The organism is Dermabacter sp. HSID17554, assembly GCF_003989295.1.
Classification (GTDB): Bacteria; Actinomycetota; Actinomycetes; order Actinomycetales; family Dermabacteraceae; genus Dermabacter; species Dermabacter vaginalis.
The window spans coordinates 518,777-574,734 of record NZ_RBLW01000001.1 but is presented as its reverse complement, the minus strand read 5'-3'; the positions used below and the strand labels follow the sequence as shown (position 1 = coordinate 574,734).

The following is a 55,958-nucleotide window of genomic DNA, read 5'->3' as shown; positions in this document are numbered from 1 at the left end:
AAGGCGCGCCACGACTACCACATCGATGCGACGTGGGAAGCTGGCGTGGTCCTCCAGGGCACCGAGGTGAAGTCGCTGCGCGAGCGCGGCGCGTCTCTCGTTGATGGCTACTGCTATATCGACAACGGCGAAGTGTGGATGGATGCCGTGCACATCGCCCCGTACGTGCGGGGTACGTGGACGAATCACGCTGCACGTCGCAAGCGCAAGCTCTTGCTGCATAAGCGCGAGATTCTGAAGCTCATGAATAAAACTCGCGAAAAGGGCTACACGATCATTCCGCTCTCGATCTACTTCCTCGGCTCGCATGCGAAGGTGGAGATCGCCCTCGCACGCGGTAAGAAGGAGTGGGATAAGCGCCAGACCTTGCGCGAGAAGCAGGATGCTCGCGAGGCACAGCGTGCGATGAGGCGGCGCGAGATGCTCAGCTAGCGTCGCACGCTCCCGCCCGTCCTGGACGGGCGGCAGGAAAGCGGGTCCGACGGTTGCTCGCCGGGAATAAGGCCTTGGTGTTGCGCGTTGAGGGCTGTATACTGAACTACTGCACTCATTGGTGCACGAGTTTTTGATAATCGAATAGGGTGTGCGAATCAGGCACGCATCCCACCCGCAAGAGCGGGTGCAGATTATCTGGCACGTCCCGCTTTTGGGGCGTTGCCACCCGATACGGGGTCGATCGGTTTCGACGGTAGTTGTCCAGCGAGGGGAAGCGGGCCGAGGATCCAGGGTTATCTCGCTAACGCTCCCTGGAAAACAATAAGTGCCGAACCTAAGCGCACTGACTTCGCTCTCGCTGCCTGATCAGCGATAGCAGTCTGGACCGTCAGGGATTGCCTTCGACCTGACCTGTCCATCATCTAGAGGGCCACTGCTACCAACCCTGGTCACCGGGGTTGGGTGAACACTTTAGAGTGACTGAGTCTGTCAGCGACGTGTCCGTGTGAGCGCTGGGGCTGAGAAAACGATTTCGCGGACTGCGCCCGGAGAAGCCCTGGCTTCGCACTATCGGACGCGGGTTCGATTCCCGCCGGCTCCACCATTGCCACTCAACTTTGGATACAAGGTTGTGAGTGCACACAGAACCCCTCGTGTTCCGCGTTTTACCAGGTAAGGCGCGGGATGCGGGGGTTTCTTGTGTGTTGATGCATGTCTTTTGTGGGGTAGGTATGGGTGGTCGAGGCCGATGAACGGCCATGTGCTTACAAGGAGCCGAGTTCGAGGTGTTGCTGTTTGGCTACTCCATCGACCACCAGCCACCAACCGTCATTGACCTCGCACAGGGTGAAGCAGTGCCGGACGAGATTGCCGAAGCGCTGGTGGATCCGGGCGTGGTGAAAGAGGCCCACAACGCGGCCTTTGAACGCGTCTGCCTCACCACTCACCTCCACCGCTACTACCCGCATCTTCTCGAGGAGGGTGTGTTCTTGGATCCGGGGCAGTGGCGGTGCACGATGGTGTGGGCCGCCTACCTCGGCCTGCCCCTCGCTCTCGACGACATCGCCAAGGTGCTGAGCCTGCCAGTGGTGAAAGATACTCGAGGCCGTGCCCTCATCCGCCACTTCTGCACCCCCAACACCCACGGCCAGCGGAATCTGCCTGAGTCGGATCCGGCCGGGTGGAATGCTTTCACCGCCTACAACGCCCGAGATGTCGAGGTGGAAACCGCGATCCACGCCCGCCTTGCCAAGCACCCGGTGCCGGAGGGGGAGTGGGTGAACTATGCCGTGGATCAGCGGATCAACGACCGCGGCATCCTCCTCGACCACACCCTCGTGAGCAGCGCCGTCACCATCGACACCCAGCACCGCGAGAGCCTTCTAGCCCGCGCCACCACCCTCACCGGGCTGGAGAACCCCAACTCGCCCGCTCAACTCAAAACCTGGCTCACCACCAATGGCTGCGACATTGCCTCCCTGGCTAAAGCCGACGTCAGCACCGCGCTCGAGACCGCGACCGGGAAAGTGCGTGAGGTGCTTGAGTTGCGTGGGGAGCTCTCTAAATCGAGCGTGAAGAAGTACCAGGCGATGCAGTGCGCCGCTGGGGCTGATGGGCGGGCGCGCGGGCTCATTCAGTTCTACGGGGCGGGCCGCACCGGCAGGTTCGCCGGACGCTTGATCCAGGTGCAGAACCTCCCAAGGAACTATCTCCCCGACCTCGACACCGCGCGCGACCTCGTCCGCGTCGGTGATGGGGACGCGCTCGAGTTGCTCTACCCGTCGGTTGCTGACACGCTCTCCCAGCTCGTGCGCACCGCGTTCATTCCGAGCCCTGGGCGTCGGTTTGTGGTGGCGGACTTTAACGCGATCGAAGCACGTGTCATCGCCTGGCTCGCACGCGAACACGCCACCCTTGAAGCTTTCAGAGCCGGGAAGGATCTCTACTGTGAGACTGCCTCGCGCATGTTCGGCGTCCCGGTCGGCAAACACGGCCCCAACGCTGACCTCCGCCAGAAAGGCAAAAACGCGGTCCTGGCGTGTGGCTATGGCGGCTCGGTCGGAGCATTGACGGCGATGGGCGCCCTCACCATGGGCCTCCAAGAATCCGAGTTGAAGCCGATTGTGGATGCGTGGCGGGCAGCAAACCCCAGGATCGTCATGCTCTGGGCCGACATTGAACACGCAGCAATCACGGCAATCACCACCGGTCGCCCCGTGCGACTACGAAACCTGCGCTTCACATGTGAGGGGGTATGTTGTTCATTCAGCTTCCCTCGGGCAGGTGCCTGGCCTACGTGAAACCCGGGCTGGGGGAGAACAGGTTCGGCGGCACCTCCATCACCTACTGGGGCCTCGGCACAAACCGCAAATGGATGCAGCTCGAGACCTATGGTGGGAAGCTCACCGAGAACATCGTCCAAGCCATCGCCCGCGACATCCTCACCCACGCGATCCGCACCCTCGAACATGCTGGGCACGAGATCGTCATGCACGTCCACGACGAAGTCATCATCGACCACCCACACGACAACCCCACCACGGTAGAGGAGATCTGCGCTGTCATGGCCACGGTCCCCGACTGGGCCGAGGGGCTACCGCTGGAGGCGGACGGGTTCGAATGCGACTACTACCGCAAAGACTAGGCGGTAGTGTCGGCGCGACGAATAGGGTCCGGAATTAGCTCGGGGAGCTGAGCCCTTGAGTGGAGCATACTTGCTAGGTTGGCGAGTGAGCTGTCCTCTAGAAGTCCGGGGTTCTTCACCATCTCCACAATCAGCGCCTGAAGCTGCGCTGCTGGGATCTGAGCGACCGCCTGTTCAATTTGCGCGAAATCACCGACATCGACGATACGCGACGACTTGACTATTCGCAGCTGGTCATCGCTGAATGCACGCGCTGCCAGGGCAGCGATAAGACGCGACATTGCCTCTTCTCGAGACATGACCTGCTGGTGGGCAATCTCAACTTCAGGCTGCAGTTCGGTGGGTTCGACTGCCCCAGTTTCTGGCTTCTTCTTGCGTCCGATGGAGCGAATCTTTTTGGCTTGGCGACTGACAGCCGGACGTGCCTGCTCGTCCCACCACTTTTTGACATGAGGTGCAGCCTTCGCCATACCTACGAGCGCCAGCGCGGCAAGAGCTTGTCCGATGGCCTCGGCCAACTCATCCGATTCCTCAGAATCGCGGCGGGAGTCGGAGGTGACAAATGTGTTCTCGAATCCAGCGTCGATGTGAACGTCTGACGGCTCATCGACGGGAACGAAACGAGCGTGCCCAGCCAGCTCCCGGTCTTCGTTGTAGAGGTTCTGGTGAAGCGAACCGTCGCTCCGTCGACCGGGCTCGCCAACGCTATCGTCCCATTCGAAATAGCCGTACTGCTTACCCATAGGTCAATTGTAAATCCATGTCGCGTCAGAAGTGGGGACTTTCGTGGACTGGCGTTGCCGCCGATCACTGTCCCATCCCAGCAGGTGAACCGGGGTGCGGGGTTATAAATCGTGCCTGCTTGGAGCCCTCACAGTAGAGGGCTCCTGCTTGCGTGCCTGATGCGCGTGGGTATGTGTCACCGATTTGAGCCCTCAGATAAGGAGCGCCTCGTGGCATTACCAGCGTGGGCGGACGTGGGGATCCCGGTCCGCAACAAGGAAGGCTACGCGGACCTGACCGCGTACCAGGCGTTGAAGAGGGTTCAGCGAGCCGAGTTCGGCTACCGGCCCTTGGTCTACATCTGCTCACCCTACTCCGGAGACACCGAAGCCAACACGGCCCTTGCGCGGGAAATCTGTGCGCGAGCGGTGGGGGAGAAGAAGATCCCTCTCGCCCCGCACCTGTTCTTCCCGCAGTTCACGGACGACACAGACCCTGACGAGCGAGAGCTCGCGATGTTCTTCAACCGCGTCCTGCTCTCCCACTGCGAGGGCATGTGGGTCTACACCCCACGCGTCTCCGCCGGGATGCGCCTAGAGATCCAATGGGCACACGCCATCGATCTTCCGATCCGCTACATCGACGAGAACCTCGAGGAGGTGGCCCTATGAAACCCATGACCCTCTACGCCGCCACTGTGACGGGCGTTCAATCGAACACGATCTATCCGCACCGCCACACGATCACCACCGAGACGGACCTGAAGGCTGTGGCTGGGTTCGATCATGTCGCCGCCACCTACACCGCGAACAAGCGCAGCACGACCGGGTTCATCACATCGGATTGCGTGGTGATGGACATCGATAACGGCCACAGCGATTCTCCCGCCGAGTGGATCACCCCCGAGCGGTTGGCGGAGGTGATGGACGGGGTGGGGTTCATGACCGCCACCTCCCGCAACCACCACACACCCAAAGGTTCCTTGTCGGCACGCCCCAGGTTCCACGTCTACTTCCCCATCAACCCCGTGAGCGACGCTGCCGTATACGCAGGGTTGAAGCAGACTCTCGCTGCTCGGTTCCCGTTCTTCGATAGCAATGCGGTGGATGCGGGACGGTTCATCTACGGCAACCCCACCACCACTATCGAAATCTTCGACCGTGACGGCCTGCTCGATGAGTGGCTGGATGCCGCCGATGACCTCGATGTGTTCGCGGCCTGGGACGAGGTAACACAACTGATCGGGGAAGGCTCAAGGAACGCGACCCTCTCGAAATTCGCCGGACGCATCCTCGTCCGCCTCGGCAAAACGGAGGCGGCAAGGCAGGCCTTTGATTACAAAGCCGCCCAATGCGACCCGCCGCTCTCTGCTTGGGAGGTGGAGCGGATCTGGGCCTCCGCCTGCCGTTTCGCCACGAAAGTCACCTCCCAACCCGGCTACCTCCCCGGTGTCGAGGTGTATTTCGAGAAAGAAAACATCTACACCTTCGACTCCAAAGGCGAACTGCTCATCACCATCATGAGCTCCCTCGCCCAAGAGGAATCCCGCTCGATCAGCGAGAACGTCACCTGGGGACACCGCCGCCGCTTCGCCGAAGGTAAAGCCCTCATCTCCTACAAGAACCTCCTCGGCTACACGAAAAACAGCGACGGAGACCTCGTGATCGACGAGACCGAGGCTCCGATCGTGCGCCGAATCTACGCCAACTACCTCGCCGGGCACACCCCCTCCCAAAGCGCCGCCGACCTCACCCGCGATGAGGTCCCCACCCCGCAAGGCAAACAGGTCTGGTCGGTCTCGACCATCAACTCGATCCTGCGCAACGAGAAATACAAGGGTGACGTGCTGATCCAAAAGACCTTCACGATCGACTTCCTCACCAAGAAAACGAAGAAGAACGAGGGTGAGGTGCCCCAGTACTACGTGTCCGGTCATCACGAGCCGATCGTCGACCCCGCGGTGTGGGAGCGAGTCCAGTAAGAAATCCGCCACCGCTCCGGCCACTACGTCTCACGCACCCACCTGTTCACCAAAATGATCTACTGCGCCCAGTGCGGGGGAGTGTTCGGCCGGAAAACCTGGCACGCGGGCACCAAATACTCACGGCGTATCTGGCGGTGTAACAACAAGTACTCCACCGGACACGCCCCGTGCGCCACTCCCCACGTCACCGACACCGACATCCGAGAAGCGTTCGTGGCTGCCCTCGCCGCCCGTATCGATGCTCACGCTGGGGCACGTGCGGCATTCGAGCTACTCGAGCAGACCGCGTTCAACACCAGCGACCTGGAAGTGCAGCGCGATCACGCAACCCAGCAACTTCACGAGGTGACGGTCCTCATCGACCAGCTGCTCTTGACCGCTGCTCACACCCCGATCGACCCGGACGAGTACGACCGGCGATACGCCGAACTCGAAGCACGCTACACCACGGCCGCCACCCGCCACGCCGACCTCGATACCCAGATCAGTGACAAGAAGGCGAAACTCGAGCACGCACGCGCGATCTGCGACTTCATCGACACCAACCCGCCACTCGCGTACAGCGACGACGCCTGGGCACTCCTCGTTGAGCACGCCACCGTCGCAGAAGACGGCACCATCACTCTCTGCTTCAAAGACGAAGTGGACGACTACCAGCCGTAACCATAGCTGCGGGGCGGCTCCCGATATTCCCCATGCCTTGCTCGCTCGTCATGGCTCAGGTCCGGAACCTCTGTGGTGGGGAGCTGGAAATTACGTAGTGGATCCAACGCCTCCATGTGGCCACGTGCCCACCGCACAAACTCACCCGCCTCCACTGAACTAGTTCCTGCCTCGAGTGCATTGATGTACCGCCGTAGACGCTCGAACCTGTCCCACTCCTCAAATCCTGTCGAGAGCGCCTTCTCCCACACGTCATAGGCTTTGCGTCGGGCCGCAAGGATCCGGGCACGTTCTTCCTGCTCCGCTCGCTCTCTCGCCCAGCGTTCGGCCGCTTCACGACGCTCACGAGCCTCGACCTCTTGACGCTGCACGAACGCGATCAACCCCGGCACATGGTCGATGAGCGGCTTGCGCTCAGTTTCGAGAAACTTCTTCACGGGGTAGCCGTCCTTGATGCGGAAGAACGTCATGCCCGTTCGGATGTAGTCGTATCGCCGAGTCCACGAGTATCCGCGGCGCTCCTTGTCAGCCTTCTCCTGATCGGTGAGCTCGTGAGGAACCCGCTTGAGCTGCTCACCGATCGTGACCGTCAGCTTCACCTCCTCACCAATGATCGTCACTAGAGCGCACCCCGTAAAAGGACTGCCGCCATTGATAGGGCTCTTCGAGGGTTGCTCGTGACCGTCAAGCGTGAACCCCGCCTCGAGTGCAGCATCCACCAGCGCATCGGCCGCGTCGATCGCACGCTGTTGAGCCTCACGATCACGCGGAAGGGCACCGCGGTGCTTTGAGAGCGAACGCACCGCCGGATGACGCTTCCGAGAACGCCGGTTCACTGGCGGTGACGGTGACGGTGGCGGTGGCGGTGGCGACGATGGCAGTGGCTCAAAAGGAACTGAAACGCGGGCAGGCGGTATCGTGCTCGAAACTTGTCGTGGAGACTTCGGCTCCGGGGGAGAAGGATGCTCCTGCAGGTAGGTTCGACCCGCCTGGGTCACTGACGCGACGAACTTTCCCGACTTACGGCTCACTGTCACGAGCTTTCGTGTCTCGAGCGCCCTCGCTGAAAGCTTCCACTCCTCGTTTGGAGGATCACCCTCCCCGGAAGCGAGCCATTGCAGAACCAGATGCTGGATGCGATTAACCGAGACCATCGACGTCTCCCCACTAAAACAACCACAGGCACAACGCCAACACCTCAAATGTTACGGACGCTCGCTTGGCCTAGGATGAGCCACTTGAGCCGACAGTGAGCGGTGAGTCAAACGAGGACGATAGGGTGTGAACGATGGTCGGAATGACGAGTGCACCCACCGACCCGATGAGTGCACCTACCCCGCCGTTTCCTGCACCCACCTGGGCCTTGTATCCAAAGTTGAGTAGGGACAACCACTGTGGCGCCCGCTTCTTCGTGAAGCGGGCGCTTTTTTGTTGCCGATGTCTGCCGCGAGCGTCGTGGTGGCGCTTATCGCGTTTAATAAACTTCTTGAAGGTTCACCCCTTGAAAGGCAGAAGAACAGATGAGGAACGGAAAATGGAAAGCGCGCCTCGACTCTCAGGTTCCTGAAGATGTCTCGCGCACAATTGACACCCTTCCGGAGTGGTTCGGCATTGCCGAGGCTAACGCCGAGTACGTAGAAGCGGCGCGCTCGAAAGAAACGTGGACCGTTCGCGATGGGGGTGGAACCGTTCGAGGTGTGGCTCTCGTGGACTATCACTTTGATCGCGCCGCCGACCTCTTCTTTATCGCGGTCGAGCGGGAGTTCAGGTCGTCCGGGATTGGTGCGGCGCTTGTCGAGGCGGTTGCTGAGCATTGCCGCGAGCGTGGCGTGAGGCTTTTCCAAGTCAAGACTCTCGGTGCTTCGCATCCTGATGAAGGGTATGCGGCCACGAGAAAGTTCTACGAAGCGCTCGATTTCATTCCGCTCGAGGAGACGGATCTATGGGGTGAGCAGTCGCCGTGCCTCATCATGGTGCGGGTTCTCTAGGAGCGAGCTTTACGACCAGGTTGCGCGTATCGCCTCCGCGAGGGGACGCAGAGCGTGCCGGTTGACGCGTTGCGTGTTGGCACTCGGGGAGATGCTGAGCCGCTCGGCGGTCTCGACGTTCGATTCGCCCTCGAGGAGTCCCCGGAGGGTTACGCATGTGCTCGGGTTGAGGGCGCTGATGTGGGCGTCGATGAGGTGGCAGAGTGCCGTGATTTGGGGCGCGTGAGGCTCGTGCGAAGGTGAGGTTCCGACGGTCGCATGGCTAGCGTCGGACCCCTCCTTGTGCGTTGTGCTAAGGCCGAGGCCCGTGCGGACGCCCGCCCAACCGGGGGTGCTGGCGAGCTCTTCGGTGTGGTTGAGAGCGTCGCGTGCTGCCCACCAGGCGGGGCCGTCTTGGATGCCGCTTTCGCGATCGACGATGCGGATCTCGCCCGCGCCGATGCCGAAGCGGATGTCGTAGTCGCTTTCGCGCAGGCGGAGGCGGAGGAGATGGGCCGGGCGAAGTGCTTCGCCGTGCGTGGCGAAGATGCCTTGAATCTCGTCGCCAACGGTAGGGTGAAGGGGTTCGATCCCGTGTTCGCTGAGTGCGGCAAGAGCCGTTGTGAGGGCGCGGTGGAGCGCCGTGCGGTCGTGGCTGCGGGAGTCGACGATGTCGCCGATGACGGCGACGGCGTAAGTGTGGGCCTTCATTGATGCCATATGTAGACCATAGCTTAATTCGTGAAGAATGTAGCGGAGAGCTAAATCGGGGGTGTTTTCGGGAGCGGTGAAAGCGATCTGGGTTGCGATCACGCTAGTGCTGTGCGCCTGCGGGGCTGTCGCCGGGAACTGGGTGATTCGCGCGCTTTTGCGCCGTATTGATGGCGGTGGAGTGCGCGAGGAGGGTGTGCGAGGTTCGCTTGCGAGCGCGCAAAAAGAGCTGCCGGGTGGGCGCTGGATCGGCATTCTCGAAAGGCTCGCTGTTTACGTGTCGATCGTCGCGGGCTTCCCGGCCGGCATTGCGGTCGTTCTTGCCGTGAAGGGGCTTGGGCGTTACCCGGAGCTTCGCGCCGAAAAAGAGGGGCGCGAGGCGGCCCGCGTGGGGGAGCTTTTCATTATTGGCACCTTCGCCTCGGTGCTCTGGGCCGCGGCGTGGGCGGGAATTGCCGTCGGCGTGTGCGCGCTCATTGCGGCGTGAGTGTGCGAGTGAGGGTGGGAATAGTTCCCAAAAATAAAGGTATTGCAATACCTGAATGATTGTGGTTGGCTTGTGCCATGGGAGACAGCTCGCAGATCGACCACGCAGCACGCGTTTTCAAGGCGCTCGGCAACCCGGCACGCCTCGAAATTGTGCTGCACCTTGCCGATCATGCGTGCACGGTAACGGAGCTCGTGGAGTGCACGGGTTTTTCGCAACCGCTCGTGTCCCAGCACCTCGCGAAACTTCGCGAGGTGCACGTGGTGAAGGGGGAACGTGAAGGCAAAGCGACGCGATACTCCATCGTCGACGCCCACGTCGCTCACGTCATCCACGACACCCTGGCGCACACACAAGAAGGAGAACGCCATGACTGATCACAAAGCTGAACACACCCCTACCGAACACACCCACGGCGCGGGCTGCGGCCACGAGGCTGTCCAGCACGGCGACCACGTGGACTACAAGCACGATGGCCACCTGCACGCCGAGCACGGCGACCACTACGATGAGCACCAGCCGCAGGCTGAGCACACCGTTGCGGATCACCAGCACGGCGAAGATTGCGGCCACGAAGCCGTGCAGCACGAGGACCATGTGGACTACGTCCACGACGGTCACCGCCACGCGGAGCACGACGGTCACTACGACGAGCACTGAGTCGCGGTGAAGGCGGCGTAGGAAGGTGCGACTCCTGAGTCGCTGCTACCGACATGAGGAAGGCCCGGCATTACTGCCGGGCCTTCCGCTATCCGGGGATGCCCGGGGGCCAAACCCCCACAACCCCTATGCAATCCAGGGGGGAGGGTCAGTTTTCCGCGTCGCGGGCCGCGACGAACGCCGCGACAGCACGGTCGATGTCCTCGCTTGTGTGCGCGGCCGAGAGCTGCACGCGGATGCGCGCCTTCTCCTTCGGCACAACCGGGTAGCTGAACGCCGTGACATACACGCCGTGCTCGAGCATGCGGTCCGCGATACGGCCCGCGAGGGCGGCGTCACCGAACATCACGGGAACAATCGCGTGCTCGCCGTCGAGAAGCTCAAAGCCAGCCTCGCCCATTGCGCTGCGGAAATGTTCCGCATTCTCGAACAGCTTCGCGCGAAGCTCACCCGAGTTCTTCACGAGGTCGAGCGCGGTAATCGTCGCCTCGACGATCGCGGGGGCGAGCGAGTTCGAGAAGAGGTACGGCCTCGCGCGTTGGCGCAGAACATCAATGATCTCCTGATGCGCCGACACATAGCCGCCGCTCGCGCCGCCAAGGGCCTTGCCGAACGTGCCCGTGTAAATATCCACGCGATCGGAGACGCCGAAGTGCTCGGGCGTGCCCGCACCCGTCTCGCCCATGAAGCCCACGGCGTGCGAATCGTCCACGAGCACGAGTGCGCCGAACTCATCGGCGAGATCGCAGATCTTATCGAGCGGAGCGAGGTAGCCGTCCATGGAGAACACGCCGTCGGTCACGATGACGGTGCGGCGCGCGCCCTTCGCGGCCTCGAGCTGGGCGCGAAGATCGTCCATGTCAGCGTTCTTGTAGCGGTACCTGGCGGCCTTCGACAGGCGGATGCCATCGATGAGGCTCGCGTGGTTGAGCTCATCGGAGATGATGGCGTCGTCCTTGGTGAAAAGCGACTCGAAAACGCCGCCGTTCGCATCGAAGCAAGACGAGAACAGGATCGTGTCGTCGGTTCCGAGGAACTCGCTGAGCTTCTCCTCGAGCACGAGGTGGCGATCCTGCGTGCCGCAAATAAAGCGCACGCTCGCCATGCCAAAGCCGCGCTCGTCAAGCGCGCGCTTCGCGGCGGCAATAAGCTCGGGGTGATCGGCGAGGCCGAGGTAGTTGTTCGCGCAGAAGTTCAGAACCTCGCGGCCCTCTTCGCCTCGGGCCGAGGATGCCGAGACCTCGTTCGACTGTGGGGTGAGAATCGGGCGCTCGTTCTTAAAGGTTCCGGCCTCACGGATGGCGTTGAGTTCCGCGGTCAGCTCGTCTTTCATGCTCGTGTACATCGATACTCCTTAAATGTTTTCCCAGTCGAGAACGATCTTGCCAGCTTCGCCTGAGCGCGCGAGCGCGTAAGCATCCTCCCACTTCTCGGCGGGCAGAACGTCGGTCACCGTCGAGAGCACGCGTTCGCGAAGAACCTTCGACGTGCGCACCATGGCATTCATGGCATTCCACGTCTCGAACATTTCGCGCCCGTAGATGCCCTGAAGGGTGAGCATGCGTGTCACCACGGTCGTCCAGTTGATCTCGAACTGCTTGGAGGGCAGGCCGAGCATGGAAATTTTGCCGCCGTGGTTCATGTTGTCGATCATGTCCTGCAGCGCACTCGCTTGGCCCGAGATTTCGAGCCCAACGTCAAAACCCTCGCGCATTCCGAGCGAGGCCTGAATATCGCGGACGCTCGTTGTCGAGACGTCGATCTGGGCGTCGGTGCCCATCTCCTTCGCCATTGCAAGGCGATGATCCTTGACGTCAGTGATCGCGATGTAGCGTGCACCGGCGTGGCGGGCCACCGCGGCGCACATGAGACCGATGGGGCCAGCACCCGTGATGAGAACGTCCTCGCCCACGATGGGGAACTTCAGGGTCGTGTGCACGGCGTTGCCAAGCGGATCGAAGATCGCACCGAGCTCCGGGGTGATGACTTCTTCGCCGCCGTCGCGGTGGTGCACCCATACGTTCTGCTGGGGAATCACCACGTATTCGGCGAAGGCGCCATCGCGCTGCACCCCGATCGAGCGGGTGCGAATGCACATGTGGCGGCGGCCCGCGCGGCAGTTGCGACAGATCCCGCACACCACGTGGCCCTCGCCAGAAATGCGATCGCCCACACGCACGTCCACGACGTCCTCGCCAATCTCGGTGACTTCGCCGTAGAACTCGTGGCCGGGCGTAAACGGAACGGAATCGCACATGTCCTGGGCCGAAGCGTCCCACTCGAGGATATGGAGGTCGGTGCCGCAGATACCGGCGCGCATGACACGCACCTTGACATCGTTCGGGCCGACCTGTGGCTCCGGGATGTCAACGATTTCGAGCCCCTTCTGGGGGGCAGCCTTGCGAAGGGCTTTCATAAGAACCTCTCTGTTCGGTAAGGATGCGACTCAATCGTAGGGGCGTGCTGCTGAACGAGACTCGGATGCGCGGTCTCGAATGTTGCCTATGGAACGCTTGTGTCCACTCGCACGGACGGCAACGGGCGCGCGGTGACTACGATAGAGGGGATATGAGCCCCAGGAACGAGAACTCTGGCGCCCTCCCTCGCGAAGGAGAGCCGCGCCTCGCGATCACTTATCCCGCTGACCTTCCCGTCTCGCAGCAGCGCGAGGAGATCCAGCGTGCGATCCGCGACAACCAAATCGTGATCGTCGCAGGGGAGACGGGCTCGGGCAAAACAACACAGCTGCCAAAAATGCTGCTCGAGCTCGGTTACGGAGCCCGCGGCCGCATGATCGGGCACACCCAACCCCGAAGAATCGCCGCCCGAAGTGTCGCAAGCCGCATCGCTCACGAACTCGGCGAAAAACTCGGCGAGGGAGCCGTCGGATACCAGGTGCGGTTCACGAAAAACACCGCCGAATCCACGCGCCTCAAGGTCATGACCGACGGCATCCTGCTCTCAGAGATTCACGGCGACCGGCAGCTGAAGAAGTACGACGCGATCATCATCGACGAGGCCCACGAGCGCAGCCTCACGATCGATATGCTCCTCGGCTACCTCAAACGCATCGCTCGCCGCCGCCTGGACCTCAAAATCATCATCACCTCGGCGACAATCGACCCCGAACGTTTCGCCGAGTTCTTCGGGAAGAAGGACCGCGCGGGTGACCTGCACCCCGCCCCCATTATCGAGGTGTCGGGCCGCACCTATCCGGTGGAGATCCGTTATCGACCGCTCGTGCTCGAGCCCGAGGTTGAAGAAGAGGGAGACCTCGCCGACCTCCGCAGCGAGGAGCGCGACCTCACCGAGGCCATCACCGACGCATGCGATGAACTTATCGCTGAAGGGCCGGGCGACATCCTCGTGTTCCTCCCCGGTGAGCGCGAAATTCGCGAGGTCGGGGAAGAACTCGAGGCACACCTCAGAAAACGCGGAGGGGCCGCGAGCCGCACCGACGTTCTTCCCCTATTCGGCCGCCTCTCCGAGCAGGATCAGCAGAAGATTTTTAGCCCGCCGAAAAACGGCCGCCGTCGGATCGTCCTCGCGACAAACGTCGCGGAAACCTCCCTCACCGTTCCGGGCATTAAATACGTCGTCGATTCGGGGCTCGCGCGCATCTCCCGCTACTCGCAGCGCACGAAGGTCCAGCGCCTTCCGATCGAGCCGATCAGCCAGGCGAGCGCCAAGCAGCGCTCCGGCCGCTCGGGCCGCACGAGCCCCGGCATAGCGATTCGCCTCTACTCCGAGCAGGATTTCGACACGCGCCCCGAGTTCACCGAGCCCGAGATTCTCCGTACGGCCCTTGCAAGCGTCGTCCTGCAGATGACCGCTCTCGGCCTCGGCGACATCGAGAGCTTCGAGTTCGTCGAAGCCCCCGATAAACGTGCGGTGCGTGATGGCGTGCGCCTTCTCGAAGAACTCGGTGCGATTCGACCCGAGAAAAACGCGCCCGGAGGCCGCACCCTCACCCACATTGGTGAACAAATCTCACGTTTCCCGCTCGACCCACGCATGGCGCGCATGCTGCTCGAGGCCGATAAGCGCGGCGCACTCCGCGAGGTTCTCGTCATTGTTGCTGCCCTCTCGATTCAGGATCCGCGCGAACGCCCCCTCGAAAAGAAAGCGCACGCGGATCAGCTGCACGCGCGTTTCACGCATGAGACAAGCGACTTCCTCACCTACCTCAAGCTGTGGCGCCACCTGAGCGAGCGCCGTAAGGAGCTCTCGAACTCAGCTTTTAAACGCGAGGTCAAGAGCGAGTATCTGCACTACGTGCGCATCCGCGAATGGTGGGACCTGCACGCACAGCTCAAAGACATGTGCCGCGATGTGGTGCTGCGACCGTCGGACAACCCGGCGAGCGAGGCGAGCATCCACCAGAGTTTGCTGGCGGGGCTCCTCAGCCACGTGGGGCTCTACGATGAGCGCACGCGTGACTATCAGGGTGCGCGCAACTCCCGCTTCGTCGTGTGGCCAGGGAGCGCGATCGCCAAGAAACGTCACGACTACGTCATGGCCGCCGAGCTCGTGGAGACTTCACGCCTGTTCGCGCGCACCGCCGCGAAGATCGATCCCGCGTGGATCGAGGACGTGGGCGCCCACGTGCTGAAACGCTCCTACTCCGAGCCGCACTGGAGTTCCAAGAAGGCGAGCGCGATGGCCTACGAGAAAGCGACCCTCTACGGCGTGCCGATCATCGCGCGCCGGGCCGTGGCCTATGGTCGCATCGATCCCGAGCTTTCGCGCGAGATTTTCATTCAGCATGCCCTGATCGAGGGACAGTGGAGCACGCGCCACCACTTCTTTCGCGACAATGTGCGACTCATCGAGGAGCTCGAGGAACTCGAGAACAAGGCGAGGCGCAGAGACCTCATCGCGGGCGACGCCGCACTGTTCGAGTTTTATGACGCGCGCATCCCTGCGAAGGTGACGAGTGGGCGGCACTTCGATGCGTGGTGGAAAAAGCAGCGCCACGAGACCCCCGAACTCTTGCATCTCACGCGCGACATTCTGCTCGAAGACGATGCGGAGGAGCACGCCGCGGGGTTCCCGGACACGTGGGTGCAGGGGGATATTACGCTCGCGCTTCGGTACGCGTTCGAGCCTTCGGCTCGAGAGAGTTCCGACGCTTCCCGGCCGTCCACGAAGGGAACTGTGAAGGATGGCGTGACGGCGCTCGTTCCCCTCGCTGTGCTCGGCAGGCTTGAGGCAAAAGGTTTCGACTGGCTCGTGCCAGGCATGCGCGAGGAAAAAATCGCGGAGCTCATTCGCACACTTCCGAAGCCGATCCGGCGCCACCTCATCCCCGCCCCCGATAAAGCGCGCGCTGTCGCCCAGGTTCTTCGCGAGGACGACCCGAACACCGGCGAAAGGTTCGTCGAAGCCGTTGCTGACGAGCTCGTAGCGCTCCCCGGAGTGCCAGATGATCTCCCGCTCTATGGCGACGAGTTCGAGGTGACGAAGCTTCCCGCGCACTTGCGCATGCATTTTTCTGTACGCGATGACCGGGGTCGAGAGATCGGCTCGGGCGACGATCTTGACGCGCTCAAGAAAAAGCACCGCGCGCGCGTTGAATCGAGCGCAGCGCGCCAGGCGGAGTCCTTCGGTGATCGTGACCTCGAGGGCTTTCCCGACTTCGAGATTCCGCCCACGAAGCGCAATCGGCAGGGCGGCCTCAACGTCGTCGTGTATCCCGCGCTCAAGCTGCGTGAGGAGGGCGGCAAGGTGAGCGTTGATCTCACGGCGATGCCCACCGCTCTGGATCAGCGACGGGAGCACGTGCGTGCCGTGACGCACCTCGTGACGGAGGCGCTCGGCTCCGATTCGGCGCAGGTGCTTTCCTCGCTCCCGAACCCCACGAAGCTCGCGATCTCGCAATCGAGCTATGGGAGCGCGAAGGCGCTTCTTGCGGACGCCTCGCTTGCGGCGACAGCGGAGCTCATTTCACACACCGAAAGCAAGGGCCTCGTTTTCACGAAGGCTGAGTTTGATGGTCTCGTGGAGGCCACGAGCTCCGCGCATGCGGAGCTTTCGCGCACGCTCGTGCTCGCCGCGATCGATGCCCTCGCGGTGCACGCGAAACTCCAGCGTGCCGTCTCGAAGGTCTCGAGTCTCGCTGTGCTTCAGCAGCTCACGCAGATCCGTGAACATGCCGACTCGCTCACCTCCGGGCGCTTTATCTCGCGTACGCCCGCGCACATCGTCCCCGAGATCCCCCGCTACCTCAAAGCTGACCTCCACAGAGTCGAGAAAATGCAGGACAACCCCGCGCGCGATGCGCAACTCGCGTGGCAGCTCGAGGACCTCAAGGGCATGTTCGACAAGGCGAAACACAAGCTCTCGGCCGAAGTGCTCGAGAGTGAGGAGGCGCGCAAGATCCCGTGGATGCTCGAGGAGCTACGCGTATCTTTCTTTGCCCAACAGCTTGGAACCAGGTACACGGTTTCGGATAAGAGAGTGCGCCGCGCGATCGCGGATCTCGGCTAAGTCCCGGTAGGAGGGCCCCGCGCGTGCAAAGATGAGGGGCATGGCTACGCACACACCCGACAACACCGAACCTACACGCCTCGCGACCGGCACCGCGGCTGTCGAACGCCGCATTTTCGAGGCCCACGAGGGCGGGAAGCTCACGGTCGAGCCCACCGCCCCGATCGACAATGCCGACGACCTTGCGATTGTGTATACCCCGGGCGTTGCCCGCGTTGTGGAGGAGATCGCCGAGCACCCCGAGAAGGCACGCGAATTCACGATCAAGAAGAACACGGTCGCGGTTGTCACTGACGGCTCCGCGATCCTCGGCCTCGGCGACCGCGGCCCGCTTGCCGCGCTTCCCGTCATGGAGGGAAAGGCAGCGCTGTTCTCGCGTTTCGCGGGTGTGGACGCCTTTCCGATCTGCCTTGACGCACACGACGTAGACGAGATCGTCGCCCACGTGAAAGCTATCGCCCCCGCCTTTGCAGGTATCAACCTCGAGGATATTTCCGCGCCGCGCTGCTTCGAGATCGAGGACCGTTTGCGTGCCGAGCTCGATATTCCCGTGTTTCACGACGATCAGCACGGCACGGCCGTGTGCGTGCTCGCGGCCCTCACCAACGCGCTCAAAGTCGTGGGAAAGAGGATCGATGAAGTCCGCATCGCGATGTCGGGTGCGGGCGCGGCCGGCACGGCGATCCTTCGGCTTCTCCTTGCAGCCGGCGCGCGCGATGTGATCGTGACCAACTCGAAGGGCATCGTGACGACGGGCCGCACAAAGGGCGACCGCCTCGAGTGGATCGCGGATCACACGAACCCTCGCGGAGTCGAGGGCGGGCTGCGCGAAGCCGTTGCCGGCGCCGACGTGTTTATCGGCGTGAGCGTGCCGAACATCCTCGACGAGGAAATGCTGAGGAGCATGAACGCGCGCGCAATTGTGTTCGCACTTTCGAATCCCGTTCCCGAGGTCGACCCGGATATCGCGTGGCAGCACGCTGCCGTTGTGGCCACCGGTCGTAGCGATTTCGCGAACCAGATCAATAACGTGCTTGCCTTCCCAGGTGTGTTCCGCGGTCTCATTGATGCTCACGCGCGCGAGGTGACCGACGAAGCTCTCCTCGCGGCGGCCCACGCGATCGCTGCCGTGGTGAGCGACGATGAGCTTTCAGCCCGCCACATCGTGCCGAGCGTGTTTGACGAGCGCGTGACCCCGGCCGTAGCGCACGCTGTCGCAGGCTCGGGCGAGCGCGGTTAGGATCGATCCATGAGCATTTCACGCATTCGTTTCACGGCCTCGATTTCGGATCCGAACTCTCCGGACCACGGCGCGCCTCAGGCCCCCGCGGCCCCTGGCGCCGCCCCGAGCTCGACCGCGGTGCTCGAGCGCGAGGAGCAAACCGAGGACGCCGACCCCGGCGATCACGACCGCTTCGCCCACTATGTGCAGAAAGAAAAGATCGCGAAGGCCGCACTCAATAATTCACCGGTGATCGCCCTGTGCGGCAAGGTGTGGGTTCCGGGCCGAGACCCGAAGAAATACCCCGTGTGCCCGCAGTGCAAGGAGATCTACGAAGGCATAGGTGACGGAGGCAACTCGAGCGAAGGCGACGATAAAGGACGAGGTAAAGGCGGGTTTGGCGGCTTCCGTGGGCTTTTCGGCTCGGGTCGCTAAGGCACTCTAAGCGCTCACGGGTTTATCGTGGAGGGCGCCTATGAATGCCCACGATTCTTCCGCTTCGCCCGACCTGTTCTCGAACTACCTGGAGTCCACTCGCGCGAACGAGCAGCAGGCGCCGGCCGTGCATACCCAGGCAACGCCGCGCAAGCCTTCATCGTTTGCGGCGCAGCAAATGCCGCCGGCATTTCCCGAGCGAGCGGCGTGGGGCACGGCTCCGAAGCTTCGTGCGTGGCAGGCTGAGGCGCTGAGGCTCTACCAGGATTCGCAACCGCGCGACTTCATGACGGTCGCGACGCCTGGTGCCGGTAAAACGACCTTTGCGCTCCAGGTTGCCGCGGGCCTTCTTCGCGAGGGGATCGTGCGCCGCGTGACGGTCGTTGCTCCCACGGAGCACCTTAAAACTCAGTGGGCGGATTCCGCGTTGCGCGTGGGGATCCAGATTGATCCGAATTTTTCCAACGCCCAGGGGCGCCACGGCGATCACTACCAGGGCGTGGCACTGACATACGCCCAGGTGGGCGCGAACCCTCGGTTGCATCGGGCGCGAACGGAGGCTGCGCCGACCCTCGTGATCCTCGACGAGATTCATCACGCGGGTGATGCACTCACGTGGGGTGACGGTGTGCGCGAGGCCTTCGACCCGGCGAAGCGGCGCCTCGCACTTACGGGCACGCCCTTCCGCTCGGATGATGCCCACATTCCTTTCGTGCGCTACGAAGCCGATGGCGAGGGCTTCCTCCGCTCCAAGGCCGATTACACCTACGGTTACCGCGAGGCGCTCCAGGACCACGTTGTGCGCCCGGTGCTCTTCATGACGTATTCGGGTCGCATGCACTGGCGCACGAAGAGCGGGGATGAGGTCTCAGCACAGCTCGGCGGCCTCGAAACGAAAGACATCATGCAACAGGCGTGGCGTACGGCGCTCGACCCGAAGGGCGAGTGGATCCCCACGGTTCTCCAGGCGGCCGACCAGCGCCTCACGGAAGTGCGGCGCGGTGTGAAGGACGCGGGCGGTCTCGTGATTGCAACGGACCAATCAACCGCGCGCGCCTACGCGAAGATTCTCGAGCGCATCACGGGGGAGAAGCCCACTCTCGTGCTTTCTGATGACTCGAGCGCTGGTCGCAAAATCGAGGCGTTCAATGACTCGACTGACCGCTGGATGGTGGCGGTGCGCATGGTCTCCGAGGGCGTTGACGTTCCGCGTCTTTCCGTGGGCGTCTACGCGACCTCGACCTCGACCCCGATGTTCTTTGCCCAGGCGGTGGGGCGTTTCGTGCGCTCGCGCACGCGCGGTGAAACGGCGAGCGTGTTCCTGCCCTCGGTCCCCGTTCTCCTCGGCCTCGCGAATGAAATGGAAGCTGAACGCGATCACGTTCTCGACATGCGCGAGAAAGAACAGCTCGATCCCGAAACGGGCCTTGACGAGGATGCGCTGCGTGAAGCAAATCGCGAGGAAAAAGCGAGCGGTGAGCTCGAGGGCAGCTACGAGGCTCTCGAGTCCGATGCCCACTTCGACCGCGTGCTTTTCGACGGCGGTGAATACGGCACGCTCGCGATGGCGGGCAGCGAAGAGGAGCAAGAGTTTCTGGGGATTCCCGGCCTTCTCGAGCCGGAACAAGTGACCTCGCTTTTGCGTGAGCGGCAGAGGAATCAGCAGCAGCGAAGTGCGCGTCACTCGAGTGCCCCCGCGGCGCCCACGCACCGTGACGTGACGGCGCTTCGCAAGGAGCTTAGCTCGCTCGTGTCGGGCTGGGCGAGGCGCACGGGAACCCCGCACGGCCAGGTGCATAACGAGCTGCGTCGCCGCTCGGGTGGCCCGGCCGTTCCGCAGGCGAGCGCCGAGCAGATTCAAAAAAGGATCGACATTCTCCGCGGCTGGTTCGTGGGGAGGAAATAATCCGACGCTTGCCTGGCCAGGCGAATCTTCCACACTTTGCGCCGCGTGGCTCGCGGTGGCGGAGTCCGAAGCGTCAGTGCGAAAGCTCCTGAAGTTCCTGAAGAGAATGCACAACGGGGAGCAGTACCGCGCCGTCCTGGCCCGTGCGAATGTGCAAATCGGCGAGCGAGAGTTCCTCGAGCGCGCGTTCGTGTACGCGGCGCGCTTTCTCGATACGCTCCCACTGGCTGCGGGAGTCGAGAACCTCACCGTTTTCCACGAGGCGTGTGAGGAGCGGGCGCGCGTTGAGGGAGGCCGACGGCTGTTCGCCCGAATCGTCGGCGAGAACGAGCTCGGCGCGGGCCGCACCGTTCGCATCGCACACGCGATAGGCACGCTTGCTCCCCGCGATCGTGGCTTTTTGCGCGGATTTCTTCGCGACGGCTTCCATCGTGCCGGAAGAGTTTTCGCGTTCGACGAGCTTGAACACGAAGCCCTGTGCGGGGTGGTCGCCGCCCGTCACGAGGCGCGTGCCGATGCCGTACCCGTCGAGTGGATAGTCGCGAAGGTCAAAAACGCGGTATTCATCGAGGTCGCTCGTCGCGGTGATCCTCGTGTCCGTTGCTCCGAGGGCATCGAGCTGGGCTCGCACCTCGCGCGCCGTTTGCCCAAGATTCCCGGAGTCGATGCGTACGGCTCCGAGGTCGGGGCCTGCGATCTCAACGGCGGAGTCGAGAGCTTCGCGAATGTCGAAGGTGTCCACGAGAAGGCTTGTTCCCGCACCGAGTGAGTGTACTTGTGCGCGAAAGGCGTCCGCTTCCGTGTCAAAGAGGAGCGTGAAGGCATGGGCGGAGGTCCCCACAACGGGAATGTCGTAGATCCGTCCAGCCTCGAGGTTCGAGGTCGAGGAGAAGCCCACGATCGCGGCGGCGCGCGAGGCCGCAACGGCAGCGTGTTCGTGCACGCGTCGTGAGCCCATCTCGATGCATGGACGCCCCTGAGCGGCCTGGATCATGCGCGAGCCGACCGAGGCAATCGCCGAATCGTGATTGAGGATCGAGAGTACGAGGGTTTCAAGGAGCACGCACTGCTCAAACGTGCCTTCGATGCGCACCACGGGGGAGTTGGGGAAAAAGACCTCCCCTTCGGCATAGGCCTCGATGTTCCCCTCGAAGCGGTACCCCTCGAGGTAGGCGAGCAGATCCTCCGTAAATTGCCCGGTCGAGCGCAAAAAATCGAGGTCGGTTTCATCGAAACGGAAATCCGCGAGCGCGTCGAGAATGCGCCCAATCCCGGCGAAGGCGCCATAGCGTCGCCCATCGGGGAGCGAGCGCGTGAAAACTTCGAATACGCAACGGCGATCCGCAACGCCCGCTTCGCGTGCGGCCTGGATCATGGTGAGTTCGTACAGATCAGTGTAAAGAGAAGTTGTCGCCACGAACTAAGCCTAAACGAGGAAGCCGGGTAGTCTTAAGCTTCATGCCCGTAAGGAGTGCGAGCTTGAGGCGAGGGAGGAGACGCCGTGCGTGAAAAGGGCCAGAGTGAACCCCTGGCAAGCGTCGGAACCGAAACCGACCGGAAGTGGAACACCGTGGTGCTCAACGACGCCGTCAACGAGCAAACGTACGTGACGTTCGTGTTCCGCACCCATTTTGGTTACGCGCGCTCGAAGGCCCACGCGCTCATGATGCAGGTCCATACCGAAGGCCGCGCGATTGTGTCGTGCGACGGCCGCGAGCAAGCGGAGGCCCACGTGGGGGCGATGCACGAATTCGGTCTCCTCGCCATTCTCGAGGAGGCATAGTGGCGCACTCGTTCATTGCGCGTGCCGACGGTCGCCTCATGTGCAGGCTCGAGGCGGAAGAGCGCTCCGTGCTCGCTCAGGTCGCCGGGGAAATCACCGACCTCATCCGCGTCGACCTCGGGATTGGCGATCAGGGCCTTGATGATCGAGACCCCCGCGAGGCGATGTCGGAAGATCCGCTCGCGAGGCTTGAAGCGGAAACCGTGCGTGCCCGCACGGAAGCGCCGCGTGACAGTGCCACGAAGCGACTCTTCCCATCCGCAAGCGACAATGACGAGGACGCGGGGGAGTACCGCCGACTCACGCAAGCGAACCTCGCCGAAACCCACATCGCGAACCTGAGTGCGCTGCGCGCGAGCCTTGAGGCCGCGGGCGATATCGGCGGTGAAGGGCCACACGATGAAATCGTGATTGAACGTGCCGATGCGCTCGCGTGGCTCAAAGCGCTCAACCTCATCCGGCTCGTGCTCGCCGACCGCATGGGCATCGAAAATGACGGCGATTTTGAGGCGCTCCAGCTTCTGTGTTCGAACGATCTCGAGGAGGTCGAGGCTGAGCCGGGAGTCGCCGGCATGGAATTCCTCGCGACTCTCTACGAGTTCGCGTCGTGGCTCCAAGCGACCCTCATCGGGGCCCTGAACTCCCGCTCGTAGAGGCCTGTGAGATCGCTTGCACGGGTGTGCCGATGCACTCGCAAGCGAAGGTGGCTCGATAGATTGAACGCGTGAACGATTCACCCATCGGGATTTTTGATAGCGGGATCGGCGGGCTCACTGTCGCGCGCGCGATCATCGATCAGTTGCCGAATGAAGAGCTTTTCTACATCGGCGATACCGCCCATACGCCCTATGGCGACAAGCCGCTCGCGACGGTGCGGGAGTACGCCCTCGGGGTCATGGACGAACTCGTGGCCCACGACGTGAAGATGCTCGTCATCGCCTGCAATACGGCTACCGCCGCGGTTCTCGCCGATGCGCGCGAACGCTACAGCGTTCCCGTTCTCGAAGTCATCAAGCCTGCCGTGCGCCGCGCAGTGTCGGTCACGCACAACAAACGCGTGGGCGTGATCGGGACGCGCGGAACCGTAAAGTCGGGCGCCTACCAGGACGCCTTCTCCGCGGCGGTCGACGTGCACGTCGAAGCTGCCGCGTGCCCCCGCTTCGTGGAATTCCTCGAAAACGGCACCGATTCCGGCGACGAGGTCCTCGCCGCCGCCGAGGAATACCTCGCGCCGCTCAAGAGGGCGGGTGTCGACACCCTCGTGCTCGGCTGCACCCACTACCCGTTGCTCGCGGGCGTCATTAGCTATGTCATGGGTCCCGATGTCACTCTCGTGTCGTCTTCGGAGGAGACGGCGATGGACGTGTATCGCACCCTCCAGGAGAAGGACCTCATGCGCACCGCGGCAACGCCGCCGCGACACGTGTTCGCCGAGACTGCGCCGCGCGTAGGGCGCACGAGCAATTTCGAGCGGCTCTCGCAGCGATTCCTGGGCCCCGCGATGACCCACACGACTTCCATCCCCGTGATCGAGGAGGATGCATGAGCATCGAACTGACCGTGGTGGGCTGCTCCGGCAGCTACGAGGGGCCGGGCGAACCCGCCTCGTGCTACCTCGTGACCGTCCCGGGCAAGCACGGTAAACCCTTTCGCATCCTCATCGACTGCGGTAACGGTGCCCTCTCGAATCTCCACAAGGTCATCGACCCCTCCCACATCGACATCATCCTCGTCTCGCACCTGCACGCGGATCACTTCCTCGACCTCGCGGGGCTCGAGGTGTACCTCGCCTATCACCCCCTCGTGAATTGCCCGACCGTGCGCGTCTTCGCGCCCGAGGGCATCGATGAACGCTTGAGCGCCGCAACAGGCAACCCCGACCCGATCCCGCCGGGGGCGAGCCGCGCGCCCTACGAGTTCATCCCGCTTGCCGAGGGCGACAGCATCGAGGCAGGCCGCGCGATCATTACTGCGGTTGCCGTTGAACACCCCGTACCGGCGTTTGGCTTCCGCATAGACGTGGGCGACACGGTGCTCGCCTACACGGGTGACACGGATACATGCGAGGGCGCCTCGACCGTCGCGCACGGCGCCGATCTTCTCCTATGCGAGGCCGGTTACGTGGAGGGGCGCGACGACCACTTCCAAGGCATCCACCTCACAGGGAAACGCGCGGGGATCCTCGCGCGCGAGGCCGGTGCGAAAAAGCTCCTTCTCACGCACATTCCGCCGTGGACCGACCGCGAGGTCCCGCTCGAGGAGGCGCGCGCCGAATTCGACGGGCCCCTCGAGCTCGCCGAGGCGCTTCACACCTACACGCTTTAACCGAACCTAGCGACCACCGAGGAGAAAGCCATGACCGAGCAGATCACCCGAGTCGACGGCCGCACCGTCGACCAGCTCCGCGACGTGACGATCACGCGCGGCTGGCTCGACCACGCCGAAGGCAGTTGCCTCATTGAGTTCGGCCGCACGCGCGTTTTGTGCGCGGCGAGCTTCACCGAGGGCGTGCCGCGCTGGAAGAAGGGCAGTGGCACCGGTTGGGTGACCGCCGAGTACGCGATGCTGCCGCGCGCGACCGGCACACGCTCGGATCGCGAAAGCGTGAAAGGCAAGATTGGCGGGCGCACTCACGAAATCTCGCGCCTCATCGGCCGTTCGCTGCGCAGCGTCGTCGATATGAAAGCTCTCGGTGAGAACACGATTCAGCTCGATTGCGACGTGCTCCAAGCTGACGGCGGCACGCGCACCGCCGCGATCACCGGCGCATACGTCGCCCTCGTTGATGCGATCACGTGGGGCAAGCGCCACGCGTCGATCCCCGTGCTCGCCGACGTGCTTCGCGACTCCGTTTCCGCCGTGAGCGTGGGCATCATCGACGGCACGCCAATGCTCGACCTCGAGTACCGAGAGGACGTGAAGGCCGAGACCGACATGAATGTCGTGATGACCGGCTCTGGTGACTTCGTTGAGGTGCAGGGAACCGCCGAGGGTGCGCCATTCAGCTACGACGAACTCCACCGGTTGCTCGGCCTCGCCTCGAAAGGCTGCGAAGAGCTCATCCAGATGCAGCTTGCGGCGTTTGAGGAAAGCAAGTGAGCGTGAGCGCGAAGGTTGTGCTCGCGAGCCACAACCAAAAGAAACTTAAGGAGCTCCGCGAGGTGCTCGCGAATGCCATCGACGGGTTCGATCCCGCGCAGGTCGTCTCGAGCGCGGACCTCGGCCTCACCGACCCTGTCGAGGACGGCGTGAGCTTTGAGGAGAACGCCCTGATCAAAGCCCACGCCGCCGCGGAAGAGAGCGGCCTCATCGCGATTGCTGACGACTCGGGCCTCGCCGTCGACATTCTCGGCGGAAGCCCCGGCATTTTTAGCGCACGCTGGTCGGGCCGCCACGGCGATGACGCGGCGAATAACGCGCTCCTTCTCGCCCAGCTTGCCGATATCGCGCCCGCCCACCGCGGGGCGCAGTTTGTGTGTGCGGCCGCCGCGGTTATTCCCGATTCCGACGGTGGCTCAGCCCAAGAGGTTGTCGAGCTCGGCTCGATGCGCGGGGCGCTCCTTCGCGCGCCGCGCGGTGAGGGAGGTTTTGGCTACGATCCGCTTTTCGTCCCTGAAGGGTACGAGAAGACGTCGGCTGAACTCACGCCCGAGGAAAAGAACGCGATTAGCCACCGCGGCAAGGCGTTTCGCGCCCTCGCTGCGCGCCTTTCGAGCTTGATCTAGTCGCGCGAGCTGTGTGCGGCTAGCTGACGCCGCCCGCAGCGAGGGCACGACGCACGAGGATCGCGTGCGATTCCTCGAGTTCGTCCATGACAGCCGAATCGAGGATTGTGGCAGCCTCGAACCACCCGAGATCGAGTGCGTCCTCCTGGGGTGCACAATCGCCCTCCACCGGAACGATGTACGCGAGCGAGACAGCATGCTGACGCGGATCCACGAATGGTGATTGGCCCGGCGTGGGGAAGTATTCCGCAACGGTAAACGGCACCATCGAGGTGGGAACTTTGGGGAGTGCGACCGTGCCGAGGTCCTTTTCCACGTGGCGAATAATCGCCTCGCGCAAGCTCTCGTGCACGAGTACGCGGCCCGAAACAAGGGAGCGGATGATGCGCCCGGAACCGTCGGCCCTCAGGAGCAGGCCGATCTCTTTGATGGCTCCGTAGGAGTCGAGTCGAACGGGGACGACATCGATGTAGAGGATCGGGAGCTTACGACGGAGCTCACGGATCTCGTCGTCGTCAAACCAGTTGGATTCGGTTCCCACTGCGGTGCGCGTCATCGTGACTCCTCGGTGGTGTGGCTAAGTGATTTTTCGGTTGTCGAGCGGTACGCCTCGAGTGCGGGGCGCTCGGCGAGCGGGAGAGTAGCTGGGTCAATGCCGTTTGGCGCATCCCAGGCAGGATCGAAGCGGGGGAGAGCCTCCTCCTCGTGTGCCCATTCGAATGGTTCGCGTAGCGAATAGCCCGCGATCATAGGGACTCGCCAGAGCGTGGGGGAGACCTCGAGGAGCGTGAGCGAGGTGTTAGGGAGCGAGGTGAAGTCCCGCTGTGCGACGGCACTGGCCAGGTACCGAATGAGAGTCCCGTGCGCGACCACGAGAACACGACCATCGGGGTGCTGCGCCGACACCTCGCGCACTGCTGCGCATGCGCGCTCGAGGACGGCATCGACGCTTTCCCGGCCGGGAAAATCGCGCTCTGGATAGGCCGCGTAGGCCTCGGCGCTGGGTTTGCCTTCCGCCCAGCCAAAATCGACTTCGCGGAACCCCTCGTGGACGCCGATCAACGGAAGGCTGTGGTCGGTCGCGATCACTTCGGCGGTGAGGCGGGCACGAATGAGAGGTGAGCTCATGACGCCGTCCCAGGCGAACTCCGGGGTGGAATCGAGAGCGTGATGGGCCTGCTCAACCCCGGTCGCGTTGAGGGGAACATCGCTTGCCCCCTGGAAGATGTGCGCGAGGTTCCAGTCCGTCTGGCCGTGACGGACGAGGCCAATCAGGGTCATCGCTTCCTCCTCAACGCTGGAGCGTTGTCGAGATGAGAGGGAGTACGCACGGGGGGACTTGAACCCCCACGCCCGAGGGCACTGGAACCTAAATCCAGCGCGTCTACCAATTCCGCCACGTGCGCATACCCGCCTAGCCTACCCGGCCAAGGGGTCGCGGTGAAAGTCCAGCCGGCGACCGGTAGACTCGAGCGGTACGACCACGCGACCATACATCCCGGGAGGAACTCGTGGGAAAGAAGAAGGAAAGCCTCGAGGAGATGAAGGGCGAGGCCCTGCGCCGCCAGGACAATCTCGCCGCTGACATCGACGAGCTGCTCGACCGCATCAACCCCGTCAACGCCATCCAGCGCTGGAAGAACGAAGCAACGGATTCCGCGAAGTCTTTTTTCGTCGCCGATAGCGGCGCCGTCAAGCCCGCACCGGTCGCGGGCCTCATCGGTGGCGCTCTCGGCCTTCTCGCGATCACCGCTGGCGCGATTGTCCTCGTGACGCGCACGCCGAAGGACGGCGACTACTACGACCGGGACTACCGTCAGAAGTGAGTGACACACCCGCGCTTCCGCTCCGGATGCTTCACGACCGCCTCTTGGTCGAGCCGGATCCCGAGGGCGAGCGCCGCAGCAAGTCCGGAATTCTGATCCCGGCAACCGTAAGCGTGTCGACTCGCCTGTCGTGGGCGAACGTCGTCGCCGCCGGTAGCAACGTGCGCCAGGTGCGCGTAGGCGATCGCGTGCTCTTTGATCCGGGCGACCGTGCCGAGGTCGAACTCGACGCGAAGGTATACGTGCTCCTTCGCGAACGCGACGTGCACGCCGTGTACGAAGATGCGCACGAGGGCGACGTTACCGGCCTCTATCTCTGAACCTTTTGCTCCTCCGATTGGAAGGAATCATTCATGACCACCACAAAAACCGCCGTCATCACAGGTTCGTCGCGAGGCGTGGGTGCTGACACCGCGAAGATTCTCGCCGCGGAAGGTTACAACGTCGTCGTCAACTATCGTCAAAAGGCGCCGCGGGCGAACAAGGTCGTGAAAGAAATCGAAGAGGCCGGCGGTCGCGCCGTCGCCGTGGGCGCCGACCTCACGAGCGAAGAGGATCTCGACCGCCTCATGCAAACGGCGATCGACGAGTTTGGTTCGCTCGATCTGCTCGTTCTCAACGCCTCAGGCGGTATGGAGAAGGACCTCGGCGACAACTACGCGCTTCGCCTCAACCGCGACGCACAATCGAACGCACTCACCGCGGCGCTCTCGCGCATGAATCCCGGCGGTCGCGTCATCTTCGTGACGAGCCACCAGGCGCACTTCATCAACGACGTTGACACCATGGACGCGTACGACGCGGTCGCGAAGTCGAAGCGCGCGGGCGAGGACGAGCTGACATCGCGCATCCCCGAGATGAGCGAGAAGGGCGTGAGCTTCGTGGTCGTCTCGGGCGACATGATCGAGGGAACGGTCACGGCAACACTCCTCAACCGCATGGAGCCGGGTGCGCTCGAGGCGCGTCGCGAGGCGGCCGGGAAGCTGTACTCGGTGCGCGAGTTCGCGGAAGAGATCGCGAAACTGGCGACGGCTGACCTGCCCACGGGGCACATTGAGCTCGTGGGCGGCGCACAGGACTTCCTCGCGCAGGTGGACGCGAAATGAGCATTATGACAGTGGGCCCCGCGCGCACGAGGAAAGAGCCATAAATGGAACTCATCGTCCTCGCGCTCGTGGGGCTCACCGTCCTCGTTGCCTCCGCACTTTTCTCGCGCCGCACCGGCATCGCGGCGCCGCTCCTCCTTCTCGTGCTCGGGATCGTCGCGAGCTTCACCCCGTGGATTCCCGACGTTGAACTCACGAACGAGATGGTTCTCCTCGGCGTGCTTCCGCCGATTCTTTTCGCCTCGGGGCGTAACGTTCCAGCGATCGAGCTTCGAAGGAACCTGAAGCCGATAGCGTGGCTCAGCATCGTCATGGTGATCGTGCCGGCGCTGGTCGTGGGCATCACGGTTCACGCTCTCTTTCGTGAGATCTCGCTTCCGCTTGCGATCGCCCTTGGCGCGGCGGTGTCCCCGATCGATGCAGTCGCGGCGACGAGCATTGGCCGAAGGCTCGGCCTGCCCGATCGCATCATGACCCTGCTTGAAGGGGAGAGCCTTTTTAACGACGCTGCGGCTCTCGTGACGATGCGGATGGCGGTTGCGGCCCTCGCTGCCGGCTTCTCGTTCGTGGAAGCGAGTATCGGTTTCCTGTGGGCCGTGGTAGGTGGCCTCGCGATCGGATACGTGGTGGGCAGGCTCATCAATTGGGCGCGCGGAAGGCTCGATGATCCGATCCTCGTGACCGTCGCGACCCTCGCGAGTCCGTGGGCGTCGTACATTCCCGCCGAGCAGGTGCATGCTTCTGGCGTGATCGCGGTTGTCGTGACCTCGGTGGTGATGTCTCACCTTGCGCCTCGCTCTCTCAACGCTGAGGAACGAGCGATGGTGAGGTCGACGTGGGCGACGGTGAGCTATGTGCTTGAGCACGCGGTGTTCCTCCTCATGGGCATGCAAATCACGCTGCTCGTGAGCGATTCACGGTTAAGTGGTGGCATGGGTAGCGTGTGGCTCATGGCAACCGTTGTGCTCGTTGTGCTCATCGTTTTGCGGGCCGTTGGGGTCGCGTGTGTCGTGTGGATGTCGAACCACCGTGAGGCTCGTGCGCGCGCCCTTGGCCGCACGCTCAAGGGTGGGCTTTCCGACGAGGGAGAACAGCGGGCGCGGATCCGCTTCGGTGAGAACTGGGAATCGGAAAGCTCGCGATGGCTCAACCGCACGCGAGCTGATATCGACTATGCGCTTACCGAGCAGATTTCGCCCAAGGGCGGAATCGTCCTCGCGTGGGCCGGGATGCGAGGAGTTGTGACGCTCGCGGCGATCCAAACTCTCCCGTATGTTGCGGGTGGGCAACTGGTTCAGCATCGCGAAACCGTGATCCTCGTGGCCTTCCTTGTTGCCGTGGCATCGCTCTTGCTTTTCGGAGGAACTCTTCCTTTCGTCATTCGGGCCACGGGGCTTGCGGCTCCCGGCGTTGATGAGCGCCGGCACGAGGAGAAAATGCTTGTGAGGAGCATGCTCGAGACTGTCAATCGCGAGCTAGGCCCCCTCGCCGACCAGCTGATTGACGGCGAGCCGGTCCCGCCTCACGTCATTGCGCGACTTGAGCGGCGTATGGCGGTGCTCAACAACCGCACGAATACGGAGGCGCTTCGCCTCGAGCGCGATACGCGCGATATTTACTGGGCGCTTTTCACGCGGTATCTCGACGCGCTCAGGCTTGCCCTCGAGGAGGAGCGCTCCGTGGGTGCGTACTCCCACCATGCGCTCCGTGCGGCGGAGGAGATGCTCGACCGGTTCGAGGTCAACTCTCGCTCGCGCGGCTAAGTCCCGGCGAGTGGGGCCGACGTTAGCTGGCGTTTAGAGCCAGCCGCGTTCTTCGGCGCGCTTTGCGGCGGCGACCCTCGTCGCGGCGCCGGTCTTGTGGATCGCTGAAGAGAGGTAGTTTCGCACGGTTCCTTCGCTCAGGTGAACCCTCTTCGCGATGCTTGAGATTTTGTCGCCTTCGCGGGCGATACGCAGGATTTCTTGCTCGCGTTCGGTGAGGGGGTTTGCCCCCTCGAAAAGGGATTCTGTGGCGAGAGCCGGGTCGACGACTCGCTGGCCAGCGTGGACTTTCCGCACGGCATCGGCGAGTTGATCGGCGGGGGTTTCTTTCACCACGAAGCCGCTTGCGCCGGCGTCGAGGGCACGGCGCAGGTATCCGGGACGGCCGAACGTGGTCACAATGAGACAGCGCGCCCCAAGACCCTCACGCGCGATCGCGGCGGTCGCGTCGATGCCGTCGCGTTTGGGCATCTCGATGTCGAGGAGGGCCACGTCCACGTCCGTGGTGCGCAGGATCGCGAGTGCCTCTTCGCCGTTCGAGGCCTCGGCAACTACGTTGATGTCGTCTTCGAGACTCAGGAGGGCGGCGAGTGCCCCGCGCACCATCGCCTGGTCGTCCGCGATAAGAACCTTGATCACATCTGCACCTGCACTGTCGTTCCGTCGTTGCCGCCGGTGAGGATGAGTGATCCGCCGGCATCTTCGACGCGTTCGCGAAGGCCGCGCAGGCCGTTCCCGCTCGTGCCCGAGAACCCTACGCCATCGTCGCGAACTTCGATGCGGTGGTTCTGCAGGGTGATGCTTGCGTGGGAGGCGTGTGCGTGACGCACGATGTTCGTCATGGCTTCGCGCAAAGCCCACGCGAAAAGGATCCGGTAACGGGGGTCAACGTCGTCTGCCTCGCCAATGACCGTCAAATCGATCCCCGCTTCGTGCACGACGGAGCGGGCTTGCTCGAGCTCGACTCCAAGCTGACGCACGCGAAGACCGAGCACCGTGGAGCGCACATCGGCAATGCCCTCGCGTGAGAGTTGAGTGATGAGGGCGATTTCGCGCTTCGCCGCGGCCGAATCCTTATCCACGAGCCGCTCGGCGAGCTCGGACTTGAGGGCAATCGCGGTGAGGGTGTGCCCGAGAACGTCATGGATGTCGCGTGCGACTCTCTCGCGCTCATCGAGCACCGCCTCTTGCGAGGCCACTCTCGAGTCATCGAGGGCGGACTTCGTGAAGAACACCGAGCCCGCGCAGCCAAGGAACACGCCCGAGGCGATGATTCCGAAGGAGAGCGACCAGAACTCCCTCGCAAGGAGGGGATAGGCGAGGGTTGCGAAGACGACGCACGCACCGGCGATATAACCGGGTTTCGGAGGTAAGAGGAAGACCGCCACGGGTACAAGAAACACCACGAGGCAGAGAGCATCGGTGCCAATGAGGAACACCTGCGCGACACACAGCGCTACAAGGAGCGTCATGAAGCCGACTGTTCTAGAGGTGATCGTCTCGGTGATCCGATCCGGATCGCGAAAGTGCCGAACCATCGACGCCGCATAGAGCGCAGCGAACGTGAGTGTGATGAGGATCGAGGCGGCGCCGGCAAGCGTCGGAACCCCTCCCTGACTTGCCGTGATCAGCGGGAAGGTGAGGAAAAGGAGCCACACGAGCGACATTGCATACGCGATTGTGCGCCTGCGTGCGTCGGTGGCTCCTTGTTCCGTTTTGTCGAGCATTACTGCCTTTCGCGAGTCTTCCGGGCGAGCACGAGGGCGAGGACTACGAAGATCACGAGCCACACCGCCATGTTCACAAGCCCGTACCACAGCGGGTCCTCGTAAAAGTCCGCGCCGGTGGAATACATTTTCCCATGGACCACGGGGTATTTGGCGAGCATCGCATACCCGTAAAGCGGCGTGAACCGGCCGATCTGGAGAAGCGTGCCGCTGAGGGGGATGAAGAGATTCCCGAGGAAGCCGAACAGCACGAGAAGGCCGGTCGAAGCGTTGGCAGCGCCCTCGCTTCGCATGGCGAACGCGAAAATCAATCCGTAAAATCCGAACATCATTGAGCCCACAAAAAGGATGAGGAACGAGAGGATCCAATCCTCGAGTGGGGCCTCCGCTTTGGTGAGGGCGCCGATCGCATACACGATCACGAGCGGGAGGAGAGCGATGATGCTTCCAACTCCCACCTTGACCGCGATGTAGCGTGCGTCGCTCAGCGGCGTGAGTCCGAGCTGCCTGCCCCAACCCCGGATTTTTTCAACGCCGGCCTGCGTGGCAATGCCGGTTGTCGCGCTTGCGGCGCCATACGCGGCGAGGGCAATCATGATCGACATGGCAATGTTGCCGTCGCCGAAGTTGATGTCGGCAAAGTCGTTTGTAGTCCCGATCGCGATGTAAATGATGACCGGCAGCCCCACGATGAAGAAGAGATTGACGAGATCCCTGAATTGGCGCTTGAGTTCGATCGCAAACATTAGCTGACCTTCCGATCTTTCGTGAGGCGAACAAAGGAGTCTTCGAGGGAGGGATGTGAGATTTCGAGTGCACTTACGCCGTCCATGGCGAGCAGGAACCGAGCGACGTTGTCGCTTTCGGTGCTGACGGTCGCCACACTCGAACCAGCGATCTCTACGCGCTGGCTCGGGAAGCGCTCGCGAAGGGCGGCCATGACAGTTTCGGGATTGTTCGCGCGCACACGCACTTCGCGCGCGCCGGTGAGATCGCGAATCTGGTCCGTGGGGCCGTCGGCCACGATCGAACCCTCGGAGATGAAAACGACGCGCCGCGCAAACTGCTCGGCCTCTTCGAGGTAGTGGGTGGCAAAAATGACCGTGCGTCCGGAGGTTGCCTCGGCCTGCATTCGATCCCAAAAAGCGCGGCGAGCCGTGACGTCCATGCCAGCCGTTGGCTCATCGAGGATGAGCACCTCGGGATCAGGCAGGAGCGCGAGTGCGAACTTGAGGCGTTGCTGCTCGCCGCCTGAACACGCTTTGACTTTGCGATCTGCGAGATCCGTGATGCCTGCGAGCTCTAGAGCACGCCGGCCCATCGTGGGCTTCGGAAAGGTCGAGGCGATGTAATCGACGGTTTCTCCCACCGTGATGTCGGCAATGAGTCCGCCCGTCTGCAAAAGCGCGGAGACTTTCCCGGCCTTGATCGCTTCGCGTGGCGTGGTGCCACATACCCGGATGCGCCCCGACGAGGGTTGCGAAAGACCGAGCACCATGTCGAGCGTTGTGGTTTTTCCCGCGCCGTTCGGCCCGAGAAACGCAAGAATCTCGCCGCGCTCGACCGTGAGGTCGATGTCGTTGACGGCAAGCACCGAGGGGAATTGTTTACGGAGCCCCGTGATCTCCACTGCTACTTCGTTCATGCCTTAAGTCTTTTTCAGGCATGAATTTCTCGCTATCGGGAGCTGTCACGTGATTGACGTGACAGGTGTCATGTGTCGTCGAGCGGCAACGCGCTACATGCGCGACCAACCGAGACTCGACGGCCCGATCGTGGGGCGCCAGCCCGTCTCCCGCATGAAGCGAATTGACGAGACCCGCAGCGAGCGACGCTGCACGTCCATTTTCGCGGGCAGCACGGCCTGGGTTGCAGCGGGAAAGAACTTCGCATCCATGCCCGCGCGCGCCTCACGACCGAGGTCCTTCGCCCACCGTGCACGCGTGATGGGTTCGCCGCCCACGTTGTAGAAACCGGAACGGGCATCGAGGGCCGCGAGGAAGGCTCGGCCGGCGTCGATGTGGTGCACGAGAGTGAGGTAGTCGCTCGGCTTGCCAAGGAGAACTGCCTCGCCCTCACGAGTCTTGCGAAGGGCGTAGGTTGTGCCGGGGTCGCGGCCGTACAGCTGCCCGAGGCGGAGGATGACGGCGCTGCGTCCATTTTCCGCGAAGTTGACGGCGGCGCGCATTTCGCGCACGCGCGGCTTGAACGCGGGATTCTTAACAGCCAGCGGATGCTCCTCGCTGATCCACTTGCTTCCGTTGTCGGGGTACATGAACATCGAGGATTCTTGAATGAGTTTGCCGACCCCCGCACGCGCGGCGGCTGTGGCGATTGCTGCGGAGGCTTCAAGGTGAAGGCGGTCGTCCTCGCGCCAGGCGAAGGGGCGAAGTGCGCCCATTCCCGTGGGGATCTTCGCAAGGGTATTGATCACGACGTCGTGGCCGCGAAAGGTGCGCTCGAGGTCGCTTGCGGAGAAGACATCGGCGATGACGCCGTGGGCGCCGCGCCCCTCGACAATGGGAAGGCCGCGCTCGCGACGCGTGACACCCGTGACTTCGTGCCCGGCCGCGACGAGAGCCTCGACAGCCTGCTGCCCAAGGACTCCCGTGGCACCCGTGACTGCGATCCTCACCGCTCAGCTCCTTATGGTTCGGCTACGACTCACTGCCACAGTCTAAGTGGCGGCACTGAATGTGTGCTTCGGCATAAAAATCCAGGCTCGATTGGCGCAAGTGGCAAGGTGCGGCGTAGAGTATTTCTTCGTTAGGCGCCATTAGCTCAGTTGGTTAGAGCAACTGACTCTTAATCAGTGGGTCCGGGGTTCGAGTCCCTGATGGCGCACAACAGAAGCCCTCGCTCCTCGAGCGGGGGCTTCTTCATTGTTAACGGCAGCCATCCCATCGAAAATGATAGAGATCGGCACACCGAAGTATTCCGCCACCAGTGCCACCTCAGCCGCCTTCCAAGGTGAGTCGCCGCGCAACTTCATAAACACAGAGTTCTGCCCGATGCCAAGCACATCTGCTAGGTCGGCGTTCCTCATGCCGTGGAGTGCTACCAGTGCGCGAGTGGCCGCAGAAATTCGTTCGTCTACCGTTTGCTTTATGATTCCTACCTGATTCAGTGTCAACATACCCTCAGGGTGGGCGCTAACTGCATCGTTACCAATTTGTATTTAAGATGGTGCGAGATTACTAAAAATAGTAGTCCGCTGTCCTTATGACTACTAGTGCTCGAATTGCAGACATCCTGCTCACACAAAAGGGCTACCCCGGACTTTATGACTGGGCAATGGACCAAAGGCGTTCCGTTCGGCCTGCGACCTGGGACGAAGTCGCATTGTCCTTACGAGCCGCGACTGACGAAAAAATTAACGTTCGCGGCCAAATGCTTCGCCGATGGGGTGAAGCTGCCGAGCAAGCGCGTGAGTCCGACGAGGGCTCGGCGCAGTAGGCGGTAGCGCGATGACTGACCAAGCGAGGTTTCGGGGAATCTTGGGCGGGCTAGCCGAAGACGGCTGGCACGGCGAAGCAGGTCCTGAGTTCGTGGAGCTCATCGGTGAAGTGCTTTCAGCTAAGTCTTCGACGCTCGAATGCAGTGGGGACTGCGTGAGCGAAGCGGTCTTGGTTGTGGCTGGCTGCGGTGGCGGTGATTTAGGGGTTTTCGCGGCGCGGTTGCTGGCGATGGATAACCCTCTCGGTTACGTGATTACGAGTGTCGCGACGAATCTTGATCGGGCTGCGGTTGAGGACGTGATGGGGGTTGGGTCTCGTCAGGTGGGGCCTGGAGTTGAGGCGGTGACACGGTTTTCGGAGCTGTCGCGTGCTGATGACGGCGACGGTTTTGACCATGTGCTGATGCAGGATGCGTGGGCTCGTGGTGTCGCGGGTGGCTCGGTTGCCACGTTTCAGTGGTGCTCATGGGCATCTGGGGGCGTGGGGATGCGGCGCGGAGTTCTTCGGCTTCGGCTTTCGTGGTGCCGGACTTGTTGCCGGCCTCGGCCTCGGCCTGGCGGACCCAGTTCGTCAGGCAGGAGAAGCTGGTGCCGAAGTCCTCGGCGATGTCCTTCAGGTGGGTGCCGTGCTCACGGTTCAGGGCGACACGGACGACGTCATCGCGGCCAGGTTAGTCGGGAAATAGCCTCGGCGGTATGCGCCTCCACAAAGGGCTATCGCCGCCCGACTACACACCTCGTTTGTTCACGAAATCCAAACCGATCTCCGAGAGCAACACGTTTGACCAACTCCCCATGCTTGGTCCTTAGAACTGGCCCGGAGTTCAGAGGAAGCTCACTTGAGATCTTGACCACACTAGAGTCGGCTGCTAGTTTGACTCAGGGGTGACCAACCGGTGCGTTCCGAAAAAGCCACAGGAGTACAGTAATGACGCAGGACTCACTGGACTATTCGAAAACCCACATCGCCTTTGATTCAGGGTGCGGGGAATGTAGCGCCATCTCTCACTCACTGGAGCAGGAAACCAACGGCAAACTCCTCGCACGACCTCTTTCCGACCCAGAGGTCGAACAGATCCGAATCAACCACTTCGGCCCAAACCCGCCACACATCCCCGTGGCGATCACGTTCAATCGTACTACCCCAAAGGTATACTCAGGCCCGCGGCTTGTTGCTCTCATGGCCCGCCGCTTTGGCCCGACTACGTCCCTTCTGTTGGCCCGAATTATCGGAGTTCACCGCAATAATGAACATCTAGCATTTACTACTCCTCATGCGGAGCGACGGTTCTTCAGTAGGCGCGCCGCGCTTCAAAGCGCAGCCGGGCTCGCGGCCGTCGCTACCATTGCAACCATCCATACACGGGTTGGCTCAGGGGTGGCGCATGCCCTCGAGCCGAAGCCGCTAAAGTCCAAGACTAGTGGTCTCGACCAGCCCAGCATCGACGAGCTGATGCAAGAGCTTTCGGAAGATAGCAACACAAGAGCTGCCCTCGCCGCACTTGACCTCGACCTGGCAACGAGTCTCCCGCGGAGCACAGCCATCGCTCAGAAGGGATTACGTGGTAAGGAGGCCACCGAGGCCGGGCAGCGTCCCGATGCGCCCGAAGCAATGCAATCGGAGTTCGCCCGGACAAGCTTCAGCGACGGCTCCCACCGGTCCGTCGCAGCCCTCCAGCTTCCCGACTCTCGGTTCCTCGTTTATACAAAAGAGACCGCCGAAGACGGCTCCACCGGAGTCGGCGTCGAAATATATAGGTATGACCAGGAAAACGACGCTCTCTCCCTTTCAGCCGCAAGTGTCAATGGTCGCGCGGAAAAGCCAATCCCAGCTGCCCAATTAGCTGCCACGTACGATGCTCACACAGCGAGAGCATCAAAGAAAGATCCTTGTGGCGGTTGCGCGAAGACGAACTATCAGGTGAGTGGATCCTGCCAGTCAAAGAACGTCATGCAGTGTCTGGAGCGAGCAGCAGGATGCGCTACATGCGCGGCACCATGCGCCTCATCTCCCACCGGCGCCGGTATCGCCCTCTGCCTAGCGTGCGCCTTCGCTTCATGCGGTCCCGCGTTGCGAGCATGCTGTTCAAAGTTTGGCGCCCCCAATGTCTGCGTTCCGTGCATGCGCCTTCCCTAACACGACGGCCCGAGAGATAGGAACCGCCATGATGAAAGACCGGTTAATCGGTGCGCTATTCGGCATATGCTTAGGCGTATCGAGTTCCATCGCAGTAAGTGATGCCTTCACTCAACAGACGCATGCTATTTGGTCCAGCATTGGGGCACTCGCAGTCCTTGTCGCGACCGGGGGCTTCGTGTTCAAGGCACGCAGTGCACACTCACAGCCGTCGCCGCCACGAGAGGCAGAACGCGGACCGAACCGCAGCACGCGCACTGCGGCAGAGCCCAACCGGGTCGACTCCTAGGGCCTCGGGCGGCTGAAAACGCCCCCGCGGCGGGTGCGCTGCCGATGCGATCACATTCGGCAGCGCACCCATCAACAGGCAGATGTAGCCGACGCACGAGCACCTCCCAACAACGTATGCACCAGGCTCTTCCTGGGCGCAGGAGTTTAAGCGCGATTTGAAAAGCAATCAGGAGGGACTGCTGCGCGGAAAGGTGACATCTGATCTGGCTTGCCCGCAGGGCGGCCTGGAACGATGTGCCCTATGCCCGCTCCCTACCCTCGAGAGTTCCGCGATGACGTCGTACGGGTGGCCCGGTCCCGTGAGGAGGGCGTCACGCTCGCGCAGATCGCGAAGGACTTCGGAATCCACGAGATGGCGCTCCATAAATGGATCCGCCAGGCCGATATCGATGACGGCAACCGCCCCGGGAGGACCCGTGAGGACTCGACGGAACTGCGCGATCTCCGTCGCCGCAACCGGGTGCTGGAGCAGGAGAACGAGGTCCTCCGTCGAGCGGCCGCCTACCTGTCCCAGACGAATTTGCCGGGAAATGGTTCTAACCGCTCGTGAGCGAGCTCGCCGCTGACGGGATCCCCGTCGCGGTGTCCTTGCGGGTCCTGAACCTCTCCCGCCAGCCCTACTACCGCTGGCGAAACCGGCAGGTCACCGCCTCCGAGCTGACCGAGGCCTACCGGGCAAACGCTCTGTTCGACGCCCACCGGGACGATCCCGAGTTCGGATCCAGATTCCTAGTAGGGGAGGGGAGGCCCGCGCCGCGGGCGAAGTGATGTGCGAGAAAACCGCGTGGCGGATCTGCCGAGATAACCAGTGGTGGCCCGTGTTCGGGAAGAAGCGCGGTAAGAACAGGAAACGCCCAGGCCCGAGCGTGCACGACGATCTCGTCCAGCGGGACTTCACCGCAGGTGACGTCAACGAGCTCTGGCTGACCGACATCACCGAGCACTGGACCGACGAGGGCAAGCTCTACCTGTGCGCGATCAAAGACGAGTTCTTCGGGAGGATCGTGGGCTACTCGATCAGCGGCCGGATGAAGGCCCGTCTCGCGGTGAACGCCCTGAACAACGCGGTATCGCGCCGTTCCGATGCTGCTGGGTGCATCGTGCACGCGGACCGAGGATTCCAGTTCCGAGCGCGAAGCTTCGTGCACGCCCTGAACCGCCACCACCTCATCGGGTGGATGGGCAAAGTTGGTGCGGCCGGCGACAACGCAGCGATGGACTCCTTCTTCGCACTCCTGCAGAAAAACGTTCCGGACCGCAAGCGGTGGCGGACCCGCGAAGAACTCCGCATCGCAATCGGCACCTGGATCGAGAGAACGTACCACCCGCGCCGCCGACAAACGCGACTGGGCCGACTGCCCCCATCGAATACGAGACCATCATGAACCAGGCCGTGAGCCTCGCAGCCTGACACCACCATTGTCACCTAATCGTGCAGAAGTTCCCTTTGTCTGTGGGACTGAGTTTTGCGTACCACTCGGACACTTCCATGCTGCAGTGCAGTGTCCACGTCGTGCCATCACCATATTGCCCAAGATATATATCGTCAAAGGTGTAGCGTCACTCAGGCGGTCATCCGCTGCCGCCGGTGAAATCAACCTCGATAAGGTCGCCTGGTTTGGGACTCTTAATCAGTGGGTCCGGGGTTCGAGTCCCTGATGGCGCACAACAGAAGCCCTCGCTCCGTGAGCGGGGGCTTCACTGCTATATAGCGAAGCAAGGCCGTCGCAGAAGAGGCGATGGGGACACCGAAGGGCCCCTCTATGCCCGTACAACCGCCGACCTCGACCACACGAAAACCGTGAGTGCGGGTGGCCGAGTGTTCCTTCCTGGCCACCCGTGACCACACCCGACAACGCCGCCCACGGTGACCAGTTCATTCAAGTCTTGAGGCTGTTCGCTCTCGGATACATATTGACTATCGTTACTTAAGTACCGATAATCGTTACATGTCACGATTGGTTGGTCGCGCCAGTGAAGGCGCACTCTTAGCACTGCTCCTAGGCTGCCTCCTGCTCCAGATCCTTCTTCCCGAGCTAGCCGAGGCCTTCGGAGGGGCGTACGCGGAGACCGAGTCTCTCACTCTTCCCTACGCGCTTGCGGGAATAGCAGCTCTCTTCTGCCTCGAGTGCGTGCTTGTCATTACTTTTTTCCTCGTGCGGGAACTGCGTGCAAAGCATCTACTGCCACTGCCAACTCCAGATTTTCTGCTGGGTATAGGTGTCCTTTTCTGTGGAGTATTCGGAATTCCAGCTTTAGTGCTGCTTCATCTTCTTGCAGTCGTGCAGGTGGGGGGACCAGGGATTGTTCTTCTTCTGGCAGCGAATATAATTGTCGGCGTAGCGTCGGTCTGCTTCGCCCTCGCCCTGAGATCCTCCGCGCGTTCCTATCTTGCTCTGCAGACTGAGATGCAGGGCTTAGTCTGATGGCCATCAGAGTCGATTTAGACATTTTGCTAGTCCAGAGGAAAATGACGGTTAAGCAATTGTCGGAGCGTGTAGATATTTCTCCGACAAATCTAAGTGTCCTAAAAAATGGTCATGCTCGGGCCATTAGGTTCTCCACGTTGGCGGCTCTGTGTGAGGCGCTCGAGTGCGAACCAGGAGACATCTTGCGCTTCGACCCAGGGCCGCCAACGAATTGAACTGTCTCTTCGTAGCTCCTATGGCTTTGCCGTATGTGGATTGACCCGCGTTGTGCTGTAGTGCCATTTGATTTTTGGTGCCACCGGATTTAAAGCGTCCCAGACGCTTTGTGAAACGACTGGTCCTGGTGTCCATTCGCCTATACCGCTGTGGGCACTTGCGTTTGAGCATGATTGTTCCCCTGCGCGTTTATTTCCGCGCGCATGCCAAAACTGCCCCTTGGGAACGCGGCGCACATACCCCTACCCGCAGCGCTTGCCCTCGCAAAGGTACGGCAACATGCGGCCTGCATTGAACCCACGTAGGTCGTAGGCCGGCTGCATTGACATCCACTCAGTGGTTACGAATGCCACCAACGAGCGTCTTGCTCAACGTCGATTCCTTCAGCGAGAAGTCGAGAAGTTAGCTCATCGAATTTGCTATCGAGTTTGGCGGCTGTTGACGGCGTTGGTCGGACGAGACCAGTCTCATCCGCGTACGCTTCGCACATCTCTTCAGCCCACTGCGCGAGAGCATTGGCGAGATCGGGAGATATTTGGGAGCGGATGTCTGGATACGGATCGCTGCCGGTTTTGCTGCTAAATATCGGCCAGCTAGTGTAGTCCCAACCAAAGCTGATGCGTTCCATATTGGTGCAATTTAGCAGGCGCTGCGGGCAGGCGGAATGGAAGTGATGATTTTCTTGGTGTCTTGAGAGGTCGCAACAGACTCCTCCGCGATTATTGCGGCTGCGCAGCTACGGCCGCGGCTGAAGAGCTCACCTACAACGCCGCGTCCGGCTGTGGTGTACGGGTTCTGCGCGATGGAGGAGGGCTCAGGGAGTCTTTGTAGCTCGGCAATTCAGTCACCTTCGACCTCGTCATGATCCGTGATGATGAAGGAGCGGAAAACATGGGGGTTCCCCTCGATGTAGGGGAGAGAGCGGCTCCTCGACTCATCCGGCCTGCGACCGCTTTGTTGACGCCATCGAAGGGGCTTCGGCTCCGCCAGTGCGCGTCGATCCCGCTCGCGAAGGATATGCACACGGCCAATTACACGGAGGAAAACTACTCGGGTGGGAGAACACCTTAATCAGTGGGGCCGGGGTTCGAATCCCTGATGGCGCACGACACGGAAACCCTCGCTCGGAAGAGCGGGGGTTTTGTCGTTCCCTCCCGCATGCGCGCTAAACTGGTGGTGCATGTTCCGGGAACTCGGTGCAATTCCGAACTGGCGGTGAAAGCCCGCTAACCCGGGCACGTTTCACTCCGTGAGCCGCGCCTTGGGCCTGACCGGTGGAATTCCGGTGCCGACAGTACAGTCTGGATGGGAGGTTCATGCGGGCGAAGCATGCCGCTTTTACGCGCCGTGCTCTCGCAGTTTTCCCTTCTCCCGGACCATCGATCGAGATGAGCGATGCGGGAGGCGAGGACCATGGGCATGAGTCAACACCCTCACGACGCCGCGCGCGAAAGCGCCCTGCGTGAGGCGTGTGAGCGCGCACTCGAACAGGCGCGGCGCGGACCCCTCGGTGCCAATCCGCGCGTCGGCGCAGCGCTCCTCAGCCCCTCCGGGGAACTCCTTGCCACAGGCTTCCACCGAGGCGCCCGAACCCCGCATGCCGAAGCAGATGCCCTCGCGGTCGCCCGGGAACGTGGCCTCGATGTGCACGGCGCGACCTGCATCGTGACTCTCGAGCCGTGTGCCCACGCGGGCCGTACGCCCTCGTGCGCGCGCACTCTTATCGACGCGGGCGTTGCGCGTGTGCTCTACGCCGTTCAAGACCCGCACGACATCGCCGCGAACGGTAGTGCCATTCTTTGTAGCGCCGGCATCGACACTCGCCTGTGGAGCGATGCACTGCCGGCTAGCGTCGGAGGGGACCTCACCGCGCGCGCAATCGAGCTGAACCGCCGCTGGTTCCTCGCCACGCGCGAAGCACGTCCGTTTGTGACCGCGAAAATTGCGCAGACGCTCGATGGTTTCGTCGCTGCCGCCGATGGAACGAATGCGTGGATCACGGGGGAGGGTGCTCGCACCGAGGGGCACGCGCTCCGAAGCGTGGTGGATGCGATCGCGGTGGGCACGGGCACGGCCCTCGCCGACGACCCCGCACTAACGGCACGCGATGCGCACGGCACGCTCGCTCAACGCCAACCGCGGCGAGTCGTGATTGGCGAGCGCCCGCTCGAGCCACACTCGCGGCTCGCGAAAGCCACACACGGCCCTGAACACGCACGCCCGCTTCTTTATCGCACGCGAGATATCCGCGCCGTGTTCGAAAACCTGCGCGCCGAACACGGGGTTGAGCACCTGCTTCTCGAAGGTGGCCCGCGTTTAATCTCCGCGGCGCTCACGCTCGATCTCGTCGACGACCTCTGGATCCACGAGGCCCCAACTTTGCTCGGTGCGGGCACACCTGCGGTCACGGGGCTCGGCATCGGAACCCTCGAGAACCGGCTCGACTTCGACATCGTTCCCGAAACACTCCATGTGAGCGGTTCGGATCTTCTCTTCCACGCGATCCCGCGCGCGCGGCAGCAAACTCCCACGAAAGGCGAGTGACCAATGTTTACCGGAATTATCAGCGCGAAAGGCACCGTTACGGGGCTCGAGAAAGGTGCGGACGACACGGCACGCCTCACGCTCGAGGCGCCGGCGCCTCTGCTCGACGGCCTCGAGTTGGGCGGATCTCTCGCCGTGAACGGGGTGTGCCTGACGGCGATCGAGGCGCCCGAAATCCAGGGCGAGACGGCTCGCTTCACCGCGATCGCCATGGGGGAGACCCTCGCGCGCACGAGCCTCGGCGATCTCGCCGTTGGAACCCGCGTGAATCTCGAGCGCTGCACCGAGGTCGGCGCTCGCCTCGACGGCCACATCGTGCAGGGGCACGTCGACGGAGTGGGAGCTGTTGCCCGCATCGACGATGAGGGAACGTGGCGGCGCATGCGCATCGAGATCCCCGACACCCTTGAAGAGCAAGTCGCCGAAAAGGGCTCGATCACCCTCGATGGTGTTTCGCTCACCGTCACGGCCGTGAATACGCCGGGGGAGAGCCCCGCGTTCGTCGAGGTGGCCCTCATCCCCGAGACGCTCGAGGCGACGACGCTCGGCGAGGCAACCGTCGGAACCCGAGTGAACGTCGAAACCGACGTGATCGCCAAATACACGGCACGGCTCGTGGCCGTTCGCGCCGCACGTGAGGAGCGAACGAAATGAGCTTTGCGATTGACCTGACCCCGATGGAGGAGGCGCTTGACCTGCTCGCGCGCGGCGAGATCCTCGTGGTGCTCGACGACGAGAACCGCGAAAACGAAGGCGACCTCATCATGGCCGCCGAGCTCGCGAGCCCCGAGAAGGTCGGTTTCTTTGTGCGGCACAGCTCCGGGTACCTGTGTGCGCCCATGACTGCCGAGCGCGCCGCTGCCCTTGAGCTTCCGCTTATGGTTCCGAACAGCGAGGATCCGCTGCGCACCGCCTACACGATTAGCTGCGATGCGCGCGCGGTTGAGGCGACGGGTATTTCCGCGGTTGATCGCGCGATCACGGCGCGCACGCTCGCGACCGGCGGGGCGGCGGAACTCATTCGCCCAGGTCATGTCCTTCCCCTTATCGCGAGAGACGGCGGTGTGCGCGAGCGCCCCGGACACACCGAGGCCGCTGTTGAACTCACGCGGCTGGCGGGCCTGACCCCCGTGGGGCTCATCGGCGAGGTTGTGTACGACGACGGATCGATGATGCACGCGGAAGCTCTCGCGGATTTCGCGCGTGAGCATGGACTCGGGATTATCACGATCGAGCAGCTCACGGCATATCTCGAGGAGCGCGACGCGCGAGGGGCGGACCGGTGAGTGAAACGCGCACGCCCGAAGGCGGGGTGACCGGAACCGCACCGATTGACCTGCCTACACCCCACGGCACGTTCGAGGTGCGTGCATGGCGAGGCCACGATGGTGAGCACATGAGCCTGCTCGCACGCGGCTCCGCATGGCCGGGGGAGGGGTCCGACGCTTCCCAGCCTCCCCTCGTGCGCGTGCACTCCGAGTGCGCGACGGGCGATATTTTCGGCTCGTACCGGTGCGATTGCGGTGAGCAACTGGAAGGAGCGCTCGAAGCGATCCAGCGCGAGGGCGGGGCCGTGATCTACATGCGTGGTCACGAAGGGCGAGGCATCGGCCTGTTCGAGAAGATTCGCGCCTACCACCTGCAGGATCTTGGCGACGACACGGTTGAGGCGAATGTTCACCTCGGCCTGCCCGTCGACGCGCGCCGCTACGACGATGCGGCAAACATTCTGCGTGCGCTCGGATTCGAGCGCGTGCGGCTCATGACGAATAACCCCGAAAAAGACGGCGCGCTTGCGAGCCTCGGCATCGAGGTCGCCGAGATCGTGCCGAGCGAGATCGCCCCGCGCGAAGCGAACAGGCGCTACCTTGAAACCAAACGCGAGAAAATGGCGCACCGCCTCAATCTCGAATCTTCGATCACGACACCCAAGGAGTAGGCATGGCTGGATACGGAACCCCTTCGGCAGCACTTGGCACGAGTGATGTGGGCCCCGCGACGATCGGCATTGCCGCGGCGAGCTGGCACACGGAAATCATGGATGCGCTGCTTGACGGTGCGCGCCGCGCGGCCGCAGATGCAGGCTGTGCGGTGACGGAAGTGCGCGTGCCCGGATCGTTTGAACTCCCCGTCGCGGCACAGGCTCTCGCTCGCACGTGCGACGTCGTGGTGGCCCTCGGCGTTGTCATTCGCGGCGAGACCCCACACTTTGAGTACATTTCCGCGGCCGCGACGGAGGGCCTTTCGCGCGTGGCGCTCGACGAGTCGACTCCGGTGGGAAACGGGGTGCTCACGGTCAATACCCGCGAGCAAGCCGTCGCTCGGTCGGGAGTGGAAGGCGCGAGCGAGGACGCCGGCTACGCCGCGGCCGAGGCGGCGATCCGCACGTTCCGCGCCCTCGCCCCGCTTTCTCGCATGCGGTGAGACTCACATCCCTTTCAGGGCTGTTTGATTCGCGCCGAGCAGTGGCGGCCCGGTAGAGTAGTCATTCGTTGCGGGAGACCCCGCACAATGGTGGTCGTAGCTCAGTTGGTAGAGCTCCTGGTTGTGGTCCAGGCGGTCGCGGGTTCAAATCCCGTCGATCACCCCGCTAAAGAGCCCCTCGAGCGAGGGGCTCTTTTCTTTACGTGCGCACACCCGGCACTCGCGAAATGAGGACACATGAGCGACACGAAGGCCCTCGTGGGAGAGGGCGCTGCCTCGAGCGTTGTGCTCGCGGACAACCTCGAGGTACTCCGCACTCTCCCGGGCGAGTCGATCCAGCTCATCTACATCGACCCGCCGTTCAACACGGGAAGGCGCCAACAGCGCCAGTCCCTCCAGACCGTGCGCGCGGCCGATGGCACCGAGGGCTCGCGAGTCGGTTTCAAAGGGCGCAGTTACACGAGCATCAAGGGCGCCCTTTACGGTTACGACGACGCGTTCGAGGACTACTGGGAGTTCCTCGAGCCGAGACTCGTTGAAGCACGCCGCGTGCTCACCACCACGGGAACGCTGTACCTCCACCTCGACTACCGCGAGGCGCACTACGCGAAAGTCCTGCTCGATGCGCTCTTTGGCCGCGAAAGTTTCCTCAACGAGATCATCTGGAGCTATGACTACGGGGCACGCACGAAAAAGCGCTGGCCATCAAAGCACGACACGATCCTCGTGTATGTCAAGGACCCGAAGAAGTACTACTTCGACTCCGAGGGCGTTGATCGGGAACCGTATATGGCGCCCGGCCTCGTCACGAAGGAGAAAGCTGAACGGGGAAAGCTTCCTACCGACGTGTGGTGGCACACGATCGTCTCGCCCACGGGTCGCGAGAAAACGGGCTATGCGACCCAAAAGCCGGAGGGGATCCTCAGACGAATCGTGCAGGCGAGCAGTCGCGAGGGCGACTGGGTGCTCGATTTCTTCGCTGGCTCGGGTACGACCGCTTCGGTCGCGCATAAATTGGGCCGACGGTTCCTCGCGATCGACTCGAACCCTCAAGCCTTCGAGGTGATGCAGCGAAGGCTCGAGGGGTCGAACGCGCGGTTTATCGAGAGCTTTCTTCCGTAGCGACGGCGTGTGCGAGGGGCGGCCACGCGGGAAGGCGCGGAATGAGCGTCACCTGATAGGCGTGGTAGATGTCCGGTTGCCCCTTCCAGGTCGTCTCGCTGAGCTCTCCAGTGGCGGAAAGTTCGTGGATCCAGCTGCCGAGTTTGCCGGGAATGATCGTGGTGTTCTTCGCCCACTCCCACCACGCCTCGTAGCGCTCCTGCCACACGGGATCGCCGCTTGTGCGGAACAGCACCGCGGCCGCGCCGATGGCCTCAGCCACCACCCAGTGCATGCGCTCGTGCACAACAGGTTGTCCGTCCCAATCAACCGTGTACGGGAAGCCGCCATCGCCATCGATTCCCCAGGTTGCGCACGCCTTCTCGGCGAGGGCGAGGGCACCCTCGCGCAAAGCGGAGGCACGCTCGGATGCTCGGGAGGCGTCGGAAAACTGATCCTCGAAACCCGCAGCGGTGTGCAGTGCGAGGCGCGCCCACTCGAACGAGTGGCCAATCGTGGCGCCATAAGGGCGGAACGGATGCGCGGGTTCGTCACGGTTGTAGTCGGGGCGAGGTTCCCACGCGGGTGTGAAGTGCTCGGGGAGGAACCAGGCGTTGCCCTTGGCAAAGGCGAGGGCCCGCTCGACGATGGCCGCTGCGCGCTCGAAAAGCTCGAGGCGGCCTGTCGCTGCCGAGGCGGCGAGGAGTCCCTCGACACTGTGCATATTGGCATTGATCCCGCGGTAGTTTTCGCACTCGGAAAAATCGCGGGAGTAGGTGTCGGCAAACATTCCGTGCTCGGGTTCGAAGAATCGCGCATGCGCCTCGAGGGCGGTGTCGAGAAGCTCCTTAGCGCCGGGAACTTTTGCTTCTACCAGGCTTGAAGCTGCAAGCACAACGAAGGCATGGGCGTAGGCCTGCTTGGAATCATCGACAGGCTTGCCGCTCTCACGCGAGATGATCGAGAAGAAACCGCCGTGCTCCTCATCGCGGAAGGCGCCCATAAGCGCCTTCAAGCCATGCGCGGCGAGCGCCGCATAATCGTCGCGCGACGCCTCGGTGCCGCGAATGCTTGCAAGCGCGAAGCAGTGCGTCATGCGGCAATTGATCCACAACTCGAGATCGTGAGTGGGATCGAGCTCGTCGTTCGAATCGAGCCAGCCGAAACCGTGCTCGGTGCGCGAGGCCGCGCCCCACTCGAGGAGCGCGCAACCCACCTCCTCAAGCCACGCGTCGTGCTCGGGATTCGTGTGCGTCGAATCGAGGAGGAGGGGTGTCGTCATTGTCAAAACTCCTGTGTTAGTGGTGGGTGCGCTGAGCGCTGTTACTCGGGCGCGATCTCGAACTTCTTTGAGGCGGTCTTGGCCTCGTCACTCGTGGGGCCGGGCTCCTTGACGAACAGAACTTCGCGGTAGTACTTGAGTTCCTGGATCGACTCGCGGATATCGGCGAGCGCGCGGTGGCCGCCGTGCTTTTCTGGAGTGTTGAAGAAGACGCGCGGGAACCAGCGTTTCGCAAGCTCCTTGAGGCTCGAGACGTCGATCGTGCGGTAGCTCATGAACTGGGCGAACTCCGGGAGGTCGCGGTCGATGAAGGCGCGGTCCGTGCCCACCGAGTTGCCCGCGAGCGGTGCCTTGCCCGGCTCGGGGCAGTGCTCTTTGACGTAAGCGAGGCATGCCTTTTCCGCCTCGGCGAGTGTGATACCGCCTTCGAGCTCCTCGAGAAGCCCCGAAGTCGTGTGCATGTTTCGCACGAAATCGTCCATGGACTCGAGCGCGCCTGCCGGGGGTTTGATGACGACATCCACCCCTTCGCCGAGGATTTCGAGATCCCCGTCGGTCACGAGAACGGCGACTTCGATAAGTGCATCGTTTGCCTTATCGAGGCCCGTCATTTCGCAATCCACCCAGATGATGCGGTCGCTTGCTGGTTTCGTCGTTGTAGAACTCACGCCCTCTATCGTAAACCCGAGTTCACACTGAACACCCAAAGGGACTCGATAGGGTTTCACCTGTGCGTATGTGCTTTGCGCATGCCCCGCACGTCAGCGTCGAAGAAAGGTGGCCACCATGGCTGAATACACTCTTCCCGATCTCGGATACGACTACGCCGCTCTCGAGCCCTCGATCTCGGGCCGCATCATGGAGCTGCACCACGACAAGCACCATCAGACCTACGTCAACGGCGCCAACCAGGCGCTCGAGAAGCTCGCCGAGGCGCGAGACAAGGATGATTTCGGCACGATCAACCAGCTTCAGAAGAACCTCGCGTTCAACCTTGCTGGTCACGTGAACCACACGATCTTCTGGGAGAACCTTTCGCCCGAGGGCGGCGACAAGCCCGAGGGTGAGCTCGCCCAGGCCGTTGAGGAATTCTTCGGCTCGTTCGATGGCCTTCGCGCGCAGTTCACCGCCGCGGCCCTCGGCATCCAGGGCTCCGGCTGGGCGATCCTTGCGTGGGATTCGCTTGGCCAGAAGCTCATCATCGAGCAGCTCTACGATCACCAGGGCAACCTCGCTGCTGCGACCGTTCCGCTTCTCCTGCTTGACATGTGGGAGCACGCCTTCTACCTCGACTACCAGAACGTCAAGGCTGACTACGTGAAGGCTTTCTGGAATATCGTCGACTGGGCGGATGTCGCCGAGCGTTTCTCGCGCGCGACTTCTCAGACGAAGGGCCTCATCACCCCCGTGGCCTGAGCGCCAAAATTCTGAAGGGTGGGGCGTCGCGAAGGCGGCGTCCCACCCTCGTGCTTTCGTAAGGATCTCGCGCGGCCTGAAGTTCTCTAAAGAATGGTAGGTCGCTGTTGTTACGGTGGAGTTATGACCGAATTCGAACCTCAAGACCCGCCCACGCCCAAAAGCGAACACAAGAAACCTGCGGGAAAGCCGGGCCTCTTTAACGGCTCGACCCGTCACGGGCTCCTGGGTGACCTTTCCCTTCGTCATCCGTGGGACATCCCGCTCTTTGCCGTGGGAGTTCTCATCACGTGCCTTCTCCTGGTCGCCTGGCTCGGTGCCGTCGTATTCATCATTTACATGGTGGCGACGGGAAAATGGTCGAGCATCCAGCCCGCTTTCGAGGGAGAGTCGGCAGACGGTGGACTCTCGAACCCCTACAGCCCCATCTCCATCGGGATCCAGCTGTTCGTTGCCTTCATGTTGATCCCGTGGGTGCTGTGGATCGCCCGCGCGCTCATGTACGCGCAGCTTCGAGCCTCCGGCGTGCGCATGAGCCCCACGCAGTTCCCCGAGGGCTACCGCATGGTGGCGGAAGCCGCCGAGCAATTCGGCATGCGTCGCGTCCCGGACGCCTATGTCCTTTCAGGCAACGGCATGATTAACGCGTTTGCCGCCGGCCATGGTTATAGGCGCTTCGTGTGTGTCTATTCCGACCTCTTCGAGGTGGGCGGCAAAGTCCGCGACCCCGAGGCTCTTCGCTTTGTGATCGCCCACGAAGTGGGCCACCACGCCGCCGGCCACACCTCGTATTTCCGCCTGCTGTTTTCGAACTTCATGATGCGCATGCCGATCCTCGGCAACGCCCTCTCTCGTGCCCAGGAATACACGGCCGACAACTACGGTTACGCCCACGTACCCGAGGGGGCCCCGGGAACGATGGCGCTCCTTTCTGGAGGTAAGTACCTCAACGCGCACGTCAACGTGCATGAGCTCGCCGATCGCGCCGCAACCGAAAAGGGGCTATGGATTCACCTCGTCAACCTCTCGGTGACTCACCCGGTCATCACGTGGCGCGCCCACGCACTGCGGGACCGCTCCAAGCCCGGGCGAATGTGGCTGCGTCCCAAGAATCGAATCTTCGAGCCCTACCTTCCCGCCGGCTCCTCCTTCAGCGGCAAGTACCCGACCCCCGAAGAAGCACTCGCCCTCCTTGATCGTGCCCGTGCCGAGGGGTATGTGATCGGCGAGGAGCAGTTTGGCCGTTTCCCGTTCGGGCAAAACTACCCCGCACCGGAGCATATGAGGCAACTTCAGGTGAGGGAGCCGTCGGCCCAGGCGGCGAACTCCCTGGTGTCCCGCAAGCCGGGAGCCCACTGATCCGCACGGATCACGAGTCCCCAAGAAGTACCTCGACGCGCTGTTCGAAGGCCGCTCGGAGAAGCTCAGTGTGCAGGACGTGGCCGACATCCTCGGGATGACCAAGCCCGGGGTCTACAAGTGGCTGAAGGAAGGCGTCATCCCCGCCTACAAGATCGGGTCCACGTGGCTCATCCTGCGCGACGAACTCAAGGAAACGCTGCGCGCAGGGGCCGACGTCAAGCAGTCCGAGGAAACATAGAAGTCAGTCACGACGGGGGGCTCAGTGACGCAACGGCGCATCGCCGCGACAGCTGTGCTGGCTGCCGCGCTCCTGGTGGGCTGTGGTCCCACCGACACCACCACTTCAAGCAGTGACTCCGCGGAGACGGCGCCGCCGGCCCTGCCAAGTTCCGCCCCTCAGCCACCCGCCGGTGCCTCGGCGACCCTCAGCGCCGCTCCCGGCGCCGGCAGGCCACGCCCGTGGACGACCCAGCGACCGCCCCCGCCAGCCCACCCCTGGCAGCGCCGCAGACCCAGAATCCTGCTTCCACAGGCAGCTCTGCACCATGGGTGCGGGAGGCGCCCGAAGCCACGCGCCCCACGACCCGGCGAGAGGTACGCCAGTCCTTCCTGGCCGGGGGCACTGGCCCGACAGGGTCGGGCGCCCGGACAGCCTAGATCAGCCCCGCCGCGCCCTCGAACCGATTTCGCTCACGGAATGCCCTCACCCGAACGGCCACAGGTGTGCTCCGTCGGTCATGGACCGACGTAGCACACCGATCGGTGCGGTGGGGTTCGCCCGGCTACTGATTGCCGTGATCCGGGGCAGACGTGTGTCGGAGCTGACTGTCCATGTCCTCGAGCTCGATGCCCGCCGTCTCCTTGACGAAGTGCTTCACGAGGAAGAACGACGCGAGGGCGCTGAGTGCGTAGAAACTGTACGAGCCGGTCAACGAGATCGCCGCCATCACGGGGAAGGTGGTCGAGATGGCGAAGTTCGACAGCCAGTTCACGGCGGTCGAGACGGCCATCGCCACGGCACGGATTCGGTTGGGGAACATCTCGCCGAGCAGCACCCACATGACCGAGCCCCAGGTCGCACCGAAGAAGGCGACGAACAGGTTGGCGCTGACGAGGGCGACCACACCCCAGACACCCGGCAGCAGGACTTCACCAGCGACGGTGGTGATCGCCTGCGAGAACGCGAGTGCCATGACCCCGAGGGTCACCGCCATGCCGAGTGACCCGGAGAGCATGAGCAGGCGCCTGCCAACCTTGTCGATGAGCAGGAGCGAGAGCACCGTCGCGCCAATGTTGATGAGGGAGGTGATCGCGGTGATGAGCAGTGCGTTCGACTCACCGAATCCGACCGAGCGCCAGAGGGCGGTCGAGTAGTAGAAGATGACGTTGATACCGACGAACTGCTGGGCGGCCGCGACGAGGATGCCTACCCACACGATCGGCTTGAGCCCGAACGCCCGACCCGCGAGATCGCGTAGCGATGCGCGGCGGTCCGTCTGCAGCGAGCCACGGATCTCCTCGATCTTCGCGCGTGGGTCGGCCAGGCCCGTGCAGGTCCTCAGCACGTGCTCGGCGTCCGCGTCGCGCCCGAGGCCGACGAGGTATCGCGGTGACTCCGGCACCCTCAGTGCGGCGACGCCGTAGGCGATGGCCGGAACCGCCTCGGCGATGAACATCCACCGCCACGCGGGCAGGTCGAACCAGAGGGGGTTCGCGGCACCGCCGGCCTGCCACGCCAGGCCGGCATCGACGAAGAGCGAGACCGCGATGCCGGTGACACCCGCGAGGCCCTGCACCGAGACGAGGCGCCCGCGCATGTGTGCTGGAGAGATCTCGGCGATGTAGGTGGGGGCGATGACGGAGGCGGCGCCGACTCCGAGCCCGCCGACGACCCGCCACACGACGAGATCGGTGACGCCGAACGCGAGGCCAGTACCTATCGCCGACAGGAGGAAGAGGACGGACGAGGTGAGCATGACTGGCACCCGGCCGACGCGGTTCGACAGCGGGCCAGCGAACCACGCGCCGATGACGCAACCGAGCAGGGCAGAGGAGACCGCGAAGCCCTTGAGGCCACTGCCGAGGCCGTAGTGGTCGGCGAGCGCGTCGATAGCCCCGTTGATGACGGCCGTGTCGTAGCCGAAGAGGAAGAAGCCCAGCGCTGCGGTCACCGCGACCAGGACGAGCCTCTTGCTCACCGATGCCGAGGGGGTCGATGCCATCACTGCTCACTCCCCTCGAGCACACGGCAGATCTGGGCCTCCCAGGGGCGCAGCCGCTGCAGGACCGCACCCTCGGGCGGCTCGTGGTGAGTTCCGAGTATCAGCTCGGCGGCACCGACGGCGCCGCCGAGAGCCGCAGCGACATCGAGCTCCTCGTCGGAGAAGTTCGCGACTACGATCCATCGCTCGTCGCCGAGCGTCCGCTCGAAGGCGTACAGGTACTCGTGGTCGCGGGCGAGGAGGCGGTAGTCACCGAAGACTACGATGTCACTGCTGTGACGCAGCTCGATGAGGCGTCGGTAGTGGGCGAGGACCGAGTCCGCGTCGTCGATCTGTGCCTCGACGTTGACCTCGGAGGTGTTCGGGTTGAGCGGCAGCCACGGAGTACCGGTGGTGAATCCCCCGTGCTCCGACGCGTCCCACTGCATGGGCGTGCGAGCGTTGTCGCGGCCGTTCTGGCGCAGGCCCGCAAGGAGCCGTTCCGGCGGGACACCCAGTGCCCGGCCGTACGCCCACGAGTTGTGCGCATCGATGTCGGCGAACTGCTCGATGCTCGCGAACGGGTAGTTGCGCATGCCGATCTCGTCGCCCTGGTAGACGTATGGCGTCCCACGGTGCATGTGGAGAACCGTGGCGAGCATCTTCGCCGAGGCGACCGCGTGCGCCGGCGACCGGGAACCGAAGCGGGAGGCGACGCGGGCCTGGTCGTGGTTGCCGAAGTAGAGACTGTTCCACCCGGAACGGCCCAGTCCTTCCTGCCAGCGTGCCATGGTCGATTTCAGCGCGAGCAGGTCGAAGGCCCTCGGCTCGTACCGTCCGCCCCAGCCGGGCGCGTGATCGACGTCCATGTGCTCGAACGTGAAGATCATGCTGAGGCGGGGGCGCTCACCGCCGGTGACGGCGAGCCCGTCCTCGACGGTCGCCCCCGGCATCTCGCCCACCGTGAGCAGGGGCTTCTCGGCGGTGTCGAACACCTGGTCCCGCAGCTCGTCGAGGAACTCGAGCATCCGTGGCCCGCAGGTGTACTGCGAGGAGGCATCACCGTAGTGGCTCGAGTGCGGCGTCGGCACGTCCTGCAGCGGATACCTCTTGGAGATGAGGTTGATGACATCGAGGCGGAACCCGTCGACGCCGCGGGCGAGCCAGTGGCGCAGCATCGCGTAGAGCGCTTGGCGAACATCTTCGTTCTCCCAGTTGAGGTCGGGCTGCTCCGGGGTGAAGAGGTGAAGGTAGTACTCACCGCTCTCCTCGTCGTACGTCCACGTCGGCTGGGCGAAGAAGCCGAGCCAGTTCGTCGGCTCCGCGCCGGGCGTGCCCGGTTCCACCCCGTCCCTCGGGGGCCGCCAGATGTACCAGTCGCGTCGAGACGACGAGCGCGTGCTGCGCGACTCCACGAACCATGGATGGTCGATCGACGTGTGGTTGAGGACCACATCGATGATCACCTTCATACCACGGCGGTGGATGTCGGCGATGAGATCGTCGAGGTCCTCCTCGGAACCGAAGCGCGGGTCCACCGCCTCGTAGTCACTGACGTCGTACCCGTTGTCCGCCATGGGCGAGGGGTAGAAGGGCGTGAGCCAGATGACGTCGACCCCGAGGCTCTCGAGATGGTCGAGGCGCGAGCGGATACCCGCGAGGTCCCCGAGACCGTCGCCGTCGGCGTCGGCGAAGGAACGCACGTAGATCTGGTAGACAACTGCCTCGTGCCACCAGGCACGGCTGTTGGTGGGCATGTCAATCTCCTCCATTGGAACTTAAGCGCTTAACCAATATAGGGTGGAGTCGCGCATCCGACAAGGGTCGGCAGTTTATCCGGTTCATGATCCTCGTCACGGAGGTGAGGCAGTGGTGCGACGCCCGACGTTGGCGGACATCGCCTCCGCAACCGGCGTGTCCACGGCAACCGTGAGCTACGTCCTTAACGACAAGCCCGGTCAGAGTATCCCGGAACACACGCGCGAACGCGTGCGTGCCGCCGCCGCCGAGCTCGGCTACGTCCGATCGGGTGCCGCCCGCGCGCTCGCCCGGGGACGCAGCGACTTCGTGCTGCTCGTCGTCCCCGACGTCCCGGTGGGCCCCGTCCTCGTCGGACTGCTCGAGCGACTGACCACGGCCTGTTCACGCGCCGGCCTGCACCTGCTCGCCAAGCTCTCGTTCGCAGGTGACGACCTCGGTGCTCTCTGCCGGGAGCTGCTGCCGGCCGCCGTCATCGTCCTCGTCGACCTCGACCCCGAGCGCATCGACCCGATCCGTGAGCTACGGATCCCCGTGGCGCGGTGGACGGTCTCGTACTCATCGGCACGGGACGCCGACGGAGTCCACGATGTGCCCGTTCCGACTGCGGCGGTCGGACGCGCCCAGGCCGAGGCGATGGTGGCCGCCGGACGTCAGCGGCTCGCGTACGCGCTCCCGGCGGACCCTCGCCTCACCGGCCTGGCCGAGGGGCGCCTCTCCGGGGTGACGGCCGTCTGCCGCGAGCTGGCGCTGCCCGATCCCCTGATCCTGGGGTCCCCGAGTGGCGCGGTATCGACGGCGGAGCTCCGCTCGTGCGTCGAGGCCGGTGTCACCGGGGTGTGCGCCCACAACGACGACGTCGCTCTGGCCGTGCTCACTGCTGCCCGGGCCGCCGGCATCGAGGTGCCTGCACGGCTCGCGGTCATCGGCGTCGACAACATCCCCGCCGGGCGACTCGCACAACCGGAGCTCGCGACGATCTCCTTCGACCTCGACGTGATCTGCGCCCGCCTCATGCTCGCCGTCACGAAGAGCCTCGGCAGCACCCTCGCCGGAGCACCCGGACCTGCGTCAGAGCTGAGAC

General features: G+C 63.1%; 56 protein-coding genes, 3 tRNA genes, 1 other RNA gene, 2 pseudogenes and 1 riboswitch (2 of these 63 running past the window's edge). Of the genes and pseudogenes, 42 read left to right on the top strand and 20 right to left on the bottom strand.

The window, feature by feature from the left end; genetic code table 11:
* The 4 genes from smpB to D8M36_RS10275 all read left to right on the top strand — a co-directional run.
* Nucleotides 1–432, top strand: partial view of an SsrA-binding protein SmpB gene (smpB, locus tag D8M36_RS02665; protein ID WP_016664971.1) — the 3' portion only. The gene continues 75 nt to the left of window position 1, outside the view; the window shows 432 of its 507 coding nt (coding positions 76–507); its start codon lies beyond the left edge, outside the window; the stop codon is at nt 430–432.
* A 236-nt stretch (nt 433–668) separates the two neighbouring features.
* Nucleotides 669–1,039, top strand: a transfer-messenger RNA (tmRNA) gene (gene ssrA, locus D8M36_RS02660).
* A 154-nt stretch (nt 1,040–1,193) separates the two neighbouring features.
* On the top strand, nt 1,194–2,735 hold the full coding sequence (locus D8M36_RS02655) for a DNA polymerase (protein WP_238638351.1): 1,542 nt from the start codon (nt 1,194–1,196) through the stop codon (nt 2,733–2,735).
* On the top strand, nt 2,732–3,079 hold the full coding sequence (locus D8M36_RS10275; RefSeq protein ID WP_238638350.1) for a hypothetical protein: 348 nt from the start codon (nt 2,732–2,734) through the stop codon (nt 3,077–3,079). Before D8M36_RS02655 ends, D8M36_RS10275 begins: the two co-directional genes overlap by 4 nt.
* On the opposite strand, the gene D8M36_RS02650 is transcribed toward D8M36_RS10275, so the two are convergent.
* Nucleotides 3,076–3,822, bottom strand: a complete 747-nt coding sequence (locus D8M36_RS02650; RefSeq protein ID WP_126846494.1) for a hypothetical protein — start codon at nt 3,820–3,822, stop codon at nt 3,076–3,078. The two genes, D8M36_RS10275 and D8M36_RS02650, sit on opposite strands and share 4 nt — an antisense overlap.
* A gap of 210 nt (nt 3,823–4,032) precedes the next feature.
* Between D8M36_RS02650 and D8M36_RS02645 the strand changes: the two genes are divergently transcribed.
* The 4 genes and pseudogenes from D8M36_RS02645 (at nt 4,033) to D8M36_RS02635 (ending at nt 6,449) form a co-directional block, all read left to right on the top strand.
* A complete protein-coding gene (locus tag D8M36_RS02645; RefSeq protein ID WP_126846492.1) occupies nt 4,033–4,473 on the top strand; it encodes a DUF7768 domain-containing protein in 441 nt (146 codons plus the stop codon).
* Entirely contained in the window at nt 4,470–5,783 is a 1,314-nt protein-coding gene (locus D8M36_RS02640) for a recombinase family protein (RefSeq protein ID WP_126846490.1), read from the top strand. Before D8M36_RS02645 ends, D8M36_RS02640 begins: the two co-directional genes overlap by 4 nt.
* 54 nt (nt 5,784–5,837) lie before the next feature.
* Nucleotides 5,838–5,999: pseudogene (locus D8M36_RS10455) on the top strand (zinc ribbon domain-containing protein); the annotation flags it as partial.
* Nucleotides 6,000–6,449, top strand: coding sequence for a hypothetical protein (locus D8M36_RS02635; RefSeq protein ID WP_238638349.1), 450 nt, complete (start codon nt 6,000–6,002; stop codon nt 6,447–6,449).
* On the opposite strand, the gene D8M36_RS02630 is transcribed toward D8M36_RS02635, so the two are convergent.
* Nucleotides 6,437–7,252: a hypothetical protein gene (locus tag D8M36_RS02630; protein ID WP_148110235.1), complete on the bottom strand. Its 816-nt coding sequence runs from the start codon at nt 7,250–7,252 to the stop codon at nt 6,437–6,439. The two genes, D8M36_RS02635 and D8M36_RS02630, sit on opposite strands and share 13 nt — an antisense overlap.
* 717 nt (nt 7,253–7,969) lie before the next feature.
* Between D8M36_RS02630 and D8M36_RS02625 the strand changes: the two genes are divergently transcribed.
* Nucleotides 7,970–8,437 carry a GNAT family N-acetyltransferase gene (locus D8M36_RS02625; protein ID WP_126846484.1) on the top strand — a complete coding sequence of 156 codons (468 nt, stop codon included), beginning with the start codon at nt 7,970–7,972 and terminating at the stop codon, nt 8,435–8,437.
* Between the two features lie 9 nt (nt 8,438–8,446).
* On the opposite strand, the gene D8M36_RS02620 is transcribed toward D8M36_RS02625, so the two are convergent.
* Nucleotides 8,447–9,136, bottom strand: coding sequence for a SatD family protein (locus D8M36_RS02620; protein WP_126846482.1), 690 nt, complete (start codon nt 9,134–9,136; stop codon nt 8,447–8,449).
* Nucleotides 9,137–9,203: 67 nt separating this feature from the next.
* Between D8M36_RS02620 and D8M36_RS02615 the strand changes: the two genes are divergently transcribed.
* From D8M36_RS02615 to D8M36_RS02605, 3 genes are all read left to right on the top strand, one after another.
* Nucleotides 9,204–9,614 carry a hypothetical protein gene (locus D8M36_RS02615; protein ID WP_126846665.1) on the top strand — a complete coding sequence of 137 codons (411 nt, stop codon included), beginning with the start codon at nt 9,204–9,206 and terminating at the stop codon, nt 9,612–9,614.
* Nucleotides 9,615–9,691: 77 nt separating this feature from the next.
* Nucleotides 9,692–9,991, top strand: coding sequence for an ArsR/SmtB family transcription factor (locus D8M36_RS02610; RefSeq protein ID WP_126846480.1), 300 nt, complete (start codon nt 9,692–9,694; stop codon nt 9,989–9,991).
* Nucleotides 9,984–10,274, top strand: coding sequence for a hypothetical protein (locus tag D8M36_RS02605; protein WP_065248093.1), 291 nt, complete (start codon nt 9,984–9,986; stop codon nt 10,272–10,274). The genes D8M36_RS02610 and D8M36_RS02605 overlap by 8 nt, the downstream gene beginning before the upstream one ends.
* A 148-nt stretch (nt 10,275–10,422) precedes the next feature.
* Here the strand turns inward: D8M36_RS02605 and D8M36_RS02600 are convergent, their stop codons facing one another.
* Entirely contained in the window at nt 10,423–11,619 is a 1,197-nt protein-coding gene (locus D8M36_RS02600; RefSeq protein WP_126846478.1) for a glycine C-acetyltransferase, read from the bottom strand.
* A gap of 9 nt (nt 11,620–11,628) precedes the next feature.
* Entirely contained in the window at nt 11,629–12,690 is a 1,062-nt protein-coding gene (tdh, locus tag D8M36_RS02595) for an L-threonine 3-dehydrogenase (RefSeq protein ID WP_126846476.1), read from the bottom strand.
* Nucleotides 12,691–12,842: 152 nt separating this feature from the next.
* Between tdh and hrpA the strand changes: the two genes are divergently transcribed.
* The 4 genes from hrpA to D8M36_RS02575 are packed head-to-tail and all read left to right on the top strand — an operon-like array spanning nt 12,843 to nt 20,326.
* Nucleotides 12,843–16,763 (top strand): ATP-dependent RNA helicase HrpA, encoded by a 3,921-nt coding sequence (gene hrpA, locus D8M36_RS02590; protein ID WP_126846475.1) that lies wholly within the window; start codon nt 12,843–12,845, stop codon nt 16,761–16,763.
* A 40-nt stretch (nt 16,764–16,803) separates the two neighbouring features.
* The gene (locus D8M36_RS02585) at nt 16,804–18,003 is read left to right on the top strand and encodes an NAD(P)-dependent malic enzyme (RefSeq protein ID WP_126846473.1); all 1,200 of its coding nucleotides are present in this window, start codon (nt 16,804–16,806) and stop codon (nt 18,001–18,003) included.
* A gap of 9 nt (nt 18,004–18,012) precedes the next feature.
* On the top strand, nt 18,013–18,420 hold the full coding sequence (locus D8M36_RS02580) for a DUF3039 domain-containing protein (protein ID WP_126846471.1): 408 nt from the start codon (nt 18,013–18,015) through the stop codon (nt 18,418–18,420).
* 40 nt (nt 18,421–18,460) lie between these two features.
* Entirely contained in the window at nt 18,461–20,326 is a 1,866-nt protein-coding gene (locus D8M36_RS02575; protein WP_150332980.1) for a DEAD/DEAH box helicase, read from the top strand.
* Nucleotides 20,327–20,399: 73 nt separating this feature from the next.
* On the opposite strand, the gene D8M36_RS02570 is transcribed toward D8M36_RS02575, so the two are convergent.
* On the bottom strand, nt 20,400–21,743 hold the full coding sequence (locus D8M36_RS02570) for a nicotinate phosphoribosyltransferase (protein WP_126846469.1): 1,344 nt from the start codon (nt 21,741–21,743) through the stop codon (nt 20,400–20,402).
* An 84-nt stretch (nt 21,744–21,827) separates the two neighbouring features.
* Between D8M36_RS02570 and clpS the strand changes: the two genes are divergently transcribed.
* From clpS to rdgB, 6 genes are all read left to right on the top strand, one after another.
* Entirely contained in the window at nt 21,828–22,109 is a 282-nt protein-coding gene (clpS, locus tag D8M36_RS02565; RefSeq protein WP_126846468.1) for an ATP-dependent Clp protease adapter ClpS, read from the top strand.
* The gene (locus D8M36_RS02560; RefSeq protein WP_126846466.1) at nt 22,109–22,762 is read left to right on the top strand and encodes a DUF2017 family protein; all 654 of its coding nucleotides are present in this window, start codon (nt 22,109–22,111) and stop codon (nt 22,760–22,762) included. The genes clpS and D8M36_RS02560 overlap by 1 nt, the downstream gene beginning before the upstream one ends.
* 71 nt (nt 22,763–22,833) lie before the next feature.
* Nucleotides 22,834–23,655 (top strand): glutamate racemase, encoded by an 822-nt coding sequence (gene murI, locus D8M36_RS02555; protein WP_126846464.1) that lies wholly within the window; start codon nt 22,834–22,836, stop codon nt 23,653–23,655.
* Nucleotides 23,652–24,434, top strand: a complete 783-nt coding sequence (locus tag D8M36_RS02550) for an MBL fold metallo-hydrolase (protein WP_126846462.1) — start codon at nt 23,652–23,654, stop codon at nt 24,432–24,434. The genes murI and D8M36_RS02550 overlap by 4 nt, the downstream gene beginning before the upstream one ends.
* A 30-nt stretch (nt 24,435–24,464) precedes the next feature.
* Nucleotides 24,465–25,208, top strand: a complete 744-nt coding sequence (gene rph, locus D8M36_RS02545; RefSeq protein WP_055088512.1) for a ribonuclease PH — start codon at nt 24,465–24,467, stop codon at nt 25,206–25,208.
* Nucleotides 25,205–25,834 carry an RdgB/HAM1 family non-canonical purine NTP pyrophosphatase gene (rdgB, locus tag D8M36_RS02540; protein ID WP_126846460.1) on the top strand — a complete coding sequence of 210 codons (630 nt, stop codon included), beginning with the start codon at nt 25,205–25,207 and terminating at the stop codon, nt 25,832–25,834. Before rph ends, rdgB begins: the two co-directional genes overlap by 4 nt.
* A gap of 19 nt (nt 25,835–25,853) precedes the next feature.
* On the opposite strand, the gene D8M36_RS02535 is transcribed toward rdgB, so the two are convergent.
* From D8M36_RS02535 to D8M36_RS02525, 3 genes are all read right to left on the bottom strand, one after another.
* Nucleotides 25,854–26,390, bottom strand: a complete 537-nt coding sequence (locus tag D8M36_RS02535; RefSeq protein WP_126846458.1) for a DUF4916 domain-containing protein — start codon at nt 26,388–26,390, stop codon at nt 25,854–25,856.
* Nucleotides 26,387–27,115 (bottom strand): histidine phosphatase family protein, encoded by a 729-nt coding sequence (locus D8M36_RS02530; RefSeq protein WP_126846456.1) that lies wholly within the window; start codon nt 27,113–27,115, stop codon nt 26,387–26,389. The genes D8M36_RS02535 and D8M36_RS02530 overlap by 4 nt, the downstream gene beginning before the upstream one ends.
* Nucleotides 27,116–27,158: 43 nt before the next feature.
* Nucleotides 27,159–27,240, bottom strand: a tRNA-Leu gene (locus tag D8M36_RS02525).
* A gap of 105 nt (nt 27,241–27,345) precedes the next feature.
* Here D8M36_RS02525 and D8M36_RS10120 point away from each other — a divergent pair.
* The 4 genes from D8M36_RS10120 to D8M36_RS02505 are packed head-to-tail and all read left to right on the top strand — an operon-like array spanning nt 27,346 to nt 30,529.
* Nucleotides 27,346–27,660, top strand: coding sequence for a hypothetical protein (locus tag D8M36_RS10120; protein ID WP_061211658.1), 315 nt, complete (start codon nt 27,346–27,348; stop codon nt 27,658–27,660).
* Nucleotides 27,657–27,980, top strand: a complete 324-nt coding sequence (locus D8M36_RS02515; protein ID WP_016664946.1) for a GroES family chaperonin — start codon at nt 27,657–27,659, stop codon at nt 27,978–27,980. Before D8M36_RS10120 ends, D8M36_RS02515 begins: the two co-directional genes overlap by 4 nt.
* Nucleotides 27,981–28,013: 33 nt before the next feature.
* Nucleotides 28,014–28,766, top strand: a complete 753-nt coding sequence (locus D8M36_RS02510; RefSeq protein ID WP_061211659.1) for an SDR family oxidoreductase — start codon at nt 28,014–28,016, stop codon at nt 28,764–28,766.
* A gap of 44 nt (nt 28,767–28,810) precedes the next feature.
* Nucleotides 28,811–30,529 carry a cation:proton antiporter gene (locus tag D8M36_RS02505; RefSeq protein ID WP_126846454.1) on the top strand — a complete coding sequence of 573 codons (1,719 nt, stop codon included), beginning with the start codon at nt 28,811–28,813 and terminating at the stop codon, nt 30,527–30,529.
* Between the two features lie 33 nt (nt 30,530–30,562).
* Here D8M36_RS02505 and D8M36_RS02500 read toward each other — a convergent pair whose 3' ends face one another.
* From D8M36_RS02500 to D8M36_RS02480, 5 genes are all read right to left on the bottom strand, one after another.
* Nucleotides 30,563–31,168 carry a response regulator transcription factor gene (locus tag D8M36_RS02500; protein ID WP_164497564.1) on the bottom strand — a complete coding sequence of 202 codons (606 nt, stop codon included), beginning with the start codon at nt 31,166–31,168 and terminating at the stop codon, nt 30,563–30,565.
* Nucleotides 31,165–32,256 carry a sensor histidine kinase gene (locus tag D8M36_RS02495; RefSeq protein WP_126846452.1) on the bottom strand — a complete coding sequence of 364 codons (1,092 nt, stop codon included), beginning with the start codon at nt 32,254–32,256 and terminating at the stop codon, nt 31,165–31,167. The genes D8M36_RS02500 and D8M36_RS02495 overlap by 4 nt, the downstream gene beginning before the upstream one ends.
* Nucleotides 32,256–33,002, bottom strand: coding sequence for an ABC transporter permease (locus D8M36_RS02490; protein WP_126846450.1), 747 nt, complete (start codon nt 33,000–33,002; stop codon nt 32,256–32,258). Before D8M36_RS02490 ends, D8M36_RS02495 begins: the two co-directional genes overlap by 1 nt.
* Complete coding sequence (locus D8M36_RS02485) at nt 33,002–33,901, bottom strand: ABC transporter ATP-binding protein (RefSeq protein ID WP_126846448.1); 900 nt, start codon at nt 33,899–33,901, stop codon at nt 33,002–33,004. Before D8M36_RS02485 ends, D8M36_RS02490 begins: the two co-directional genes overlap by 1 nt.
* Before the next feature lie 93 nt (nt 33,902–33,994).
* Nucleotides 33,995–34,891 (bottom strand): NAD-dependent epimerase/dehydratase family protein, encoded by an 897-nt coding sequence (locus D8M36_RS02480; protein ID WP_061211664.1) that lies wholly within the window; start codon nt 34,889–34,891, stop codon nt 33,995–33,997.
* A 135-nt stretch (nt 34,892–35,026) separates the two neighbouring features.
* Here D8M36_RS02480 and D8M36_RS02475 point away from each other — a divergent pair.
* Nucleotides 35,027–35,100 (top strand) — tRNA-Lys (locus D8M36_RS02475).
* Here the strand turns inward: D8M36_RS02475 and D8M36_RS02470 are convergent.
* A complete protein-coding gene (locus D8M36_RS02470) occupies nt 35,066–35,302 on the bottom strand; it encodes a helix-turn-helix domain-containing protein (RefSeq protein ID WP_161970187.1) in 237 nt (78 codons plus the stop codon). The genes D8M36_RS02475 and D8M36_RS02470 overlap by 35 nt on opposite strands.
* A gap of 845 nt (nt 35,303–36,147) precedes the next feature.
* On the opposite strand from D8M36_RS02470, the gene D8M36_RS02465 reads away from it, so the two are divergent.
* From D8M36_RS02465 to D8M36_RS02450, 4 genes and pseudogenes are all read left to right on the top strand, one after another.
* A complete protein-coding gene (locus tag D8M36_RS02465) occupies nt 36,148–36,399 on the top strand; it encodes a hypothetical protein (RefSeq protein ID WP_126846445.1) in 252 nt (83 codons plus the stop codon).
* Nucleotides 36,400–38,382: 1,983 nt separating this feature from the next.
* Nucleotides 38,383–39,552, top strand: a pseudogene (locus tag D8M36_RS02460) (IS3 family transposase).
* A 538-nt stretch (nt 39,553–40,090) separates the two neighbouring features.
* The gene (locus D8M36_RS02455; protein ID WP_126846443.1) at nt 40,091–40,567 is read left to right on the top strand and encodes a hypothetical protein; all 477 of its coding nucleotides are present in this window, start codon (nt 40,091–40,093) and stop codon (nt 40,565–40,567) included.
* Nucleotides 40,567–40,785: a helix-turn-helix domain-containing protein gene (locus D8M36_RS02450; RefSeq protein ID WP_126846441.1), complete on the top strand. Its 219-nt coding sequence runs from the start codon at nt 40,567–40,569 to the stop codon at nt 40,783–40,785. The genes D8M36_RS02455 and D8M36_RS02450 overlap by 1 nt, the downstream gene beginning before the upstream one ends.
* Before the next feature lie 341 nt (nt 40,786–41,126).
* On the opposite strand, the gene D8M36_RS02445 is transcribed toward D8M36_RS02450, so the two are convergent.
* Complete coding sequence (locus D8M36_RS02445; protein ID WP_126846439.1) at nt 41,127–41,414, bottom strand: hypothetical protein; 288 nt, start codon at nt 41,412–41,414, stop codon at nt 41,127–41,129.
* A 549-nt stretch (nt 41,415–41,963) separates the two neighbouring features.
* Nucleotides 41,964–42,107, top strand: a riboswitch (FMN riboswitch).
* A gap of 98 nt (nt 42,108–42,205) precedes the next feature.
* Between D8M36_RS02445 and ribD the strand changes: the two genes are divergently transcribed.
* From ribD to D8M36_RS02410, 7 genes are all read left to right on the top strand, one after another.
* Nucleotides 42,206–43,330 (top strand): bifunctional diaminohydroxyphosphoribosylaminopyrimidine deaminase/5-amino-6-(5-phosphoribosylamino)uracil reductase RibD, encoded by a 1,125-nt coding sequence (ribD, locus tag D8M36_RS02440; RefSeq protein ID WP_161970186.1) that lies wholly within the window; start codon nt 42,206–42,208, stop codon nt 43,328–43,330.
* Between the two features lie 3 nt (nt 43,331–43,333).
* The gene (locus D8M36_RS02435; RefSeq protein ID WP_126846435.1) at nt 43,334–43,984 is read left to right on the top strand and encodes a riboflavin synthase; all 651 of its coding nucleotides are present in this window, start codon (nt 43,334–43,336) and stop codon (nt 43,982–43,984) included.
* Nucleotides 43,981–44,616, top strand: coding sequence for a 3,4-dihydroxy-2-butanone-4-phosphate synthase (gene ribB, locus D8M36_RS10270; protein WP_126846433.1), 636 nt, complete (start codon nt 43,981–43,983; stop codon nt 44,614–44,616). Before D8M36_RS02435 ends, ribB begins: the two co-directional genes overlap by 4 nt.
* Entirely contained in the window at nt 44,613–45,269 is a 657-nt protein-coding gene (locus D8M36_RS10265) for a GTP cyclohydrolase II (RefSeq protein ID WP_164497563.1), read from the top strand. The genes ribB and D8M36_RS10265 overlap by 4 nt, the downstream gene beginning before the upstream one ends.
* A 2-nt stretch (nt 45,270–45,271) precedes the next feature.
* Nucleotides 45,272–45,754, top strand: a complete 483-nt coding sequence (ribH, locus tag D8M36_RS02420; RefSeq protein WP_126846431.1) for a 6,7-dimethyl-8-ribityllumazine synthase — start codon at nt 45,272–45,274, stop codon at nt 45,752–45,754.
* A 90-nt stretch (nt 45,755–45,844) separates the two neighbouring features.
* Nucleotides 45,845–45,917, top strand: a tRNA-His gene (locus D8M36_RS02415).
* A 74-nt stretch (nt 45,918–45,991) separates the two neighbouring features.
* Nucleotides 45,992–46,876, top strand: coding sequence for a DNA-methyltransferase (locus D8M36_RS02410; RefSeq protein ID WP_126846430.1), 885 nt, complete (start codon nt 45,992–45,994; stop codon nt 46,874–46,876).
* Here the strand turns inward: D8M36_RS02410 and D8M36_RS02405 are convergent.
* Nucleotides 46,854–48,137, bottom strand: coding sequence for an AGE family epimerase/isomerase (locus D8M36_RS02405; protein WP_126846428.1), 1,284 nt, complete (start codon nt 48,135–48,137; stop codon nt 46,854–46,856). The two genes, D8M36_RS02410 and D8M36_RS02405, sit on opposite strands and share 23 nt — an antisense overlap.
* A gap of 41 nt (nt 48,138–48,178) precedes the next feature.
* Nucleotides 48,179–48,748, bottom strand: a complete 570-nt coding sequence (gene orn, locus D8M36_RS02400; RefSeq protein ID WP_126846657.1) for an oligoribonuclease — start codon at nt 48,746–48,748, stop codon at nt 48,179–48,181.
* Between the two features lie 175 nt (nt 48,749–48,923).
* Between orn and D8M36_RS02395 the strand changes: the two genes are divergently transcribed.
* The 3 genes from D8M36_RS02395 (at nt 48,924) to D8M36_RS02385 (ending at nt 51,153) form a co-directional block, all read left to right on the top strand.
* A complete protein-coding gene (locus D8M36_RS02395; protein WP_055088467.1) occupies nt 48,924–49,553 on the top strand; it encodes a superoxide dismutase in 630 nt (209 codons plus the stop codon).
* Between the two features lie 123 nt (nt 49,554–49,676).
* Nucleotides 49,677–50,912, top strand: a complete 1,236-nt coding sequence (locus D8M36_RS02390) for a M48 family metallopeptidase (protein WP_126846426.1) — start codon at nt 49,677–49,679, stop codon at nt 50,910–50,912.
* A gap of 70 nt (nt 50,913–50,982) precedes the next feature.
* Nucleotides 50,983–51,153 carry a helix-turn-helix domain-containing protein gene (locus D8M36_RS02385; RefSeq protein WP_238638348.1) on the top strand — a complete coding sequence of 57 codons (171 nt, stop codon included), beginning with the start codon at nt 50,983–50,985 and terminating at the stop codon, nt 51,151–51,153.
* A gap of 544 nt (nt 51,154–51,697) precedes the next feature.
* Here D8M36_RS02385 and D8M36_RS02380 read toward each other — a convergent pair.
* Both D8M36_RS02380 and D8M36_RS02375 read right to left on the bottom strand, forming a co-directional pair.
* The gene (locus tag D8M36_RS02380) at nt 51,698–53,137 is read right to left on the bottom strand and encodes a sugar porter family MFS transporter (protein WP_126846424.1); all 1,440 of its coding nucleotides are present in this window, start codon (nt 53,135–53,137) and stop codon (nt 51,698–51,700) included.
* On the bottom strand, nt 53,137–54,873 hold the full coding sequence (locus tag D8M36_RS02375; protein WP_126846422.1) for a glycoside hydrolase family 13 protein: 1,737 nt from the start codon (nt 54,871–54,873) through the stop codon (nt 53,137–53,139). Before D8M36_RS02375 ends, D8M36_RS02380 begins: the two co-directional genes overlap by 1 nt.
* Nucleotides 54,874–55,030: 157 nt before the next feature.
* On the opposite strand from D8M36_RS02375, the gene D8M36_RS02370 reads away from it, so the two are divergent.
* Nucleotides 55,031–55,958, top strand: partial view of a LacI family DNA-binding transcriptional regulator gene (locus D8M36_RS02370; protein ID WP_161970185.1) — the 5' portion only. 38 nt of this gene lie beyond the right edge of the window; the window shows 928 of its 966 coding nt (coding positions 1–928); the start codon lies at nt 55,031–55,033; the stop codon falls past the right edge of the window.

Coding starts and splice junctions, on each gene's coding strand:
- D8M36_RS02600 (WP_126846478.1), bottom strand. CDS start 11,619: ATGTACACGAGCATGAAAGACGAGCTGACCGCGGAACTCAACGCCATC.
- orn (WP_126846657.1), bottom strand. CDS start 48,748: ATGACGGGCCTCGATAAGGCAAACGATGCACTTATCGAAGTCGCCGTT.
- ribH (WP_126846431.1), top strand. CDS start 45,272: ATGGCTGGATACGGAACCCCTTCGGCAGCACTTGGCACGAGTGATGTG.
- D8M36_RS02435 (WP_126846435.1), top strand. CDS start 43,334: ATGTTTACCGGAATTATCAGCGCGAAAGGCACCGTTACGGGGCTCGAG.
- D8M36_RS02395 (WP_055088467.1), top strand. CDS start 48,924: ATGGCTGAATACACTCTTCCCGATCTCGGATACGACTACGCCGCTCTC.
- D8M36_RS02495 (WP_126846452.1), bottom strand. CDS start 32,256: ATGCTCGACAAAACGGAACAAGGAGCCACCGACGCACGCAGGCGCACA.
- D8M36_RS02390 (WP_126846426.1), top strand. CDS start 49,677: ATGACCGAATTCGAACCTCAAGACCCGCCCACGCCCAAAAGCGAACAC.
- D8M36_RS02405 (WP_126846428.1), bottom strand. CDS start 48,137: ATGACGACACCCCTCCTCCTCGATTCGACGCACACGAATCCCGAGCAC.
- D8M36_RS02625 (WP_126846484.1), top strand. CDS start 7,970: ATGAGGAACGGAAAATGGAAAGCGCGCCTCGACTCTCAGGTTCCTGAA.
- D8M36_RS02640 (WP_126846490.1), top strand. CDS start 4,470: ATGAAACCCATGACCCTCTACGCCGCCACTGTGACGGGCGTTCAATCG.
- D8M36_RS02605 (WP_065248093.1), top strand. CDS start 9,984: ATGACTGATCACAAAGCTGAACACACCCCTACCGAACACACCCACGGC.
- D8M36_RS02610 (WP_126846480.1), top strand. CDS start 9,692: ATGGGAGACAGCTCGCAGATCGACCACGCAGCACGCGTTTTCAAGGCG.
- D8M36_RS02535 (WP_126846458.1), bottom strand. CDS start 26,390: ATGACGCGCACCGCAGTGGGAACCGAATCCAACTGGTTTGACGACGAC.
- D8M36_RS02485 (WP_126846448.1), bottom strand. CDS start 33,901: ATGAACGAAGTAGCAGTGGAGATCACGGGGCTCCGTAAACAATTCCCC.
- D8M36_RS02530 (WP_126846456.1), bottom strand. CDS start 27,115: ATGACCCTGATTGGCCTCGTCCGTCACGGCCAGACGGACTGGAACCTC.
- D8M36_RS02550 (WP_126846462.1), top strand. CDS start 23,652: ATGAGCATCGAACTGACCGTGGTGGGCTGCTCCGGCAGCTACGAGGGG.
- D8M36_RS02655 (WP_238638351.1), top strand. CDS start 1,194: ATGTGCTTACAAGGAGCCGAGTTCGAGGTGTTGCTGTTTGGCTACTCC.
- ribB (WP_126846433.1), top strand. CDS start 43,981: ATGAGCTTTGCGATTGACCTGACCCCGATGGAGGAGGCGCTTGACCTG.
- D8M36_RS02455 (WP_126846443.1), top strand. CDS start 40,091: ATGTCACGATTGGTTGGTCGCGCCAGTGAAGGCGCACTCTTAGCACTG.
- D8M36_RS02450 (WP_126846441.1), top strand. CDS start 40,567: ATGGCCATCAGAGTCGATTTAGACATTTTGCTAGTCCAGAGGAAAATG.
- D8M36_RS02445 (WP_126846439.1), bottom strand. CDS start 41,414: ATGGAACGCATCAGCTTTGGTTGGGACTACACTAGCTGGCCGATATTT.
- D8M36_RS02650 (WP_126846494.1), bottom strand. CDS start 3,822: ATGGGTAAGCAGTACGGCTATTTCGAATGGGACGATAGCGTTGGCGAG.
- D8M36_RS02575 (WP_150332980.1), top strand. CDS start 18,461: ATGAATGCCCACGATTCTTCCGCTTCGCCCGACCTGTTCTCGAACTAC.
- D8M36_RS02410 (WP_126846430.1), top strand. CDS start 45,992: ATGAGCGACACGAAGGCCCTCGTGGGAGAGGGCGCTGCCTCGAGCGTT.
- D8M36_RS02490 (WP_126846450.1), bottom strand. CDS start 33,002: ATGTTTGCGATCGAACTCAAGCGCCAATTCAGGGATCTCGTCAATCTC.
- D8M36_RS02585 (WP_126846473.1), top strand. CDS start 16,804: ATGGCTACGCACACACCCGACAACACCGAACCTACACGCCTCGCGACC.
- rph (WP_055088512.1), top strand. CDS start 24,465: ATGACCGAGCAGATCACCCGAGTCGACGGCCGCACCGTCGACCAGCTC.
- D8M36_RS02380 (WP_126846424.1), bottom strand. CDS start 53,137: ATGGCATCGACCCCCTCGGCATCGGTGAGCAAGAGGCTCGTCCTGGTC.
- tdh (WP_126846476.1), bottom strand. CDS start 12,690: ATGAAAGCCCTTCGCAAGGCTGCCCCCCAGAAGGGGCTCGAAATCGTT.
- ribD (WP_161970186.1), top strand. CDS start 42,206: ATGAGTCAACACCCTCACGACGCCGCGCGCGAAAGCGCCCTGCGTGAG.
- hrpA (WP_126846475.1), top strand. CDS start 12,843: ATGAGCCCCAGGAACGAGAACTCTGGCGCCCTCCCTCGCGAAGGAGAG.
- D8M36_RS02580 (WP_126846471.1), top strand. CDS start 18,013: ATGAGCATTTCACGCATTCGTTTCACGGCCTCGATTTCGGATCCGAAC.
- D8M36_RS02505 (WP_126846454.1), top strand. CDS start 28,811: ATGGAACTCATCGTCCTCGCGCTCGTGGGGCTCACCGTCCTCGTTGCC.
- D8M36_RS02375 (WP_126846422.1), bottom strand. CDS start 54,873: ATGCCCACCAACAGCCGTGCCTGGTGGCACGAGGCAGTTGTCTACCAG.
- D8M36_RS02470 (WP_161970187.1), bottom strand. CDS start 35,302: ATGAGGAACGCCGACCTAGCAGATGTGCTTGGCATCGGGCAGAACTCT.
- D8M36_RS02510 (WP_061211659.1), top strand. CDS start 28,014: ATGACCACCACAAAAACCGCCGTCATCACAGGTTCGTCGCGAGGCGTG.
- D8M36_RS02620 (WP_126846482.1), bottom strand. CDS start 9,136: ATGGCATCAATGAAGGCCCACACTTACGCCGTCGCCGTCATCGGCGAC.